This window comes from Mycobacterium sp. ABE4_509 (assembly GCF_056160785.1).
Genome location: NZ_JBSWXU010000009.1, coordinates 1 through 55340, shown reverse-complemented (window position 1 = coordinate 55340; position 55340 = coordinate 1). Strand labels below are relative to the sequence as shown.

58 protein-coding genes and 1 pseudogene (1 of these 59 running past the window's edge) are annotated in these 55340 nt (G+C 66.8%); 29 read left to right on the top strand and 30 right to left on the bottom strand.

The features are described 5' to 3' along the window. Positions 1-732, top strand: the 3' portion of a protein-coding gene (rlmB, locus tag ACXAID_RS03705) for a 23S rRNA (guanosine(2251)-2'-O)-methyltransferase RlmB (RefSeq protein ID WP_475020827.1). It extends 210 nt beyond the left edge of the window; 732 of the gene's 942 nt are visible here — the last part of the coding sequence; its start codon lies beyond the left edge, outside the window; the stop codon is at positions 730-732. 9 nt (positions 733-741) lie between these two features. Here the strand turns inward: rlmB and ACXAID_RS03700 are convergent, their stop codons facing one another. From ACXAID_RS03700 to ACXAID_RS03690, 3 genes are all read right to left on the bottom strand, one after another. After that, positions 742-1515: an SGNH/GDSL hydrolase family protein gene (locus ACXAID_RS03700; RefSeq protein ID WP_475020851.1), complete on the bottom strand. Its 774-nt coding sequence runs from the start codon at positions 1513-1515 to the stop codon at positions 742-744. Positions 1516-1589: 74 nt separating this feature from the next. After that, positions 1590-2834: an SLC13 family permease gene (locus ACXAID_RS03695; protein ID WP_475020826.1), complete on the bottom strand. Its 1245-nt coding sequence runs from the start codon at positions 2832-2834 to the stop codon at positions 1590-1592. Continuing rightward, a complete protein-coding gene (locus ACXAID_RS03690) occupies positions 2825-3739 on the bottom strand; it encodes an MBL fold metallo-hydrolase (protein WP_475020825.1) in 915 nt (304 codons plus the stop codon). Before ACXAID_RS03690 ends, ACXAID_RS03695 begins: the two co-directional genes overlap by 10 nt. A gap of 94 nt (positions 3740-3833) precedes the next feature. Here ACXAID_RS03690 and ACXAID_RS03685 point away from each other — a divergent pair, with 94 nt between their 5' ends. Further along, positions 3834-4109, top strand: a complete 276-nt coding sequence (locus tag ACXAID_RS03685; protein WP_475020824.1) for a type B 50S ribosomal protein L31 — start codon at positions 3834-3836, stop codon at positions 4107-4109. Next, entirely contained in the window at positions 4106-4375 is a 270-nt protein-coding gene (locus ACXAID_RS03680; protein WP_475020823.1) for a WhiB family transcriptional regulator, read from the top strand. Before ACXAID_RS03685 ends, ACXAID_RS03680 begins: the two co-directional genes overlap by 4 nt. Here ACXAID_RS03680 and mrf read toward each other — a convergent pair. The 3 genes from mrf to ACXAID_RS03665 all read right to left on the bottom strand — a co-directional run bounded on the left by mrf (position 4341) and on the right by ACXAID_RS03665 (position 7323). Continuing rightward, the gene (mrf, locus tag ACXAID_RS03675; RefSeq protein ID WP_475020822.1) at positions 4341-5537 is read right to left on the bottom strand and encodes a ribosome hibernation factor-recruiting GTPase MRF; all 1197 of its coding nucleotides are present in this window, start codon (positions 5535-5537) and stop codon (positions 4341-4343) included. The two genes, ACXAID_RS03680 and mrf, sit on opposite strands and share 35 nt — an antisense overlap. 83 nt (positions 5538-5620) lie before the next feature. After that, entirely contained in the window at positions 5621-6337 is a 717-nt protein-coding gene (locus ACXAID_RS03670; protein WP_475020821.1) for a TIGR03943 family putative permease subunit, read from the bottom strand. Continuing rightward, positions 6334-7323, bottom strand: a complete 990-nt coding sequence (locus tag ACXAID_RS03665) for a permease (RefSeq protein ID WP_475020820.1) — start codon at positions 7321-7323, stop codon at positions 6334-6336. The genes ACXAID_RS03670 and ACXAID_RS03665 overlap by 4 nt, the downstream gene beginning before the upstream one ends. A gap of 71 nt (positions 7324-7394) precedes the next feature. On the opposite strand from ACXAID_RS03665, the gene ACXAID_RS03660 reads away from it, so the two are divergent. Both ACXAID_RS03660 and ACXAID_RS03655 read left to right on the top strand, forming a co-directional pair. After that, positions 7395-7679 (top strand): DUF1490 family protein, encoded by a 285-nt coding sequence (locus ACXAID_RS03660; RefSeq protein WP_475020819.1) that lies wholly within the window; start codon positions 7395-7397, stop codon positions 7677-7679. A gap of 42 nt (positions 7680-7721) precedes the next feature. Continuing rightward, positions 7722-9839 carry a heavy metal translocating P-type ATPase gene (locus ACXAID_RS03655; RefSeq protein WP_475020850.1) on the top strand — a complete coding sequence of 706 codons (2118 nt, stop codon included), beginning with the start codon at positions 7722-7724 and terminating at the stop codon, positions 9837-9839. A gap of 20 nt (positions 9840-9859) precedes the next feature. Here ACXAID_RS03655 and ACXAID_RS03650 read toward each other — a convergent pair whose 3' ends face one another. After that, entirely contained in the window at positions 9860-10615 is a 756-nt protein-coding gene (locus ACXAID_RS03650; RefSeq protein WP_475020849.1) for a LamB/YcsF family protein, read from the bottom strand. Between the two features lie 50 nt (positions 10616-10665). Between ACXAID_RS03650 and ACXAID_RS03645 the strand changes: the two genes are divergently transcribed. The 6 genes from ACXAID_RS03645 (at position 10666) to ACXAID_RS03620 (ending at position 15542) form a co-directional block, all read left to right on the top strand. Continuing rightward, positions 10666-11025 (top strand): hypothetical protein, encoded by a 360-nt coding sequence (locus ACXAID_RS03645; protein ID WP_475020818.1) that lies wholly within the window; start codon positions 10666-10668, stop codon positions 11023-11025. 139 nt (positions 11026-11164) lie between these two features. Then, positions 11165-12052: a fructose bisphosphate aldolase gene (locus ACXAID_RS03640; RefSeq protein WP_475020817.1), complete on the top strand. Its 888-nt coding sequence runs from the start codon at positions 11165-11167 to the stop codon at positions 12050-12052. A gap of 4 nt (positions 12053-12056) precedes the next feature. Further along, a complete protein-coding gene (locus ACXAID_RS03635) occupies positions 12057-12353 on the top strand; it encodes a hypothetical protein (RefSeq protein ID WP_475020816.1) in 297 nt (98 codons plus the stop codon). Next, positions 12350-13276: a magnesium chelatase ATPase subunit I gene (locus ACXAID_RS03630; protein WP_475020815.1), complete on the top strand. Its 927-nt coding sequence runs from the start codon at positions 12350-12352 to the stop codon at positions 13274-13276. The genes ACXAID_RS03635 and ACXAID_RS03630 overlap by 4 nt, the downstream gene beginning before the upstream one ends. 98 nt (positions 13277-13374) lie before the next feature. Then, positions 13375-14910, top strand: coding sequence for a VWA domain-containing protein (locus ACXAID_RS03625; protein WP_475020814.1), 1536 nt, complete (start codon positions 13375-13377; stop codon positions 14908-14910). 98 nt (positions 14911-15008) lie between these two features. Then, positions 15009-15542: an SgcJ/EcaC family oxidoreductase gene (locus ACXAID_RS03620; RefSeq protein WP_475020813.1), complete on the top strand. Its 534-nt coding sequence runs from the start codon at positions 15009-15011 to the stop codon at positions 15540-15542. Here ACXAID_RS03620 and ACXAID_RS03615 read toward each other — a convergent pair. The 4 genes from ACXAID_RS03615 to ACXAID_RS03600 are packed head-to-tail and all read right to left on the bottom strand — an operon-like array spanning position 15473 to position 18967. Then, positions 15473-16354 (bottom strand): metal ABC transporter permease, encoded by an 882-nt coding sequence (locus ACXAID_RS03615; RefSeq protein WP_475020812.1) that lies wholly within the window; start codon positions 16352-16354, stop codon positions 15473-15475. The two genes, ACXAID_RS03620 and ACXAID_RS03615, sit on opposite strands and share 70 nt — an antisense overlap. Before the next feature lie 4 nt (positions 16355-16358). Then, positions 16359-17270 (bottom strand): metal ABC transporter permease, encoded by a 912-nt coding sequence (locus tag ACXAID_RS03610; RefSeq protein ID WP_475020811.1) that lies wholly within the window; start codon positions 17268-17270, stop codon positions 16359-16361. Beyond that, positions 17267-17989 (bottom strand): metal ABC transporter ATP-binding protein, encoded by a 723-nt coding sequence (locus ACXAID_RS03605; protein ID WP_475020810.1) that lies wholly within the window; start codon positions 17987-17989, stop codon positions 17267-17269. Before ACXAID_RS03605 ends, ACXAID_RS03610 begins: the two co-directional genes overlap by 4 nt. A gap of 9 nt (positions 17990-17998) precedes the next feature. After that, a complete protein-coding gene (locus ACXAID_RS03600; RefSeq protein ID WP_475020809.1) occupies positions 17999-18967 on the bottom strand; it encodes a metal ABC transporter solute-binding protein, Zn/Mn family in 969 nt (322 codons plus the stop codon). Positions 18968-19198: 231 nt separating this feature from the next. Here ACXAID_RS03600 and ACXAID_RS03595 point away from each other — a divergent pair, with 231 nt between their 5' ends. Further along, positions 19199-20542 carry a dihydroorotase gene (locus ACXAID_RS03595; protein WP_475020808.1) on the top strand — a complete coding sequence of 448 codons (1344 nt, stop codon included), beginning with the start codon at positions 19199-19201 and terminating at the stop codon, positions 20540-20542. A 78-nt stretch (positions 20543-20620) separates the two neighbouring features. Here ACXAID_RS03595 and ACXAID_RS03590 read toward each other — a convergent pair whose 3' ends face one another. After that, on the bottom strand, positions 20621-21025 hold the full coding sequence (locus ACXAID_RS03590) for a GlcG/HbpS family heme-binding protein (RefSeq protein WP_475020807.1): 405 nt from the start codon (positions 21023-21025) through the stop codon (positions 20621-20623). A gap of 70 nt (positions 21026-21095) precedes the next feature. Continuing rightward, a complete protein-coding gene (gene ykgO / locus ACXAID_RS03585) occupies positions 21096-21218 on the bottom strand; it encodes a type B 50S ribosomal protein L36 (RefSeq protein WP_026256513.1) in 123 nt (40 codons plus the stop codon). 100 nt (positions 21219-21318) lie between these two features. Here ykgO and ACXAID_RS03580 point away from each other — a divergent pair, with 100 nt between their 5' ends. Continuing rightward, positions 21319-22323, top strand: coding sequence for a GTP-binding protein (locus ACXAID_RS03580; RefSeq protein ID WP_475020848.1), 1005 nt, complete (start codon positions 21319-21321; stop codon positions 22321-22323). A gap of 478 nt (positions 22324-22801) precedes the next feature. Here ACXAID_RS03580 and ACXAID_RS03575 read toward each other — a convergent pair whose 3' ends face one another. The 6 genes from ACXAID_RS03575 to ACXAID_RS03550 form a co-directional block, all read right to left on the bottom strand. Next, positions 22802-23155 carry a hypothetical protein gene (locus tag ACXAID_RS03575; RefSeq protein ID WP_475020806.1) on the bottom strand — a complete coding sequence of 118 codons (354 nt, stop codon included), beginning with the start codon at positions 23153-23155 and terminating at the stop codon, positions 22802-22804. A gap of 203 nt (positions 23156-23358) precedes the next feature. Further along, complete coding sequence (folE2, locus tag ACXAID_RS03570) at positions 23359-24288, bottom strand: GTP cyclohydrolase FolE2 (protein ID WP_475020805.1); 930 nt, start codon at positions 24286-24288, stop codon at positions 23359-23361. Between the two features lie 134 nt (positions 24289-24422). Continuing rightward, positions 24423-25124, bottom strand: coding sequence for a cation diffusion facilitator family transporter (locus tag ACXAID_RS03565; protein ID WP_475020804.1), 702 nt, complete (start codon positions 25122-25124; stop codon positions 24423-24425). Beyond that, entirely contained in the window at positions 25124-25456 is a 333-nt protein-coding gene (locus ACXAID_RS03560) for an ArsR/SmtB family transcription factor (protein WP_475020803.1), read from the bottom strand. Before ACXAID_RS03560 ends, ACXAID_RS03565 begins: the two co-directional genes overlap by 1 nt. 75 nt (positions 25457-25531) lie before the next feature. After that, complete coding sequence (locus ACXAID_RS03555; RefSeq protein WP_475020802.1) at positions 25532-26689, bottom strand: M20 metallopeptidase family protein; 1158 nt, start codon at positions 26687-26689, stop codon at positions 25532-25534. A 486-nt stretch (positions 26690-27175) separates the two neighbouring features. After that, positions 27176-28048: an enoyl-CoA hydratase/isomerase family protein gene (locus ACXAID_RS03550; RefSeq protein ID WP_475020801.1), complete on the bottom strand. Its 873-nt coding sequence runs from the start codon at positions 28046-28048 to the stop codon at positions 27176-27178. A 127-nt stretch (positions 28049-28175) separates the two neighbouring features. Between ACXAID_RS03550 and ACXAID_RS03545 the strand changes: the two genes are divergently transcribed. Then, positions 28176-28502, top strand: coding sequence for a hypothetical protein (locus ACXAID_RS03545; RefSeq protein ID WP_475020800.1), 327 nt, complete (start codon positions 28176-28178; stop codon positions 28500-28502). Positions 28503-28588: 86 nt separating this feature from the next. Continuing rightward, positions 28589-30505, top strand: a complete 1917-nt coding sequence (locus ACXAID_RS03540; protein WP_475020799.1) for a S9 family peptidase — start codon at positions 28589-28591, stop codon at positions 30503-30505. A gap of 50 nt (positions 30506-30555) precedes the next feature. Here the strand turns inward: ACXAID_RS03540 and folE2 (ACXAID_RS03535) are convergent, their stop codons facing one another. Then, complete coding sequence (gene folE2, locus ACXAID_RS03535) at positions 30556-31485, bottom strand: GTP cyclohydrolase FolE2 (RefSeq protein ID WP_475020798.1); 930 nt, start codon at positions 31483-31485, stop codon at positions 30556-30558. Between the two features lie 172 nt (positions 31486-31657). After that, positions 31658-32686 (bottom strand): CobW family GTP-binding protein, encoded by a 1029-nt coding sequence (locus ACXAID_RS03530; protein ID WP_475020797.1) that lies wholly within the window; start codon positions 32684-32686, stop codon positions 31658-31660. A gap of 737 nt (positions 32687-33423) precedes the next feature. Between ACXAID_RS03530 and ACXAID_RS03525 the strand changes: the two genes are divergently transcribed. Beyond that, positions 33424-34275: a sulfurtransferase gene (locus tag ACXAID_RS03525; RefSeq protein WP_475020796.1), complete on the top strand. Its 852-nt coding sequence runs from the start codon at positions 33424-33426 to the stop codon at positions 34273-34275. Between the two features lie 4 nt (positions 34276-34279). On the opposite strand, the gene ACXAID_RS03520 is transcribed toward ACXAID_RS03525, so the two are convergent. Then, positions 34280-34723, bottom strand: a complete 444-nt coding sequence (locus ACXAID_RS03520; protein ID WP_475020795.1) for a hypothetical protein — start codon at positions 34721-34723, stop codon at positions 34280-34282. Between the two features lie 72 nt (positions 34724-34795). On the opposite strand from ACXAID_RS03520, the gene ACXAID_RS03515 reads away from it, so the two are divergent. Further along, entirely contained in the window at positions 34796-35656 is an 861-nt protein-coding gene (locus ACXAID_RS03515; protein WP_475020794.1) for a mycofactocin-coupled SDR family oxidoreductase, read from the top strand. A gap of 79 nt (positions 35657-35735) precedes the next feature. Here the strand turns inward: ACXAID_RS03515 and ACXAID_RS03510 are convergent, their stop codons facing one another. After that, on the bottom strand, positions 35736-36884 hold the full coding sequence (locus ACXAID_RS03510) for a GTP-binding protein (protein ID WP_475020793.1): 1149 nt from the start codon (positions 36882-36884) through the stop codon (positions 35736-35738). Positions 36885-36973: 89 nt separating this feature from the next. On the opposite strand from ACXAID_RS03510, the gene ACXAID_RS03505 reads away from it, so the two are divergent. From ACXAID_RS03505 to ACXAID_RS03490, 4 genes are read left to right on the top strand one after another with little or no spacing between them, the layout of a single operon-like run. After that, positions 36974-38038: a metal ABC transporter solute-binding protein, Zn/Mn family gene (locus ACXAID_RS03505; RefSeq protein ID WP_475020847.1), complete on the top strand. Its 1065-nt coding sequence runs from the start codon at positions 36974-36976 to the stop codon at positions 38036-38038. Then, the gene (locus tag ACXAID_RS03500; protein ID WP_475020792.1) at positions 38025-38807 is read left to right on the top strand and encodes a metal ABC transporter ATP-binding protein; all 783 of its coding nucleotides are present in this window, start codon (positions 38025-38027) and stop codon (positions 38805-38807) included. The genes ACXAID_RS03505 and ACXAID_RS03500 overlap by 14 nt, the downstream gene beginning before the upstream one ends. Continuing rightward, positions 38807-39751: a metal ABC transporter permease gene (locus tag ACXAID_RS03495; RefSeq protein WP_475020791.1), complete on the top strand. Its 945-nt coding sequence runs from the start codon at positions 38807-38809 to the stop codon at positions 39749-39751. The genes ACXAID_RS03500 and ACXAID_RS03495 overlap by 1 nt, the downstream gene beginning before the upstream one ends. Then, complete coding sequence (locus tag ACXAID_RS03490) at positions 39696-40796, top strand: LacI family DNA-binding transcriptional regulator (RefSeq protein WP_475020790.1); 1101 nt, start codon at positions 39696-39698, stop codon at positions 40794-40796. The genes ACXAID_RS03495 and ACXAID_RS03490 overlap by 56 nt, the downstream gene beginning before the upstream one ends. Positions 40797-40809: 13 nt before the next feature. Here the strand turns inward: ACXAID_RS03490 and otsB are convergent, their stop codons facing one another. Together otsB and kstR are read right to left on the bottom strand one after the other, a co-directional pair. After that, positions 40810-41571, bottom strand: a complete 762-nt coding sequence (otsB, locus tag ACXAID_RS03485) for a trehalose-phosphatase (protein ID WP_475020789.1) — start codon at positions 41569-41571, stop codon at positions 40810-40812. A 2-nt stretch (positions 41572-41573) separates the two neighbouring features. Beyond that, entirely contained in the window at positions 41574-42182 is a 609-nt protein-coding gene (kstR, locus tag ACXAID_RS03480; RefSeq protein ID WP_475020788.1) for a cholesterol catabolism transcriptional regulator KstR, read from the bottom strand. A 289-nt stretch (positions 42183-42471) separates the two neighbouring features. Between kstR and ACXAID_RS03475 the strand changes: the two genes are divergently transcribed. Continuing rightward, complete coding sequence (locus ACXAID_RS03475; protein WP_475020787.1) at positions 42472-44610, top strand: acyl-CoA dehydrogenase; 2139 nt, start codon at positions 42472-42474, stop codon at positions 44608-44610. A 43-nt stretch (positions 44611-44653) separates the two neighbouring features. Next, the gene (locus tag ACXAID_RS03470; RefSeq protein ID WP_475020786.1) at positions 44654-45214 is read left to right on the top strand and encodes a DUF6973 domain-containing protein; all 561 of its coding nucleotides are present in this window, start codon (positions 44654-44656) and stop codon (positions 45212-45214) included. Between the two features lie 4 nt (positions 45215-45218). Here the strand turns inward: ACXAID_RS03470 and ACXAID_RS03465 are convergent, their stop codons facing one another. Next, positions 45219-45800 (bottom strand): hypothetical protein, encoded by a 582-nt coding sequence (locus tag ACXAID_RS03465; RefSeq protein WP_475020785.1) that lies wholly within the window; start codon positions 45798-45800, stop codon positions 45219-45221. Positions 45801-45821: 21 nt separating this feature from the next. Continuing rightward, positions 45822-46892: a 2Fe-2S iron-sulfur cluster-binding protein gene (locus ACXAID_RS03460; protein WP_475020784.1), complete on the bottom strand. Its 1071-nt coding sequence runs from the start codon at positions 46890-46892 to the stop codon at positions 45822-45824. A gap of 162 nt (positions 46893-47054) precedes the next feature. On the opposite strand from ACXAID_RS03460, the gene hsaA reads away from it, so the two are divergent. From hsaA to hsaB, 4 genes are read left to right on the top strand one after another with little or no spacing between them, the layout of a single operon-like run. Further along, entirely contained in the window at positions 47055-48239 is a 1185-nt protein-coding gene (gene hsaA / locus ACXAID_RS03455; protein WP_475020783.1) for a 3-hydroxy-9,10-secoandrosta-1,3,5(10)-triene-9,17-dione monooxygenase oxygenase subunit, read from the top strand. After that, a complete protein-coding gene (gene hsaD / locus ACXAID_RS03450; RefSeq protein ID WP_475020782.1) occupies positions 48240-49124 on the top strand; it encodes a 4,5:9,10-diseco-3-hydroxy-5,9,17-trioxoandrosta-1(10),2-diene-4-oate hydrolase in 885 nt (294 codons plus the stop codon). Further along, positions 49124-50026, top strand: a complete 903-nt coding sequence (gene hsaC / locus ACXAID_RS03445; RefSeq protein ID WP_475020846.1) for an iron-dependent extradiol dioxygenase HsaC — start codon at positions 49124-49126, stop codon at positions 50024-50026. Before hsaD ends, hsaC begins: the two co-directional genes overlap by 1 nt. A 32-nt stretch (positions 50027-50058) precedes the next feature. Continuing rightward, entirely contained in the window at positions 50059-50625 is a 567-nt protein-coding gene (gene hsaB / locus ACXAID_RS03440) for a 3-hydroxy-9,10-secoandrosta-1,3,5(10)-triene-9,17-dione monooxygenase reductase subunit (RefSeq protein WP_475020781.1), read from the top strand. A 61-nt stretch (positions 50626-50686) separates the two neighbouring features. On the opposite strand, the gene ACXAID_RS03435 is transcribed toward hsaB, so the two are convergent. Beyond that, complete coding sequence (locus tag ACXAID_RS03435) at positions 50687-51457, bottom strand: alpha/beta hydrolase (protein WP_475020780.1); 771 nt, start codon at positions 51455-51457, stop codon at positions 50687-50689. A gap of 9 nt (positions 51458-51466) precedes the next feature. Then, complete coding sequence (locus ACXAID_RS03430; RefSeq protein ID WP_475020779.1) at positions 51467-52417, bottom strand: LysR family transcriptional regulator; 951 nt, start codon at positions 52415-52417, stop codon at positions 51467-51469. Positions 52418-52453: 36 nt separating this feature from the next. On the opposite strand from ACXAID_RS03430, the gene ACXAID_RS03425 reads away from it, so the two are divergent. Both ACXAID_RS03425 and ACXAID_RS03420 read left to right on the top strand, forming a co-directional pair. After that, complete coding sequence (locus ACXAID_RS03425; protein ID WP_475020778.1) at positions 52454-53200, top strand: 3-hydroxybutyrate dehydrogenase; 747 nt, start codon at positions 52454-52456, stop codon at positions 53198-53200. Continuing rightward, positions 53185-55092 carry an acetoacetate--CoA ligase gene (locus ACXAID_RS03420; protein WP_475020777.1) on the top strand — a complete coding sequence of 636 codons (1908 nt, stop codon included), beginning with the start codon at positions 53185-53187 and terminating at the stop codon, positions 55090-55092. Before ACXAID_RS03425 ends, ACXAID_RS03420 begins: the two co-directional genes overlap by 16 nt. Here ACXAID_RS03420 and ACXAID_RS03415 read toward each other — a convergent pair. Then, positions 55073-55340 (bottom strand): annotated as a pseudogene (locus ACXAID_RS03415) (HNH endonuclease); the annotation flags it as partial. The gene ACXAID_RS03420 and the pseudogene ACXAID_RS03415 sit on opposite strands and share 20 nt — an antisense overlap.

Genomic DNA, 55340 nt, shown 5'->3' with positions numbered 1-55340 from the left:
GAGATCGTGCTGGGCCGCAACCCGGTGCTCGAGTGCCTGCGCGCCGGCGTCCCCGCCACCGCGCTCTACGTCGCGCTGGGCACCGACTCCGACGAACGGCTCACCGAGTCGGTGCAGAACGCCGCCGACAAGGGCATCGCGATCCTGGAGGTGCCGCGCCACGATCTGGACCGCATCGCGGCCAACGGCATGCACCAGGGCATCGCGCTGCAGATCCCGCCGTATGACTACGCCCATCCCGATGACCTGCTTGCCTCGGCCAAGGCCGATGCGACGCCGGCGCTGCTGGTGGCGCTGGACAACATCTCCGATCCGCGCAATCTGGGTGCCATCGTGCGCTCGGTGGCGGCCTTCGGCGGGCACGGCGTGGTGATTCCGCAACGCCGGTCGGCGTCGGTGACCGCGGTGGCCTGGCGCACCAGCGCGGGTGCGGCGGCCCGGGTGCCGGTCGCGCGGGCGACGAACCTCAACCGTGCGCTCAAGCAGTGGGCCGACTCGGGCCTGCAGGTGGTGGGCCTGGACGCCGACGGCGACACCACGATCGACCAGCTCCAGGCTGACGGCCCGACCGTGCTGGTGGTGGGTTCGGAGGGTAAGGGGTTGTCCCGGCTGGTCCGGGAGAACTGCGACGCGATCGTGTCGATTCCGATGGCGGGGCCCACCGAGTCGCTCAACGCGGCGGTGGCGGCCGGGGTGGTGCTCGCCGAGATCGCCCGGCAGCGGCGCGGCTGACCCGCGGTCTCAGCCGATCCGCACCAGCGCGGTGGACTTGGGTTCGACGCCGGTGCCCGGGGTGATGCGGCGCAGCCTGCGGAAGGCCCACGGCGCGGCGAACGACACCGCCCAGCGCACGTTGCCCATGGTGCCGGCCCGAGCGGCCGGCGCGGCCAGGAATCTGCCCGACGGGTGGGCCGGCCGGTCGAGGGGCCGGTCGGGGCCCAGCAGGCAGTCGAAGACCCGGCCGGCCATGAACTCGTGGCCGAGGGGGGACAGGTGCACCCGGTCGTGGTCCCACAGCCGGGCGTCGCGGAATTCGTCGAAGCGCCAGAAGTCGATCAGTCCGACCCCGAGGTCGTCGGTGATGCGGCGCAGCAGTTCGTTGTAGATCGCCGCCCGCCCGCGCAGCCCGCGGAACATCGGTTTGGCACCCAGGTCGGGGGCGGTGAACGCCAGCACGACGGCCCCGGTCTGCTGCAGTGCCTTGAGCCCGTCGGCGTAGCGGGCCATCATCGCGTCCATGTCGACGTGCAGCGCCATCAGGTCGTTCATGCCCGAGTACACGGTCACCAGGTCTGGTTGCATCAGCATGGCCAGTTCGGTCTGGCCGGTCATGATGTCATCCATCGTTCGGCCGCGGACCGCGAGGTTGGCGTAGCGGAAGTCGGGGTCCGCTGCGGCGAGCCGCAGTGCGAGCAGGTCGGCCCAGCCTCGGACGCCGTTGGGGCTGCCGGGGTGAGGATCGCCGATACCTTCGGTGAACGAATCACCCATCGCGACGTATCTGCGGTACGGCACCACGGGTTTCATTGTCGCGGGTCAGTGCGTGCCGCGCCTGCCACGGCGCCGTTCCGGAGATGAAAGGTTGAGGGTCAGATGTTGAACAGTTGAAGTCCCGCCCACAGTGCTGCGACGGCGCCCACCAGTGTCAGCGGGACGGTGCACAGGCCGATCCTGCTGAACGCGGCCGCGTCCGCCGGTACCGATGCACCACGCACGACGTTGCGCCACAACAGGTTCGCCAGCGAGCCGACGTAGGTCAGGTTGGGGCCGATGTTGACGCCGATCAACACGGCCAGCACCGCGCCGGGGCCGGCCGCCGTCACCAATGGCAGCAGCACCAGCACGGCGGGCAGGTTGTTCACCACATTGGACAGCACCGCCGCCAGCACCGCGATCCAGAGCAGTGAGACGAAGCCCGCGCCGTGCGGCAGCATGTGCTGCATCGCCGATTCCAGGCCGTTGCGCATCACCGCGTCGACGACGATGCCCAGGCACAGTACGAACGCCAGAAACGGGATGTCGGCGGCCGCGCCGATCCCGGCCATGGTGGTGCGCCGGGTGGCCAGCCCGCGGGCACCGAGAACGAGCGCGCCGGCCAGGGCCGCCCACGCGGGTGAGAAGCCGAGCAGGGAGGTCACCGCGAACCCGACGAGCGTCAGGCCGACGACGACCAGAGCGAACACCGGCCACGACGTCGGTTCCGTTGTCGCCGGCACCCGCGGCGCGATGCTGAGGTCCTTGGCGAAAAGCAGACGCAGCACCAGGAACTCGACCGCGATGACGACCAGCCAGGGCAGCGTCATCACGGCGGCGAAATGCAGGAACGACAGCCCGGCGGCGCCGAACGCCAACAGGTTGGTCAGGTTGGACACCGGAAGCAGCAGCGATGCGCTGTTGGCCAGATGCGCGGTGGCGTAGGCGTGTGGGCGGGGCGGCACGTTCAGGGTGCGGGCAGTGGCCAGCACGACGGGGGTCAGCAGCACCACGGTGGCATCCAGGCTCAGCACCGCGGTGACCACCGCGGCGATGGCGAACACCGATGCCAGCAGCCGGTTCTGGCTTCCTCTGGCGGCCCGCGCCATCGACGCACCGGCCGCCTGGAACAGTCCCTCGTCGTCACACATCCGTGCCAGCACCAGGACCGCGGCGAGGAATCCGACCACCGGGAGCAGTTCGGACACCTCGGTCCAGGCGTCGCGCCAGGTCGTCGCGCCCGCAGCCAGAACCAGGCCGGCGGCGGGAGCCGCGACGACGACCTCCGGCCAGCCGCGCGGGCGTACCAGCGCGAACCCGAGGACTGCGGCCAGGGCGGCCAGTGCGAGGGTCAGTTCCATGGGTCGGCGCGCCGCCACAGCGTCGGTAGGTGCAGCGCGACGCCGTCCTCGTCGGCGAGGCGGCCCAGCACGGCCATGGTGGCGTCGAGGTCGTCGACGGCGAACGGCAACGCGCGCAGCGGTTTGTCGAGCGGACGGAAGAAGTCGTCCCAGTGGATCAGCACCACCCGGCGGGCTCCGACGGTGCGCACCGTCTCGGTCCAGTATTCGGTGAGGTATTCGGTCGGCTGCCGTCCCAATTGCCCGACACCCAGGTAGGCGACTTCGGCGCGCTGCCCGGCCAGGGCCCCGGGCGCGAAGCCCGCGCTGCCGACGATCAGCATCCGCCGGTCGGTCGGGCGATGTGTCACGAGCATCGACCACGCCTCACCGCACCGGTAGGCCGACGCCCGCGCCGGGGCGGTGACCGGGACGCTGATCCGGCCCGGGAACCGGTCGGGTGGGCAGTGCCTGCCCTCGATCAGCGTGATGTCGTAGGAGCCGGCGGTGACGGGCGCTCCGGGCGTCACGACGTCGACGCGGTCCAGGCCGTGGCCGAGCCCGATCTGCGCTGCCGAGGATCCGCCGATCAGTCGAGCGTCGGTCAGCCCGGCCACCAGGGCGGAATCCATCGCGTGGTCGTAGTGGGTGTGTACCGGAACCACGGCGGCCAGCCGTCGGGTTCCCAACCGCGCCAGCCCGTCTTCGATTCGACGTCGGGACGGCCGCAGCGGCAGCGCGGCGACCGTGAGAAGTTTTGGCCTGGAGAAGAATCCGTCGGTCAGTATTGCCGAGTCGCCGTCGTCGACGAGCAGTGTGCTGACCCCGGCCCAGGACACCGCCACCGGGCTGGTGGCCGCGGCGGGTGGGAGGTCGGTGTGGCGGCGGTAGGCATCGAGGTCGGGGCGGCCGAGCTTCGGGCGCATCAGGTCACCCTAGCCGGGTGGGGTTGCTCCGGTGCGACCCCAGCGGGTAATAATGAAAACGATTGTCATTTACTCAACGAGCTGCGGAGACCTCATGAAGCCTGGCATCCATCCCGACTACCACCCCGTCGTCTTCCAGGACGCCAACACGGGCACCAGGTTCCTCACCCGGTCGACGGTCACCAGCGACAGGACCGTCGAGTGGGAGACGCCGGACGGGACGCGGGAATACCCGCTGGTGATCGTCGAGGTCTCGGCGGAGTCGCACCCGTTCTGGACGGGCAGCCGGCGCATCATGGACTCGGCCGGGCAGGTCGAGAAGTTCAACCGCCGATACGGTGCGCGGCACAGCGGCGCCGACGGGCGGTGACCCCGGGCGGGGATTGGCGTCTGCGGGCGCGTTGCCGCGGCTTGCCCACCGATCTGTTCTACGCCTCCGAGCTACACCAGGGCAGCCTCCGGCGTGCCCGTGAGGAGGAGGTCAAGCAGATCTGTTTGAGGTGCCCGGTGCGCGCGCAGTGCCTGGCGTACGCACTCGAACACCCTGAGCAGCATGGTATCTGGGGTGCAACCACGCCGCGGGAGCGCGCGGCGTTGGACCTCAGGGCGTTTCGTCGCCCTGATGTCGCCGGGTGATGTCCTCGGCGGTGTCGAAATCGTCGCACGGGTCCTCATGCCAGTCGCCGAACGGATCGGGGTAACCCGGCCAGTCCTGCGGCCGCGCCAGTTCGTCGTCGGTGAGCAGCGCGCCGGCGAGTGCATTGGTGATGGTGGCCGGGTCGGCGCCGCACACCAGCGCGGTCATCGAGATGTGGCGATCGCCGAATCGTTCGTTCCAGCGTAGGCCGGCCCACGTCACCCGCTCAGGGTCGGCGAAACCGTCGGCATGTGGGTGCGAGGCCGCCAGCCACTCCCCGGCGTGGCCTACGCGCAGGCCGCCGCCGGCTGATTCGATCCACAACACCGAATCGGGCTGGCCGGCCAGCCAGGCACGTCCGCGGATCCGGACGACGCCGTCGAGCAGGTCGTCGATCGCCAAGTGCAGGCGCATCGGGTGAAACGGCCGGTCGGCGCTGAACTCGACGAGTTGAATATCGCCGTCGGCATCCAGCGGCGGCTCACCGGCCAGCAGCGCCGCGTGCGGATCGTGCTCACGGCCACGCCGCGCCGTCCAAGGCAACGCGCTCAGCGCGGCCTCCAGCATTGCCGGACCGGCCAGCTGCTGGGCCCGTGGAGCCAGCCGGCGCAGCACCGACGACACCCGGTCGTCCGGCCCGGTCAACGCCAACACATCGGCGAACTCTGCCTGCCCGACGACAACCTGAGCGACGGTGCGTTCGTCGTCGAGAGTGTCGTCACCCAGCGACTGTGTCAGCCACTGTGTGGTGTCCACGGTGCTCACCACCGCCTCGATGCGCACGTCCCGGGCGGCGGGCCCGTCGGTGTATCCGGGGCCGACGTGTACCGCCACGTTGTTGATCGCCCAACACACCGGTTCCGGCTCCAGCCACGGCTCGAGGTGCACGACGATGCGGTCCACGTCCTCGCGGCGATGCAGCCGGCGCAGCAGGGTCAGCAGATCCTCGCGCAGGGTGCAGTTGACGCAACAGTTGGTGATCTCGAGCGGCCATTCCGAGGTGTGCGGCTGCCCGTCGCGGGTGATGGTGACGGTACGCACGATGACATGGCCGTCGTAGCGGTGCCGGACCACGATCGTGCCCGGCGCCTGCGCCAGGACTTCGCTCACGTGGTCGGTCATCTGCTGGCCGGCCACGACGATCAACGGGGTCCGCTTCATCTCCACCCTTATTAAGAATCGTTTTCATTAAGGCTGGCGGTGACGATACCGGGCCGATCCGCTCGTGTCGAAGTGCCCCGGACTCAGTAGGTGTAGGGGTTGTCCGGAGGCTCGATCTCCTGGACTGCCGACACCTGCATTGCCGGGGTGCTGCGTCGCGACGGATCGTCCTGGCCGGGCGGGATCGTGCCCTCCACCCGGATCCAGGTGCCGTCGGGAAGATCGGCTGCGGCGCCGGCCGCCGGGCCGTCGAGGTCGATTCGCGCCAGCGACGCATCGGCTGCGCAGCACAGGATGACGACGCGTCCGAGCTGGACCCGATCGCCGTCCTTCATGGTGAATCCGGTGACGGTGATCAGCCGGTCGTCGAGGGTATTGGCGGAATCCTGCGCGATTCGGACCAACACCTCGGGCAGGGCGAGCTCCGGTGCGCGCTCGGCCGGAAGCGCTGGAAACGGACGACGCAACACCTCGGCCGAGACTTCCCGCACAGCGGGACGGGCGGTCTGCGGTCCGATCGCCGGGGGAACGACGAAGCCCAGTAGCGCCACCGGGACCAGCAGTAGCCACAACACCCCCGAGCGGTGTTTGTGGCCATGGTGGTCGTCGGAGTCGCTGGGGCCGTTACGGATGTCCCGGACGATCGAGACCAGCGCCAAGCCGATGAGCAGTGCCGCCGACGCCAGCAGCCACGGCAACAGCGAGGGTTTCACGTAGCGGGTGAACGTACCGGTGACCGCGATGATCAGCGTGCTCACCCCGACCAGCAGCAGGATCGCGTTCTCGGTCTCCCGGGTCACCGGTTGCCCACCACCAGCAGGCCGACACCGGTGGCCACCACAACGGCGACCAGGAAGGTCGCCGGAGCGAAGCGCACGGCGAACGCCCGGCCGAACATGCCGACCTGCATCGCGAACAACTTGATGTCGATGGCGGGGCCGACCACCAGGAACACCAGCCGGGGCACCAGCGGCAACATCGACAGGCTGGCCGCGACGAAGGCGTCGGCTTCCGAGCACAACGCCAGAATCGCCGCCAGCAACGCCATCACCGCGATGCCGAGAAGCAACTGGCCGGCGAGGTGGTCATACACCCAGGCCGGCACTAGGATGTGTAACGCCGCTGCCGCGGCCGCGCCGATGACCAGATAGGACGAGGCCTGCAGGAAGTCGTGCCGGGCCGCCTCGGTGAACACCGTCCAGCGGGCTCCGTCCTGGCCGTGCAGATGCGGCATCCGGCGGGTGATCCAGCCCGGCTGCCCGAACCGGGCCCACAGTGCACCCATGATCAGCGCTGTGAGCAGTGATGCCGCGCAGCGCGCGACCACCATGCGGGGCTCCCCGGGAAACGCGACTGCGGTCGACACCAGCACCACCGGGTTGATCGCCGGGGCGGCGAGCATGAAGGTCAGCGCGGCCGCGCCCACCGCACCCTCGCCGAACAGCCGACGGGCGATCGGCACCGATCCGCACTCACAGCCGGGTAGGACGGCACCGCCCGCGCCGGCTGCCAGGATCGCCGCCGAAGGCCGGCGGGGCAGCCAGCGGGCCAGCCGGTCCGGGGTCACGTAGGCCGCGACCGCGCCGCTGACCAGTACGCCGAGCGCAAGGAACGGGATCGCCTGGACGAAGATGCCGCAGAACACCGTGGCCGCGGTGGCGATGTCGCGCGTCCCGGCCACGAAACTGCGCAAAGCCGAACCCGCCAGCGCCAAGCCGACAACCACGGCGACGAGCACGTGCATCGATCCCGGGCGAAGACGTCGGGCCGGGGTGCTCACCGCCATGCGGCCATTGTGCCAGTTGCCATTTCTGCACCGTGGCCACACGCTCTGCGTTTGCCAGCTAAGCTGAGCGGATGGCTTTTCAGGGATTGCTCGTGAAGGCGGCGTCGACCGTCGTGACGGGAGCCGTCGGGGTGGCGGCATACCAAGGAGTGCGTAAAGCACTGGCCAAGGCGCCGGTACGCGAAGCCTCGGTGTCGGCGACGGCGCTGGCGCTGCGGGGGGCACGCAAGGCCGAAGAGGGCGCGGAGTCGGCCCGGCTGCGGGTCGCCGATGTGGTTGCTGAGGCCCGCGAGCGGATCGGCGAAGAAGCGCCGCCCCCGGCGGTGTCCGACAGCGGCCACGATCACGATCACTGACCTGTGGTCGCGCTGGACGTCATATCCGACGCGGCAGGCCGGATGCGGCTGCACGCACCCTGGTTCCGCAACGACTCCACCCGCGCTGTAGCCATCGAAGACGCGGTGGACCAGGTCGCCGGTGTCCGGGCCGTCCACGCCTACCCCCGTACCGCGTCGATCGTGGTCTGGTACTCGCCGAAGCGCTGCCAACGGGACGAGGTTCTCGCGGCGATCGAGACCGCGGCCGGTGTCTCGCGGGAGCTCGTCGCGTCCCGCAGCCCGAATTCCGCGGACATCGCCAACGCCGACGTCCTGCGGATGACCGTGGGCGGAGTGGCCTTGGCGTTGCTGGGGATTCGGCGATACGTGTTCTCCCGTCCTCCGTTACTGGGGCCGAGTAGCCGTCTGGTAGCCACCGGTGTCACGATCTTCACCGGCTACCCGTTCCTGCGTGGCGCACTGCGGACCTTGCGCGGTGGCCGTTCGGCCGGAACCGACCTGCTGGTCAGCGCGGCCACCATCGCCAGCCTGGTGCTGCGCGAGAACGTGGTGGCCCTGACCGTGCTGTGGCTGCTCAACATCGGGGAGTACCTGCAAGACCTGACGTTGCGGCGGACGCGCCGCGCGATCGCCAACCTGCTGCAGGGCAATCAGGACACCGCCTGGGTACGGATGGCCGACGGCACCGAGGTCGAGATGGCCACAGCCGAACTGCGCGTCGGCGACGAGGTGGTGATCCACGACCAGGTTGCCCTGCCGATCGACGGACTCGTCGTCGACGGCGAGGCGATCATCGACCAGTCGGCGATCACCGGAGAGAACCTGCCGGTGGCGGTCGCGTCCGGCGCTCAGGTGTTCGCCGGGTCGGTGGTGGTGCGCGGCAGGCTGGTGGTGCGCGCCGAAGCGGTCGGGGCCGAGACGACGATCGGCCGGATCATCGCCCGGGTCGAGGAAGCCCAGCACGATCGGGCCGAGATCCAGACGGTGGGGGAGAGCTTCTCCCGGCGCTTCGTGCCGGCTTCGTTCCTGCTGTCCGCGGCCACCCTGGTGGTCACCCGCGACGTTCGCCGAGCCATGACGATGCTGCTGGTGGCGTGCCCGTGCGCGGTGGGCCTGTCGACACCGACCGCGATCAGCGCGGCCATCGGTAATGGAGCGCGACGCGGCATCCTGATCAAGGGCGGTTCACACCTCGAGGAGGCCGGCCGAGTCGATGCCGTGGTGTTCGACAAAACCGGAACGCTGACAGTCGGCCGTCCCGTGGTGACCAATCTGGTCGCCTTCCATAAAGATTGGGAACCGGAGCAAGTGCTGGCGTATGCCGCTAGTTCGGAGATCCATTCCCGGCATCCGTTGGCCGAGGCGGTCATCCGCTCGACGCAGGAACGCCACATCGAGATCCCGCCGCACGAAGAGTGCGAGGTGCTGGTGGGGCTCGGGATGCGGACCTGGGCCGACGGGCGCACCCTGCTGCTGGGCAGTCCGTCGTTGCTGCGGCAGGAGAAGGTTCGGGTCACCAAGAAGGCCACCGAGTGGGTCGACACGCTGCGCCGTCAGTCCGAGACGCCGCTGCTGCTGGCCGTCGACGGCAAGTTGGTCGGGTTGATCAGTCTGCGTGACGAGATCCGCCCGGAGTCGGTGCCAGTGCTGGAACGGTTACGTGCCAGAGGTGTTCGGCGCATCGTGATGCTCACCGGGGACCATCCAGATGCCGCCGCCGCGGTCGCCGAGAAGCTGGGGATCACCGAGTGGCGGGCCGAAGTGCTGCCCGACGACAAGCTCGACGTGGTACGTCGGCTGCGCGAGGAGGGGCACACCGTCGCGATGGTCGGTGACGGTGTCAACGACGCACCGGCACTCGCCGAAGCCGACATCGGTATCGCGATGGGGCTCGGGGGCACCGATGTCGCCGTCGAAACCGCCGATGTGGCACTGGCCAGCGACGATCTGACGCGCCTGCTGGATGTGCGTGACCTCGGCGGTCGTGCGGTGGACGTAATCCGGGAGAACTACGCGATGTCGATCGCGGTGAATGCTCTAGGCCTGGCGATCGGGGCGGGCGGCGCACTGTCGCCGGTGCTGGCCGCGGTGTTGCACAACGCCTCGTCGGTCGCAGTGGTGGCGAACAGTTCGCGGCTGATTCGCTATCAGCTCGCGGAGCAGTCGACAACCCGCTGAGTCAGGCAGTGCCGACATCGTCAACTGAACGGTGTCAGCGTGACGCCCTCGGCGATGAGGCGTTCGCGCACCGCCTTCGCGATCTGCACCGCACCGGGAGAGTCCCCGTGTACGCAGACTGATTCCACAGTGACCGGAATCGTGGAGCCGTCCACTGCGTCGACCCGGCCATCGGTCACCATCGAGATGACTCGCTCGGCGATCTCGTCGACGTCATCGAGTACCGCGTTGCGCTCCCGGCGGGAGACGAGCTTGCCGTCCGGCCGATAGGAGCGGTCGGCGAACGCCTCGGGCACGGTGCGCAGTCCCAGTTCGTCGGCCGCGGCGAAGAATTTCGATCCGGCCAGGCCCAGTACCGGCAGTGACGGGTCGACCGCATGGACGGCTTCGGCGACCGCGCGGGCCTGGCCCCGGTGGGTGACTATCGAGTTGTACAGGGCGCCATGGGGTTTGACGTAGGAGACCGAGGTGCCTGCGGCAGCGGCGAGGGCGGCCAGCCCGCCGATCTGGTACATGATGTCGGCGGCCAGGTCTTGCGGGTCGGCATCGATGAAGCGCCGGCCGAATCCGGCCAGGTCGCGGTAGCTCACCTGGGCGCCTATCCGAACCCCGCGGGCGGCCGCCGCGTGGCACACCGTCATCAGATTGGCGGGGTCGCCGGCGTGAAAGCCGCAGGCCACATTGGCCGAGGTGACGATTTCGAGCATGGCGTCGTCGTCCCCGAGGGTCCACACCCCGAACCCCTCGCCGAGGTCGGCGTTGAGGTCGATCGACATGGCTGACACGTGGCCAGCTTAGCCACACCGCGCTGCGATATCTTGGCGCTGTGATCGTCACAGGTGCTCTGCTCGCCGAGTCCGCCTCGGTCGTCGACAACAAGCTCAACGTGACCGGTGGGGTGGTGAGTTCCTACCGGATGGGTTCGCAGCCGATCATCCCGGTCACCCTGGTGGTGCTGACCCGCTCCCAGCCGTTCGATATGGCGCCGACGCTGATCGTGACGATCACGAATCCGGCCGGTGAATCACGGGACATCGAGCTCGAGGTTCCGCTGTCCAGTCTCGGCGGTGAGATCGGGTTCCTCTGCGTACCGCTGCGAATCCCGATTTCGGGGCTCGGCCGGTACGCCGTCGCGCTGCCTGCGCAGGGAGGCAAGATCGAGTTGCCGTTGACGGTCGTCAGCTGAGACCGGCACTGCGGCGGCGGGTCTTCCGTCTCGCCGGGTGAATTCGTGGGTGTGCGACACCTCGGATAGTCTTAATGGAGATGATTTTCATTAGACTGTGCGGTGGGCGTGGTGTCCGCCCATCCCGAAGGAGGCTGTGATGCCCGATCCGCAGATGTTGCTTCGCTTCGAGCAAGGTGAGGGCTTCATCGCCGCCCTCGATCAAAGTGGTGGCAGCACACCCAAGGCGCTCCGTGACTACGGCGTCGACGAGTCGGCCTACTCGTCGGAGGCGCAGATGTTCGACCTGATCCATCAAGCGCGGGCGCGCATCGTGACCAGCCCCGTGTTCACCGGAGAACGGGTGCTCGCAGCGATCCTGTTCGAAGGCACGCTCGACCGCCCGATCGACGGCAAGGACCCCGCCGCCTACCTGTGGGAGGTCAAGGGGATCGTCCCGTTCCTGAAGATCGACAAGGGCCTGGAACCCGAGCGGTCCGGCGTGCAGTTGATGAAACCGATTCCCGGACTCGACGATCTTCTGGCGCGGGCGCGCAACGAGGGAGTGTTCGGCACCAAAGAGCGTTCTGTCATCCATGCCGCCGAACCCGAGGGCATCGCCCAGGCCGTGGCTCAACAGGTCGAGCTCGGGCAACGGGTGCTCGATGCGGGCCTGGTGCCGATCCTGGAACCCGAGGTCAACATCAACACTCCCGACAAGGATCGGGCCGAAGAGATGTTGAAATCGGAACTCATGGCGCGTCTGGCCACGTTCGGAGACGCGAAGGTCGGAGTCAAGATCACGATTCCCACCGTCGACGGCTTCTACGACGATTTGATCGCGCATCCGAATGTGGCTCGGGTGGTGGCGCTGTCGGGCGGATATAGCCGCGACGACGCCAACGATCGGTTGCGCCGTAACCCCGGGCTGATCGCCAGCTTCAGCCGGGCGCTGCTCGACGGGCTCACCGCCGGACAGGACGAAGACGCGTTCAACGACACGCTGAACGCGTCTATCGAGGCCATCTATCGAGCGTCGATCACCTGAGTCGATGGCCGCCGATGACGAGCAGTGGGTCTCCGACCTGCAGTATCGCTGCGTAGTGGCGGGTCTCGGCGTGATGCAGTCGTGGGTTGGGGCCGAACAGGAGCAGGAGGAGGCCCTGATTTCGGCGCTGAACCGTGCAGCCGTTCCCGGTGAGGTCGTCGTCGGGTTGGCGACAGTGTCGCGCCTGCTGACGATCGAGTTGGCTGCAGCAACGGGACGCACCGAACAAGAGGTGCTGCATGCCATCGGCGAAATCACAGCCGGTTTGCAGCATTCCGGCGAACGCCACGGAGGCGCATGACCACATTCCCGTTTACCGCGGTGCTCGGCCAGGAGGAGTTGAAACACTGCTTGGTGCTGTGCGCCGTCGACCCCGGAGTGGCGGGGGTCTTGGCGATCGGCGATCGGGGGACGGCGAAAACCACGACTGTACGAGCGCTGGGGGCGCTGTTGCAGCGTGCTGGGGTGCAACTGCCGGTCGCTGAGCTGCCACTGGGTGCCAGCGAGGACCGTGTGCTCGGTTCGCTCGACATCGACCGTGCGCTGCGCGGCGAGGTGGCCTTTGCACCCGGAATACTCAGCGAAGCGCACCAGGGCTTCCTCTATATCGACGAGGTGAATCTGCTCGACGACTACCTCGTCGACATCCTGCTCGACGTGGCAGCCTCTGGGGTGAACCGAGTGGAGCGCGACGGCATCAGCCACACTCACCCTGCCCGATTTGTCCTTGTGGGCAGCGGCAATCCCGAAGAGGGAGAATTGCGGCCACAATTGGAGGACCGGTTCGGCCTGGCAACGCTGGTACGCACGATCACCGACGTGCAGACCCGGCTTTCGATCGTTCGACGGCGGCTCAGTTTCGAGACCGATCCCGAGGGGTTCGAGCGTGAGTGGCTGGACAGCGAGCATCGTCTGGCCGACCGGCTGCTCGCCGCACGCGAGACTGTGGACAGCGTAGAGATACCCGACGGTGTGCTGGGTCAGATCGTCGACGTTTGTGTGGAGTCCGGTGCCGTGGGTCACCGAGCCGATCTGGTGCTCACCCGGGCGGCACGGGCAGCCGCGGCATTGGGCGGTCGCGAGTTCGTAGCGCATTCCGACGTGGCCGTGGCGGCCATCCCGGCGCTGCGCCACCGTACACCACGCCAACCGGCCGAGAAGCCCACGGCCTCAGCAGCTCGGGTCAAACTCGCCACGGCGCGCGTACTCGGTCTCGCGGGATGACACTGGAGGCATCGATACCTGCCGGTCCGGTCACGGAGGTTGTCGCGCGTTGGCATGCGGGGGACCGGTTCGGCGTCCTATGTACCGGCGATGCCGCGATGGCCGAAGCTGTGTACCGGTCGCTGGCGCCGACTGCCGACCATGCGTTCGGTAACGCCGAATCGGTTGGCGCCGAGGTTATGTCGAGTTTGCGTGGTGAGCGCATCGTCGCGCTAGCGTGGGATCTCTCGGGTGTCGACCCGGCGCTGCTGCGGCGCTGCACAGCGATCCTGAACTGCGGAGACCGATCTGGCTTTCCCCGTAAGGTACTCCGGTCGCCGGCGGACGTCGTCGCCGCAACCGTTCGCGTCTTGGCTGAGGCTGGCGTATCCGATCATGAAATCGATCTCGCAGCATGCCGTTTGGCCTCAGGGCTGCACAACGGTGGGTGCGGTGACCCGCTCTGGGTCCTGCGTACCGTCGTTGCTGAACCCCGGCGACAGGGCCTGCCGGGCAACCGAGCAGATGACGACCCGAGCTCCGCCGATGAGGAGCCGCACGCAGTTGTGGAGTCTGCGGTCGACGGCACCGAAGAGTCCACGCAGTCGGATGGCGCCGAGTATGCCGCGGGTGACCCGGCCGAGGATGCCGGCACCAGCGGGGAGTCGGACCAGGAAGACATCCACGGAGAACCGGACCCGCAATCAGAGCCCTCATCTCATCAGACGTGCGGCCCAGAAGATGATGACACCAACGGTGGCGTGGCGAACAAGGTTCCACAGGGTGGTCCCGATCCCGACTCGCACGACACGGCCTCCGGGGTACTGGTTGCCGAAGCGGGTGGTCTCGAGCAAGGGCTGGGTGTGGCGGCAGACGTCGCCGATGCCCGTGTCGAGCGGGCCCTGGCGGCGAGGCCGTCGCGCCGGGTGCCCGACCCGAGAACGCACATTCGTGGAAGCCGTGGCCCACGCCAGCGCTCGCCGGAATGCGGTCCCATCGTCAGGGTGGTCCCACCGGAGCGTGCCGGTGGCCGTGTCGCGGTGATTCCGACTCTGTACCAAGCCGCGTTGCGAGCTGCGCTGAGTGCAGACAGCGACGTCGAATCCCTTCGAGTCCGTCGCGCCGATCTACGCGGCGCCATCAGGCGCCGGCGCGGTGGTCACCATACGGTGTTCATCGTCGACGGGAGCTCGTCTCTCGGCCGATCCGGTCTGCTCGTTGCCGGGGCCGCGGTCGACCAAGCGGTCGCTGCGATTGCGGCGCGGCGTGGAGTGGTCTCGGCGATCGTGGCGGCCGGGCAGCGCGCACGCGTCGTGGTAAACCGGTCGACCAGTCTGGCACGAACCCGCCACGCACTCGCACAGGCGCCGACGGGGGGCGGCACACCGCTGGCCCATGCGATACGCCTTTCCCTCGACCTGCTCACCGAAGATGAGCTGCCACGAAGACGAGTGCTGTTGCTGACCGATGGCCGACCTACCGTCGGTCTCGGCGGCACTCACCTTCCCGCAGCGGCCGCGGCTGAGGAACTCGGGGAGATACTTGCAGAACTGACCGAATCTGTGCCAGAGGTGTCATTGGTCCTGGTCGGCGCCGGATCCGCAGCGACAATCGCACCGTTTGTCACCGCGGGCGTTCGGATCGCCGGTTCGTAGCCATATTGGGGGGTAGAGGACAGCGGTGGAGAACGGATATTGGGGCGACAAAGAGGTCGCGCGACGGCAGCTGCGGCCTCGAGATAGGAGCGTGCACGGTGGCCGCTGAGGACATCAAGAGTTTGTTCGACCGCTGGAACGAAGCGCTTCGAACACTGGACCCGGATGCGGTGACGCTGCTCTACAGCGCTGACGCAACGTTGTTGCCCACTGTATCGAACAAGATGCGGCGCAATCACGCCGAGATCCGCGACTACTTCGAGATGTTCCTCGAAAACAAACCGCGGGGGGTCGTCAACGAATCCAATGTGCGGGACTTCGGTGATTTGGCGATTCATTCGGGGATCTACACCTTCGAACTGACCACTGATGGCGAAACCAGAACCGTTCCATGCCGCTTCACCTTCGTCTATCGCAATGAAGGCGGTGATTGGAAGATCATCGAGCACCATTCCTCGGCAATGCCGGAGCAACAGCAGGCTGAGCCTGAAGCCGAGGTGACAGCCGTGGGGGAACAGAGAGCTTCCCGTGGGCTACCGGGCAGTGGCAATCGGTGGCACGGTTATTCGTCGGCGTTGGCCGGCGCGCTGCGGCGTAGCTGCCAGCGCGCTCGAAGCCGCGTCATACCGTAGATCGCGCAGAAGCTCAATCCGTTGACCACAGCCATCATCGCCGAGGTTGCGGTGTCGGACAGATAGGCCAGCCAGAAACCCAGCTGCGAGACCACCAGGGCGACAACGATCGTCACCACTGTCATGGCGGCTACCGTCGTAGTCACCAGCATGGCGGTGGCGGCAGGAACGATCACCAGTGCGACCACCAGAACGGCCCCGGCGGCATCGAATGCGACCACCACCGTGATGGCGACGGCGAACATCACACACAGGTCCAGTAGACGGGTTCGCACACCGACCGAGGCGGCGAATTCCGGATCGAACGTGGAGACGACCAGCTTGCGGCTGAGCGAGGCGAAGAAGGCGAAACAGACCAGGCCGGCCAGGCCGATGCGCCAGGCGAGTTCGGGGCCGAGGTCGACCGAGCCGACAATCAGCCGGTTCGTGGCGGCCAGGTTCAGATCTCCGACGAGCACTGAGTGATCAGTGATGCGGGCGGACTGCAGTACGGTCGATAGCATCACCACTCCGAGCGCGAATGCGCCCGGGAAGATCAACCCTTGGGCGGCCTCGGCAGTCACCAAACCCGATCTGCCCAGCAGGCCGGACAACCCGACGACGAGCATTCCGGTGATCGCGGCGCCGACCAGCAGCCAGGTCGAGGCGAAAGTGGCGCCGAACGCCGCGGCGAACACGATACCGGGAAGCACCGAATGTCCCAGTGCGTCGGTCAGCATGGATTGTCTGCGCAGCACCAACACGATCCCCGGTATCGCGCATGCCACGGCGGTGACCGCGGCCAGCACGGCCACGGCCGCGACGAAGCCCATCGACCTACCCGACCTTCGTCGGCATTGCCCCGGCAGTGCGCCGACGGTAGTAGGCGAGGAAGACGTTGCGCTTGGGGGAGAAGAGCAGCGAAGCGGCGAACACGGCACTGAGCACGAGCACGATCACGGGCCCGGTGGGCGCCCGGACCACGATCGAGAGGTAACTGCCCGCGATCGCCGAGAAGGCTCCGATTGCCGCCGACGTCAACACCATCGTCGTCAACGACTGCGACCATTGCCGCGCGGTGGCTGGCGGAATGATGACGAACGCAATCAGCAGAACCAGGCCGACAGCTTTGATCCCCATTACTGTGGCCAACACGATGGCTGCGAACTGCAGGCGTGACAGCCAGACCGCATTGAGTCCGATCGAGACGCAGTAGGTCGAGTCGAACGTCAACAGTGCCAAGGGCCGCCACAGCGCGAAGGTCTGAGCTAAGACAACGGCTGCAACCACGGCGATGGTGACGATGTCCGCGCGGGTCAGCGTGGTGGCGTTGCCGAACATGATGGCATCGATCCCGCCCTTTTCCGGCAACGTCGAGCGCTGGATCCACTGCAGGATGACCAGACCGCCACCGAAGAACAGTGACAGTGTCACGGCCATCGCAGCGTCGGCACCCAGTGCTGTCGTCGCGGTCACCCTGTTGACGAGAAGTACGGCCAGCATGCCGCTGATCAGCGCGCCGACGATGATCGCAGGCATCGATCGGCCGCCGATGCCCAGCGTCAGCGACGTCGCGGCGAACGCGCCGAAGACACCGGCTGCCGAGGCGTGGCCGATGACGTCGGAGAGCAGCGACTGTCGCCGCAGGTACAGAAAGGGGCCGAGCGCTCCGGCGGTGAGCCCGATCAGTGCCGTGCCGATGACGGTTTGCCGGTAGGAGTATTCGAGCAGGAAGTCGAGCGGCGTCATATGACGGGCAAACCGTAGGTGGCGTTCAGGTTGTTCGGGACGAAGGTCTCCGTCACCGGCCCGCAGGCCACGATCGAGGAGTTGATGAATGTGACGTGGCTGCAGATGCATTCCACCGTCGACAGGTCATGGTGGACCAGCATGATCGTTGCCCCACTGCGGGCCAGTTCGGCGAGCACCCTGTCGATGGCCCGGGCGCTGGTGACGTCGACACCCGCATACGGTTCGTCGAGCAGATAGAGGTCAGGTTTCTGAGCCAGCGCACGGGCCAGGAACACCCGCTTGCGCTGGCCACCGGAGAGCTCACCGATCTGGCGGGTGGCCAGATCGGTGAGCCCCACGCTCTCCAACGAGCTTTGGACGACGGACGCCTGGGCCGCCCCGAACCGCTTGAACCAGCCGAGCCGGGGATACACCCCCTGTGCCACGACGTTCTTGACCGATATCGGGAAGTCCCAGTCGACCATGCCGAACTGCGACATGTAGGCGATTCGACTGCGTACCTGATCGACAGGGCGGCCGAAGAACTGGACGTCGCCCCCGCTAGCCGGGACCAGACCCATCGCGGCCTTGATCAGCGTCGACTTTCCTGCGCCGTTGGGGCCCACGATCGCCATGATGGCTCCCTGCGCCACCTCGAAACTGGCGTTGTCGACCGCCAGCCGGTCGCCATATGCCACGGACAGCCCGCGGACTCGGCAGGCGGGTGATTCGGTCATCGGCGAGGGTCAGGAAGCCGGGACCGGCGCCATCGCCTGTGAGATCAGGTCGGTGTTGTGCCCGAACACGCCCAGATAGGTGTTGACCGGGGGAGCTTCACCGAGGGAATCGGCGTAGAGCGGGGCGTCGGATACCTTCACGTCCCAACCCCGGGCCTGCACCGCCTCCTGCAGCGCGTTGATCGCCTGCGGGTTGGCGAGGTTGTCCTGGAAGATCTCGGGCACCTTCTTGTCGGCGATCAGGTCAGCCAGCTCAGCCAGCTCGGGAGCCGAGAGCTCGGCTTCGCTGCTGACGAAGTCGGTGGCGTGCACCTCGATGTCGTAGTCACGCCCGTAGTAGTTGAACGCGTCGTGTCCGGTGATCAGCACACGGTTCTGTACCGGGATGGGCTCGAATGCCGCCTTCGCTTGATCACCGGCGTCACTGATCTTGTCCTTGTAGGCGTCGGCGTTCTGTGTGTAGGTGTCCTTGTGATCGGGATCGAGCTCGCCGAGTTTGTTCGCGATGGCATCGACCACGATCTCCCAGTTGCCCGTCGAGTTCCAGACGTGCGGATCGAACAGCGGCTCGCCGCCGGGGCCCGGCTCCGGCCACGGCAACAGCTTGTCTTCCGGGATCGCTTCTGCCGCGGCGATCTGTCGATCGCCCTGGGCTTCGAGCTGGTCGGTCATCTGGGCTTCCAGATGCAGACCGTTCCACACCACGGCGTCGGCGTCGCCGATCTTTTCGATGTCCTGGGTGGTCGGCTGGTAGGTGTGGGGGTCCCCGCCGGGGCCGACCATCACGGTGAGGTCGGCGTCAGGGGCGATGTTGGTCACCGCGTCACCGAGATAGCCGGTAGTGGCGAAGACGGTGAACGTGTCGTCGGATGCGGGTGCGTCAGCGGGCTGCTCCGTTGTGCACGCTGCGCTGCTCCACACCGTGGCCACCGCGACAGCGGTGACGGCAAGACCGGAACGGAGGAACGAAGGTTTCATATCGGGGGTCTCCTAGTCGCGTGCTGCTCCGCAGAGTTCGGTAGTGGCAGCAAGTCGGCATCGTCCGCCGAACCGCGCCCGAATATAACATGATAATCATTGTCATTAAGGTGGTACGTCGGTAGCATGTGCCCATCGGGATGTCGGATCGCGAAGCTGCAACAGGTGATCCATTCCAAGCGCATCGCATTTTGAACATCTGAACCATGCGGCGACTCTGGTGGAATTGAATTGGGCGACTGGCTGATCCGCAATGCGCGGCTTGTCAACGAAGGACTCTGCACGGAGGGCGATCTCCGGGTGCGCGGTGAGCGCATCGAGTCAATCGGGCCGCATCTGCCCGGCAGAGCGGGCGATCGCGTGGTCGATGCGGCAGGGGCCTGGCTACTGCCGGGCCTGATCGATGATCAGGTGCATTTCCGTGAGCCCGGGCTGGAATACAAAGCGACGATCGCCACCGAATCGCGGGCCGCGGTCGCCGGAGGCATCACCAGTTTCATGGAGATGCCCAACACAAGTCCACCCACGGTGACACTCGAGGCGGTCGCCGACAAGTACGCGCGGGCGGCGCGCGATTCGCTGGCCAACTTTGCCTTCTACCTCGGTGCGACCAACGACAACATCGAGGTGATACGTCGATTCACCCACCAAGAAGGCTGCGGCATCAAGATTTTCATGGGTGCGTCCACCGGCAACATGTTGGTCGATGACCCGGCCACGTTGGACGCGATCTTTCGCGACGCTTGCACGCTGATCATCACGCATTGTGAGGACACGCCCACGGTGCAGGCTAACCTCGCCACCGAGAAGGCTCGCTTCGGGGATGCGCTGGACGCGACCCGGCATCCGTACATCCGAAGTGCCGAGGCGTGCTTGAAGTCCACCAGGCTCGCCATCGACCTCGCCCGCCGCCACGATGCCCGCCTGCACGTGCTGCACATCTCGACTGCCGACGAGCTGGATCTGTTCGAGTCTGCTGTGGCGCTTCCGGATAAGCGCATCACCGCCGAAACCTGCGTTCACTTCCTGCATTTCGATGCCGAGGACTATCCGCGACTCGGCAACCTGATCAAGTGCAACCCAGCGGTGAAGTTCCCGCACGATCGCCGTGCGCTGGTCGCCGCGCTCGCTGACGGCCGACTCGACGTGTTGGCCACCGACCATGCACCGCACACCCGCGCAGAAAAGGACCGACCCTACCTGGATGCGCCGGCGGGTCTGCCGCTGGTGCAGCACTTCCTGCAGGTTGCCCTGGAGCGGGTGCTCGACGGCGAGTTGTCGATCGAGACCCTGGTCGAACGCGCGTGCCATGCGCCCGCGGTGCTCTTCGGCCTGGCTGAGCGAGGCTACCTGCGCGAAGGTGCGTACGCCGATCTGGTGCTGGTAGATCCGCGCAGGCCGCAGCGCATCGAGCGCAACCTGCTGCTGTCCAAGTGCCGGTGGTCGCCGTTCGAAGGTGAAACTATGCGCAGCACAATAGTGTCCACCTGGGTCAACGGCCATCGAGCCTGGCACGAAGGTGAGCTCGACGACTCCGTGCGGGGGCAGCGGTTGGCGATAGCACGCGGCCGTTGATAGCCGGTAGCTACCGCGTCGCAGACATGCCGGCTCCCGAAATGGCTCCGTTGGTTTCCAGCCGAGCCTGGCGTCTTGTCAGGCCAGAGCAACCAGTCCTGCCTCGGCGACCTGCTGGTCCTGCTCGCCCGAGCCACCGCTGACTCCCAGGCCGCCGACGGTGATCCCGTCCTTCTCGAGCGGGACGCCACCGGCGAAGATCACCACCCTGCCTCGGTTCGTTGCGTCGATCCCATGGAACTGCTGGCCCGGCTGAGCATTCTCAGCAAGGTCTTTGGTCTGGATTTCGAAGGCCCGCGATGTCCAAGCCTTGTTGATCGAGATGTCTACGCTGCCGATCCAGGCGCCGTCCTGGCGGACGTGGGCGATGAGGTTGCCGCCGGCGTCGACTACGGCGATGTTCATCGGCTGGCCGATCTGGTCGGCGCGCTTCTCTGCGGCGGCGATGATCATCCTGGCCTCGTTCAGGGTCAGAGTGTTCATGTGAGTCCTTTCGGTGAGTGGGACGCAACGTGTCGGGCTCGGCGTGATCAGGGTTGTTACGCGCGCTCGTTCAGCCCTGGCGTCCCTTGAACCGCGGGTTGAGCTTGTTGATGACGTAGACCCTGCCCTTGCGCTTCACCACCTGCGACCCTGGTTGGTTCTTCAAAGACTTGATTGATGCTCGGACCTTCACGCGACCGCCCTTCTTAATGAGAATCGTTATCAGTAAGATCCTACTGGTATCACGCGGATGCGATGAAGAGCAGAGGAGGGAGTGGCTACTGGTGGACACCATGGACATCGTCGCAGTGGTCGGGGCCCGCGCCCGTGAGCGCCGGCGTCACGCCGAATGGGTGGCCGACTCGTCCGAGCTGAGGTTGGTCACCGCGACCGACCTCAGGGATGGTGATCCGATCGGCCAGGTATCCGACCTGCTCCGTTGGTGCTCCGCAGCAGGCATGGTGGTGGAGTTTCCCACCGTTATCGATGTCATGGACGTCATCGGCTCGACGGCGGCAACCAGCTCTGGCGGCCGCCTGGCCGGCATCGTGTGCGTCGTCGACGCCGTCCACTTACTCGAAGACCTCGACCGCGACGACTACGTGGCGACGCCCCCGCCGGCCAGCACCGAGATGACCGCGGCTGCACTGCTCTTGGCACGCCAGATCGAGTATGCGTCGGCGGTCGCGCTGGTCAACTGGGAATCGCTGTCGACCGCGAGTCTGTCGACCTTGATGGCGCTGATCAGTTACCTCGGTCCGCGTGCACAAGTCAGACTGCATAGCGATGATGTCGCGACACTGCCGGCGCAGGCGGGCTATACGACTGCGCAGGACCGCCCCGGATGGGTTCAGCTTCTCAACGGCGACTTCGATCCCAGAATGAGCGATGCACGAGTAAGCGCGTTGCGTTACGAGCATCTGCGCCCATTGCACCCCGGTCGGGCAGAGCTACTGCTGGACGTGATCGGTTCTGGGCGGTTCGGCGAGGTGATTCGATCAGTCGGATTCTGTCGGTTGGCAAGCCGCCCCAACGTGGTAGCCCAATGGGATCATGTCGGCCAGATGATGTCTCTGACTCCCCTCGCAGTTGACGGGTACGGACCCGCTGACGGCGAACTCCTCTCGATCGGACAGGAATTGGGTTTCATCGGACTGGACTTGGACGCAGAGGGCCTGCGCGCAGCGCTGGATCGCGCCGCGTTGACTGACACCGAGTTCGCCGCGGGGCCACAGACTTGGGTTGGATTCGCTGATCGGTTTCCGCAGTGGCAGATCGCGTCGGGGCTCACCGACTGAGTCGCGAGCCGATCCGCGGCATTAGCGGTCCAAGGGGTCGGCAGAGTCGATAACGGTTGCGCTCGTCGATCCCATAGTCGCAGTCCAATGTTGCAGCGTGGCATCGGGTTCTGAGTTCACAGCCCCATCGCAGATCACGGTGAGCAAGGCGCGGGAGGCTGCGCCCAACCCTACAGAAGCACCACGCGCAGCGCGGATCAGCGCGGCTCGCGCCTGATCTTCCGGGCACCGCTCGAGCGCCATATATGCGCCGATCGCCATGTCGATCTCAGTCCGTGACATGTGGTGACCGTGTCCTTGGCCTCGTCGCGTGGTGCTCACCGGTGGTGAATGCGCAGAGCTGTGGCGGGCGGCGGACTCCATTGCCAGACCTCCTGTCGACAAGTCGGTGTACATGCACCGCTCATCGAGCACGGTACCGAACCCGGACCTAAATGAAAACGATTATCAATAATGACTCGGTTTTCGAGCTAGGCTGTCACTGCTCGACCTCGTCGGTGTCGCGCTGATGGTTGCGGCGGCTGTCCACGCAACGCGAGAGCATCCGCAGTCCGCTGAACAGCTTCAGCAGCAGGACTGCCGCAGTTGCAACGCACAGTCCGCACGCCACATTCAGCACCGAGATGCCCAAAGGCTCGTTCGATAGTCCATCGACCAGTGCGAGCGTCAGACTTGCCACCGCGCCTACGACTGCCAGTACCCCCGCAGCGCACCACAGGAGCGCCCCAGCGGCGATGAAGGCCGGTCTGTGGCGATCGGTCATCGCATCGGCGGCGGTGGCCAGTGTTCCCAGAGCCAGGAGCGCGGCGGCAAAGATAATGAGGGCGGTCATGGCGACGATGAACTCAGGTTCTGGCCACCGACGCCGATAGCCGCCGCCTGATGCTGTCTTGTTCGGCGTGCACGCTGCGCTCCTCACTGAGCCTGCACAATTGGACGGGCCCAGTCACCTAGTAATGAAAGTCAGTGCCAATAGTACGAGCTGTGCAGGTATCCGGAAGGCCGACGAACCGAAACGCGGGTCGGTACCTCGGCTCAGGGGTTCGCCGCGGTCTGCTTGCTGGCTTCGGCGACGGCGTCGTGGGCGTGCAGGCTTTCCAGGTGTGAGACGCGGATGTGGAAATCGGCGATGTCGTCGTCGGTGTCCAGCGCGGTCTGGATGCGGCGCGCGGCGTCTTCGCAGAACATCAGGTTGGCGCCGTTGAGCAGTGCGAAGGCTTGTTCGTCTTCGCGTTTGACCGCGGTCTGCACCGGGGTGGCCAGTGCGGCTTCGATGCGGTCGATGAGGTCGATGACCGGGAGGTCCTGGAAGGAGGGCCGTAGCCGGGTGCGGACCTGGGCGAGGCTGCGCTGCGAATGTGGTGTTGCGCAGATTCCGCGTTCGCTGCCCAGCCAGGTGTGTACCGCGGTGTGGTCGAGCGCCTGGTCGGCGGGGAAGTCGCGGGCGAATGCTTCTTGGATCTCCTGGCGGGCCAACGCGGCCGAGGCTGGGCAGGTGGAGGAGTAGACCACTTCGACGCCGAGTTCGACGGTGAAGTGCCCGCGGTCGAGGACGCCTTCGACGGTGACGGGGTAGTCGCGCCAGCCGCTGTTGGCGCTGCGTAGTGCTGGGCGGCGCAGCATTAACGGAAAATGTGTGTGCAGTCGTGCGCGGTCGGACAGATCGGTGTGGGAGTCGAGGAAGTCACGTAGCAGGTTGCGCAGCGAGCGTTGTGACAGCGGTGCGTTCGACAGTGTCCGGTCGACGTGCAGATACAGCCGTGACATGTGGATTCCGCGGACTTCGGGGCGGGTGAGGTTGACTGCCGCGCGGACCCGGGCCGGCACGGTGAGGTCCTCGGCTGTACCGGCGAGCCGTAGCGGCATCGCGATCTCGTCCATGCCGACCCAATCGAGTGGGCCGACGGCCCCCGGTTCAGCCTGGGTGGCGACGTCAGGCATCGCCCGCACACCGTGCACAGTCATCGCTATCAGTTTCCTTCGAGTGGTCGCGGATCGCTTCCCCCGCATTCCCCTCTCGATTCAAGCACGCGAAGCAAATCGGTTGGAGGGCGGACGGCATGCCAGGTGACATCTACCTATGCGCATGTCAAACTGGATCATTCTGCGCAGCAGTCGCATTCATGCGTGCAAGCAGTTTCCTGGCCGATGGCGGGGGCGCAGCACGCATCGCCCTTCCAGGCGTTGAGGCCCTCCCGCACTGCGATCCCGGCGATGACGAGCGCGGCCAGGGGATCGGCCCACGACCAACCGAACAGGCTGTTCATGATCAGCCCGACCAGCAGGACTGCCGACAGGTAGGTGCACAACAACGTCTGCTTGGAGTCGGCCACCGCGCTCGACGATCCGAGTTCGCGCCCTGCGCGGCGCTGGGCCCAGGACAGTACCGGCATGATCACCAGGCTGGCGGCGGCCAGGGCGATTCCGATCGAGGTATGGCGGGCGTCCTCGCCCACTCCGGCCAGTGACCGGACCGCGTCGATCCCCACATACAACGCCAGCGCAAAGAACGAGAAGGCAATGATCTTCAATGCGACCTTCTCGCGGCGTTCCGGGTCGCGTCCGGCGAACTGCCAGGCAACCGCTGCGGCTGACGACACCTCGATGACCGAGTCGAGACCGAATCCGATCAGTGCTGTCGAGGAGACGCGGGTGCCCTCACTGATGGCGATCACCGCCTCGATAACGTTGTAGCTGATCGTTGCGGCCACGAACCAGCGGATCCGGCGCTGCAACAGCTGGCGTCGTTGCGGGTTCGGAACACGACGGCCGACAGCGGGGAGTCCGAGCTCGAAATCCATCAGCAGCACCCCTTTTCGGAGTCTTCGCCACAGCATGTCGGGTCGACCGCCACGACCAGGCCGAGTAGGTCCCCGAGCGCGTGGGCGATGCGGGGGTCGGTCAGTTCATATCGGGTGCGGCGGCCTTCGGGGACCGCCACGACCAATCCGCATCCACGAAGGCAGGCCAGGTGGTTGGACAACGTCTGCCGCGATACGCCGATTGCTTCGGCAAGCTCTGAGGGGTACGCCGGTCCAACCCGCAGCTGGAGCAACACCTGCGTGCGCGTCGAGTCGGAGAGCGCATACCCGAATCGGGTCAGCGCGTCACGAGCGGTGGCGACCGTTTCCACGCCACGGATAGTACATGAATTCCTGAATACAGGAAAATATGTACGCCTGGTGCGGTGGTGGCTTGGGCAACCGAGTCAGTCCGAGGGTAGGCCGTTGTCGGCGATCTCGCGGACGACCGCGCAGTGTAAGTCGCACGCGAGCCGCAACGCCGCCTCGTCGATCTCGAATCGTGGCGAGTGGTGGGATTCGGTGAGTCCTTGTGCCTCGTTCTGGCTCCCGACAAGTGCGAAGCACCCGGGCAGTTCGGTCAGGATCTCCCCGAAATCCTCTCCGGCCATCGTCTGATAGTCGTCGAGCACCCGGTCGAAGCCCCGCACCCGTCCCGTTGCCGCGGACTCGGCCAGCTCGGCGATGCGGTCATCGTTGACGGTCGGTGGCGGCGATACCCGCCAATCGACCTCGATGCGCGTGCCCGTCGCCGCGGCGATGCCGGCCGCGATGGCCTTCACCTGGTGCTCTGCGTCTTCGAGGACCTGCCTGGAAAAGCCTCGACAGGTGCCGCTCAGCTCGACCATGCCGGGAATGACGTTGAACGCGTCGCCGCCGTGGATGCTGCCGATCGTCACGACCACCGGATCGACCGGTGCGATAGCGCGACTTGCGACGGTCTGCAGTGCGGTGATGAGGTGTGCCGCGGCGACCACTGGGTCCTTGGTGCGGTGCGGCATCGCTCCGTGGCCGCCGTGACCGATCACCCGGATGCCGAGCTCGACAACGCCGGCCATGATGCCGCCGCGGGTGAGTGCGACGGTGCCGAGCGGCAGCTCGTTCCAGACATGGATTCCGAATGCGACATCGACCCCGTCGAGCGCGCCTTCGTCGATACATGCACGCGCCCCGTCGCCGCCCTCCTCCGCCGGCTGGAACAGCAGTCGGACCCGGACATCCTCGGGCGGGGATTCGGCCAGCAAGCGGCCCGCGACCGCGAGCGAGGCCATGTGCGCATCGTGGCCGCACGCATGCATTCGCCCGGCGTGTGTCGACGCGTAGGGCAGGCCGGTCTCCTCCTGGATCGGCAGGCCGTCCATGTCGGCGCGCAGGAGCACCGTCTTCGACGCTTTTTCGGGCCCGATGTCGGCGATGAAACCGGTCTTGGCGATCTGTCGGCACGTCGCGAAGCGGCCGACGTAGCCCATCACGGTCCGGCTCGTTTCGTGCTCCTGATGACCCAGTTCCGGGATCTGGTGCAGTGCTCGACGCAACTCCACGAGATCGCTGACCGTGTCTGCCATTCCACCTCCACTCGCTTGACCACCGGGCCGAACGGCTCAGTGGTGGTATCCGACCGTGCCACTGAGGTCCCGCGCGCCTGAGGAAATTCCGCCGACCTGCTCACCGGGCCCGCCGGGGCGCCGGTCACCGGATCGAACAGCTACCGGCTGACCTGTGGGGGTACCCGGAGTAGCCGGGTTCAACGCTTGTCGGTGACGATTGTGATCTCTGCGCGGCGAGCGGCCGGTAGGCGAATGCTACGCGATCGTCCCGGTGCCCAGTGCCTGCAGACCCGCTTGGGCGACCTGCTGGTGCTGCTCGTCTCACCCCGAGGCCGGCGATGATTCTCCGGTCGGATCGGTCTGGCGTAGGACGAAACAGTTGTCGTCGAAGAAGAACATCCCGGTGACCACGACTCCATGCACACCGTTCTCCAGCTAGGGCAGGGTCATCTGCGCGAGCTTGTAGGTCCCCACCGCGGGGATGGGTGAAGACGTAGGCGACTCTCATCGCCCCGGCACTCCTTTGCTCCAAGGTTGTTGGTCCCACGGCTGGTCGAGCGGTTCCATCTCCCCACCGAACGGGAAAAACGCCCGCTGTGCGTAGGTTTCCCTGCCGAGTCCGTGGCCCAGCTCGTCGATGAACGCGCGCTTGAGCGGATTGGTGAACAATTGGCGGGTGTAACGCAGTGTCAGCGGAGGGCGTTTGACGAGCTCGCGAGCCAGCTCCCAGGCGCGTTCCAGCACTTGATCCTTGGGAAGCACCTCGTTGACCACCCCCCACTCCTTGGCTTCCTGGGCGCCGAGCTTCTTGCCTGTGAGCAGGAAGTAGCGGGCCCTGGTGTGGCCGGCCAGAAAGCTCCAGATGACGTGCTGGCCGTCGCCGGGCACCTGCCCTCGCGGGAAATGCGACGCATCCTGGAAGTAGGTGTCGTCGCTGGCCAACACGATATCGCCGAGTAGCGGAATCTCGGAGTGCATGTTGCACGGACCGTTCACGGCGCTGATCATCGGTACATCGACATCAAGCACATTGAAGATGCAATGACGTGCGTACCAGGCCTTTTCGTCGAGCTTCGCCAGCCCGCGCTGACCGGGCATGGCCTGATAGACGGGTTCCTCGACCGGCTCACCGTTGGGAAGCAGGCCCCAGTTGGCGTTGTAGTTCTCGGCGGTGCCGGTGTGGATGAGCACCTTGATCTCGCGGTCGCCGGCGATGTCGGCGAATGCGTCGGTCATGTCGTCGTGGGCTTTCCAGTCCCAAACCAGGCTGCCGCCGTCAGTGTGACACTGCATGAGCAGAATGCCGTCCTCGGCGAGCTCGAACTTGTAGTTCGGGTAACGGTTCTCGTACTCGCTGAACCGGGTTCGTCGGGCCACGCCCGCCCCCCTTACGGATCGATACTTCTCGGAGCCTCCCACGCCGGGCTTACGCGAAAACGCGGGCGGCTGTTACGCTATTGAAAATCATTATCAATAGCAAGCAGGCCGACCGGAACAGGAATTCATGATCAGGACCCACAACCTCGGATACCCTCGAATCGGTGAGAAGCGTGAACTCAAACGCGCTACCGAAGCATTCTGGAAGGGGCAGCTCACCCAAGCTGAGCTGGCCGAGGTGGGCGCTGAGATCCGCCGGACCAACTGGCGCAAACAGCAGGACGCCGGAATCGATCTGATCCCGGTCAACGACTTCTCTTTCTACGACCAGACCCTGGATATGAGTTGCCTGCTCGGCAACGTCGCGCCGCGCGAGCCGGCCCGGAACGCGAAGGGTGGCTGCGTGAACAAGGTTGATGCGGGCACCGATCAACTGCTCGTTCTGCAGGCCTAGGCCAGACCTCCATGGCAACTTTCGGCTCGTGGGCAACTCCCATTACCTCTGAACTGGTGGTTCGGTCAGCCGCCGGACTGGGCGGCGTGAGCCTGCACGGCGGCGCTGTCGTCTGGTCCGAGCAACGCCCGGAGGAGGGGGGACGCACCCAGCTCGTGCAGCGCACGCCCGATGGGCGGGTAATGGATCTGTTGCCCGAGAAAGCCAATGCGCGCACGGCGGTGCATGAATACGGTGGGGGTGCCTGGTGGGTTGCGGGGCAGACCGTGTGGTTCGCTGATTGGTTGGACCAGCGTCTCTACACCGTGACTGGCAACTCGGAACCTGTGCCGGTGACCCCCGAGCCGGAGATTGCGCGTGGCGACCGCTGGGCCGACGGATGTGTCTGCGCAGGCGGGCGCTGGGCGCTGGTGGTGCGCGAACATCATCGCGCCGGAGGTCGTCCCGCCGAGGCCGAGAACGAGATCGTGGTGGTCGATGCCAGCGGCGAGTTCACCCCGCGGGTGCTGGTGACGGGGCCCGACTTCGTCTCAGATCCACGCCTGTCACAAGACGGTCGACGGTTGTGCTGGCTTCAGTGGTCGCATCCCGATATGCCGTGGGACGGGACCGAGCTGTGCGTTGCCGATGTGCAGATCACCGACAGCGGCCCGGCCTTGGCGGTCCGTCGGGTCGTGGCCGGCAGACCGGAGGCCGCGCCCGGCGGCGCAGGGGGCGGAGAGTCGGTGAGCGCTCCGCGGTGGGCTGAGGACGGTTCGCTGTGGTTCGTCTCCGACCGGTCTGACTGGTGGAACCTCTACCGGTGGGACCCGGATACCGGCCGGGTCGAGGACATGGTGACGATGAATGCCGAGATCGGCGTTCCGCAATGGGTATTCGGCCAGTCCCGCTACGCCTTCCTGTCAGGCGGGCGCACCGTTTTTGCCTTCTCGTCGAAGGGGATCGACCATCTGGCAGTCCGTCTCGCTGACGGGTGCGTGGTCGACCTCGACCTGCCGTACACATCTTTCGGCGCGGTGCAGGCCGAGGGGGACCAGGTTGTCTTCGTCGGTGGGTCAGCTGCCGCAGAGCCCGCCGTGGTTTCCATCTTCGTTGATGACTTCGGTGCGCTCACCGCAACCGAGACGTTGCGGCCGCCGCGTGAGCTCGGCCTTGCTCAGAGTTGGTTCTCGGTACCTGAACCCATTTCGTTCCCGTCGAGCGACGGGCGCACCGCCCACGCCCTGTTTTATCCACCCACCAACCCGCAGGTCAGCGCCGGGAACGGTGAGCTGCCGCCGCTTCTCGTCCTGATCCACGGCGGCCCCACCAGTTCGGCACGGCCTGTCCTTCAGCTCAGCACGCAGTACTGGACGAGCCGGGGCTTCGCTGTGGTCGATGTCAACTACGGAGGTTCGACCGGATATGGCCGCGCCTATCGCAACCAGCTACGGAACCAGTGGGGTGTCGTCGACCTCGATGACTGCGAGGCTGCAGCACGCTGGCTGGGGGAGCAGGGACGTGCAGATCCCGCCAAGTTGGGTATCCGCGGCGGCTCCGCCGGTGGCTACACAACCCTCGCGGCGCTGGCCTTCCGGGATACTTTCGCTGTCGGTGCAAGCCATTTCGGTGTTGCGGACCTCGAAGCTCTGGCCACCGAGACCCACAAGTTCGAGAGCCGCTATCTCGATGGCCTTGTCGGGCCTTACCCGGCCCGCAGAGATCTCTATATCGAGCGGTCACCGATACACCACCTCGACGGGTTCGACCGCCCGCTGATCGTCCTGCAGGGACTCGAGGACGAGATCGTGCCACCCAACCAGGCTGACATGATCGTCAACGCGCTTCGTGAGAAGGGCGTTCCGGTATCCTATGTGGCGTTCGAGGGTGAACAGCACGGGTTCCGCCAGGCAGCTAACATACGCCGGGCACTCGATGCCGAACTGTCCTTCTACTCACAGGTTTTCGGCTTCTCCCTACCCGCGGACGAGCATATCGAGCGGGTAGACGTGGTCAATCTATAGACGGCGCAGTATTGGTGCAGACCGCCGCGCGCTTGAGGTTCAGCACCTGATCAGTCGTCGCCTGGAGTCTGCTTGCTGGCTTCGGCGACGGCGTCGTGGGCGTGCAGGCTTTCCAGGTGTGAGACGCGGATGTGGAAATCGGCGATGTCGTCGTCGGTGTCCAGCGCGGTCTGGATGCGGCGCGCGGCGTCTTCGCAGAACATCAGGTTGGCGCCGTTGAGCAGTGCGAAGGCTTGTTCGTCTTCGCGTTTGACCGCGGTCTGCACCGGGGTGGCCAGTGCGGCTTCGATGCGGTCGATGAGGTCGACGACCGGGAAATCCTGGAACGAGGGTCGTATCCGGGTGCGGACCTGTGCGAGGCTGCGCTGCGAATGTGGTGTTGCGCAGATTCCGCGTTCACTGCCCAGCCAGGTGTGTACCGCGGTGTGGTCGAGCGCCTGGTCGGCGGGAAAGTCGCGGGCGAATGCTTCTTGGATCTCCTGGCGGGCCAACGCGGCCGAACACGGGCAGGTGGAAGAGTAGACCACCTCGACGCCGAGTTCGACGGTGAAGTGCCCGCGGTCGAGGACGCCTTCGACGGTGACGGGGTATTCGCGCCAGCCGCTGTTGGCGCTGCGTAGTGCTGGGCGGCGCAGCATCACCGGGAACCGTGCGTGCAGCAGCGCGCGGTCGGACAGATCGGTGTGGGAGTCGAGGAAGTCACGTAGCAGGTTGCGCAGCGAGCGTTGGGACAGTGGTGCGGCTGACAGTGTCCGGTCGACGTGGAGGTACAGCCGTGACATGTGGATTCCGCGGACTTCGGGGCGGGTGAGGTTGACTGCCGCGCGGACCCGGGCCGGCACGGTGAAGTCCTCGGTCGTACTGGCCAGCCGTAGCGGCATCGCGATCTCGTCCATGCCGACCCAATCGAGCGGGCCGACGGCCCCCGGTTCAGCCTGGGTGGCGACGTCAGGCATCGCCCGCACACCGTGCACAGTCATCGGCCTAGTCCCTTGCGAGTATGCGGCGGGTTCCTCGCCCGGTTGCCCGGGCATTTGCCCCAATGCAATTCAAGCATGTGTCGGGGAATGCGTGTTTCCCACGGGCGAGAGCTTCCTCCTATCCACTTGTTCGCATGTGACATTGGCATCTGCACGACTGCAGCTCCGTTCGTCATATGCTCAGTTGCCGGAGTCGCTGCAATCTCCGCATTCCTTCGGCGGCCACCTTCTGCGAGGCTGGGCGTAATGCGAGTTCGAGCCTGTCCCGTACTTGGTCGGGGTCGAGGCCCGTGCCAATCGCGACGAGGTGGCTGGACCGCGGACCCTTGGGTGCGGTGGCCACATGCACCGAGGTACCCACGAGGTTTACGAGGTAGTGTCGCTTGCCCACGGCCACGGTGCCCTTCATCCGGTAGACCCCGGCGGGAGGCTGGTCGAGCAGATCGACGAGCGCTCCAGGATCGACGGTGCCCTCGCTGACCACGGTTACCGATTCGGCATGCAGGTGATCATGATCGTGATGATGGTCGTGGCTATCGTCGAGAAGCAGCTCTCGGAAGGACAGCTGCCCCGTCTCGGCGCCGGCTTCGGTGACGTCATACAGCAGCCGTGGGTCTACCCGACCGGCCGCCGCGCCGACGACGTGGGCGTCCGAATTGAGCTCCCGAACGCGGGCTTCAATCTGACGAAAGACCTCATCACGCGAGCCCACGGTGACTCGGTCCAGCTTGTTGATCACGACAAGCGAGGCCGCACTGTAGCGCGCAGGCGGAGCGGTGACCGTGTCCACTGTGCGGAAGTGCTCTACCGCGTCGATGACGTCAATGACCCCGCCGTGGCGTACCCGTGCCACTCCGCTAAACCGGATCATTCGCGAGACGGCCATAGGTTCGGCCACACCACTGGCCTCGATAATGATCGCGTCGAGCGCCAGTTTGGGGTCGACCAGCTTCTCCAGCGCCTTGTCGAGCGCACCGTCGTCGGGGAGGTGGCAGATGCAGCCCCCTGCGATGGAAACCGGCTCGTCGATCTGACCGGTGATCAAACCGGCGTCGACGTTCAGCTCGCCGAAGTCGTTGATGACCACTCCGATCCGCGCCCCGGGTGCCCGCAGAACGTGGTTCAACAGCGTCGTCTTCCCTGCACCCAGGTGGCCAGTAAGCGCGATGACCGGAACGGCGGGTGCGTTGCATTCAGCCATGCGGGCACTGTCCTTTCATTGCGGTCGCTGCGGACGGTCGGTTTGCGTGGGTGGTCTTCTCCGAACATCGCTGACGCGTCCGGGTCGACTTACATCTCCTGGGCTCTCGGCGCTCATCGAGAACGGGTATCAGTCTTTTCCCGAGCTCTCATGTTGACTCGGCAGCGATCGCGTAGTCGCGCCCGTGACGTAAGCCGCGCTCAGGTTCGTTGACCGCCAGGGCTCGCCGGCTACTCGGCCGGGAATTGTCTGATCCGCGAGCCGCTGCCACGGCAGCGATCCACCGAACTTGTCCCGTCACGACAGGCTCCGATCCGACAACTGCGTCCGATGACCGTCGCGATCTTACTGGAAACGATGTTCATTAACAACCAGGGTTGCTGCATCGGCAAACCGGCCGGGCGCGCCCCGCGGCCTTCCCTCACGGTCGACGGCCTAAGCGTCGCGCGCTACCGGGTCGGGGCCGCTCGATTAGCGGCCGATGTGGCACAAAGAGTTCCGATGCGGCCTGTCCCCTTCGTGCGGTGCGAGATCTAGGGTTCGGAGCAGGACGATAGACCCGCAGGTCGAGATCTTCGAAGCCATGGCCGGCAGGCGATTCAGTTCGCGGTTCGTCCGGCCGCGGCGATTCGAAAGGATATGGCTGTGACCACCACGAGCGATGAACGGATGCGAACGAACTGAGCGGTTCGGTCGGGCACCACCACCACTAGGCGAGTCGGTGCGACGATGGTGGGGTGACCCGAGCTGACACCCTGATCACCGCGTCAGAGCTGGCGCGCCACCTCGCCGACGGCCGACCGGTGAACGTCCTCGACGTCCGTTGGGAACTGACACAACCCGACGGGCGCGAGGCGTTCTCCCGCGGCCACATACCCGGCGCGGTGTACGTCTCGCTGGAGGACGAACTGTCCGACCACACGCTGCCTGACCGGGGTCGCCACCCGTTGCCGAGCGGCGACGCGGTCCAACAGGCAGCACGCCGTTGGGGATTGCGCCGCGGTGTCCCTACCGTCGTCTACGACGACTGGAACCGGGCCGGCTCGGCTCGCGCCTGGTGGGTGCTGAACGCGGCCGGGATCGGCGACGTCCGAATTCTCGACGGCGGTCTGGCCGCTTGGATCGCGGTCGACGGTGAACTCGAAACCGGTTCTACTGCAGCATCTCCTGGTGATGTCAGGGTCACCTATCGCGATCTGTACCGCGGGGCGCTTCCTACGCTGACCGCTGCCGAGGTGGCGGTCTTCGGCGGCGTGCTGCTGGATGCGCGTGCGCCGGAGAGGTTCCGTGGCGACCGGGAGCCCGTCGACCCCGTCGCCGGACGTATCCCTGGCGCGCGGAACGCGCCGAGCACTGAATTACTCACCGCCGAAGGCGGTTTCCGCCCTGACGGCGAACTGCGCGCTTTCTTCGCCGAGCATGGTGTCGGTGCAGCAGCCGAGGGGGTCGGCGCCTACTGCGGCTCGGGTGTCACCGCGGCCGTCACGATCGCGGCGCTGCGGGCAGCCGGGGTGGATGCGTCCTTGTTTCCGGGCTCGTGGTCGCAGTGGTGCGCAGATCCCGCAAGGCCGGTGGCGACGGGGCCGTGACGCGTCAGTTCATCCTGCTGGATTTCGCGAGGTTGAGGTCCGCGCGCAGTCTCATGGGTAGGTTCGCGTTGTCCCAGGTGCCCGCTGCGATCCACTCGCACACCGTGTCTGCGTCGGCGCTGTCGCGCACCGGGCCGACCCACTGCACCGACGACACCGGAGCCCGATCCTTCGTGCAGGGTTGGACGACCAGCATCACTTCGTGATCGGAAGTTCTTGCCGCGCAAGTGACAGTCCCCAACATGCAACGTGTCACGACGAGGACGCCGTGTGGGCAACTGCGGACCACTTTCCGCAGTTTCGGCAGGACGATGTCGATGAGCTCGGAATCGCAGGCCGTGCAGACCGCCACGGTGAATGGGCTTTGGGTGTATCGGCTTCGGGCTTTCAACGCCGGTCTCCTCGTCAGGCTCCACGCGTCAATGCGGTTATCGGTAATGGTTTTCATTAACTGCCGATCACGCTACAGTGCCCCGAGGTCGTTGTCGAAAGTGATTTTCACCAATCGAGGAGGATGCCCATGGGTCGGATGTCGGGAAAGGTCGCGTTCGTTACCGGTGCCGGACGCGGACAGGGGCGCAGCCATGCCGTCCATCTGGCAGACGAGGGAGCCGATCTCGTCATCTGCGATATCGGCGAGAACATCGGTACCAATTCCTATCCGCTGGCCACCGCTGCCGATCTCGACGAGACCGCGCGGCTGGTCGAGAAGGCGGGCAGGCGGGTGATCTCCGCTCAGGTCGATGTCCGTGATCGGGTGGGCATGAAGAAGGTGCTCGATGACGCGGTCGCCGAACTGGGGGGACTGCACGTCGTGGTCGCCAACGCCGCGATCTGTCCGCTGGGTAACGATGTACCTACGCAGGGCTTCGCCGACGCCTTCGATGTGGACTTCGTCGGAGTCGTCAACACCGTCCACGTTGCGTTGCCCCACCTGGCGGCGGGCGGCTCGGTCATCGTGACGGGGTCGGTGGCCGGTCTGGTCCCGCAGGCCGGCGGTGTCAACGGCCAGGGTGGTCTACAGGGCCCCGGTGGCGACGGCTACGGCCTGGCCAAGAAGATGCTTCGCGAGTACACGAAGTCGCTGGCGCTGACCCTCGGCCCGGAGCGGATCAGGGTCAACACCGTCCATCCGACCAACGTCGACACTGACATGTTGCAGAACCCGGCGATGTATCGCACGTTCCGCCCCGACCTTCCAGAGCCCACGAGGGAGGACGCCGAAGTGACGTTCCCGTTCATGCAGGCAATGCCGATCCCATACGTCGAGCCGTCAGACATCTCGCACGCGGTGGTGTACCTCGCCTCAGACGAGTCCCGCTACGTCACTGGCCAGCAGCTCTTCGTCGACGCTGGCGCCTCGCTCAAACTCGGCATCTGATCGCCGGACTGTCGGGTGGAGAACACTGACCCGTCATCGAGACGCGGGCCTCGATGACGGGTCAGTCCACGGCAGCTTGTCAGTGCGAATGGCTCTGCGTCACGCCCCAGGCCGGCAGCGGGTCGGTGAACCCCAGCCAGGCCTGTTCGCCTCCGGAGAGTTCCATGTCGGTCAGCAGGGCTCCCGAGAGCAACTCCTGCACTCGGTCCCGGTCGAGTTTCACCCCGATGAAGACGATCTCCTGTCCCGGGGGGATGTCGACGCTCGACCAGTACTGGGCGGGCTCGATCACCAGGTTCGGGCCGGCCTGCGACCAGATGGCCGCGATCGTCGGGCGGCTGGCGATCCAGCAGAACCCCTTGCTGCGAATGATGCGGGTCATCTGGCCGAGGGCTCGGGCCAGCCGGGCCGGATGGAACGGCCTGTCTGCCCGAAACGTCATGGAGCTGATGCCGTACTCCTCGGTCTCGGGCGTGTGGCCGTCGGCGATCTCCTCATCCCAACCCGGGGCCTCGGCGGCGGCGACGGGGTCGAAAAGGCCGGTGTCGAGGACCTCTGAGAGGTCGACCACGCCGTGGTCGGTGTGGATCAGCTTGGCGGTCGGATTCAGTCGCCGTGTCAGCGTCTCAACGGTGGCCAGCGTCTCCGGGGTGACCAGATCGGTCTTGTTCAGCAGAATCACGTCGGCGAACTCCACCTGATCGACCAAGAGGTCTGCCACGCTGCGGGCATCGCCCTCGCCGGCACTCATCTGACGTTCCGCCAGCGCCTCACCTCTGGCGATCTCGGTCAGAAACGTCGAGGCGTCCACGACGGTCACCAAGGTGTCGAGCTTGGCCAGTTGCCCCAGGCTGAAGCCGTCCTCGAACTCCCAGCTGAACGTCGCGGCCACCGGCATCGGCTCGGAGATCCCGGTGGACTCGATGACGAGCTGGTCGAACTTGCCCTGGCGCGCCAGCGCGCCGACCGCGTCGATCAGATCCTCGCGCAACGTGCAGCAGATGCAGCCGTTGGTGAGCTCGACGAGCTTCTCCTCGGTCCGGTCCAGGTGACCCTGTCCGGCGACCAGAGCGGCGTCGATGTTGACCTCGCTCATGTCGTTGACGATGACCGCCACCCGTCGGCCTTCGCGGTTGGCCAGGATGTGGTTGAGCAGGGTCGTCTTGCCGGCGCCCAGGAATCCTGAGAGCACGGTGACGGGGAGTTGCGGAGGCGCTTCTGTAACCATACCCTAATGATAATCATTTTCATTAAGCGGCTGTCAAAACCCGGCAGGATGGTGCGCCAGCAATCGGAAACGGTTATCGTTGCCGGGTGATTTCAGTCCGAACCCGCGCCAGGCGGCTGCTCGCCGCCACCTTCGCCCTCGCGCTGCCGCTGGCACTGTCCTCCTGCGGGAGCGACGAGGAATCCACGACCACGGCGGGAACACCGCCCGCCTCTGAGGGGGGGTGCCCCACCAATCCGGTCAACGTCGTCGTCAGTGTCGACCAGTGGGGCAACATCGTCTCCCAGCTCGGTGGCGCCTGCGCCGACGTGACTACGGTGCTTGCCAGCTCTTCGGTCGATCCCCACGACTACGAACCGGCCCCGTCCGACGCCGCTAAGTTCGAGGGCGCCCAACTGGTCGTCATCAACGGCGGTCACTACGACGAATGGGCCGCCAAGCTCGCCGCCGCCTCGGCCCCGGATGCCGAGGTGATCAACGCCGTCGAGCTCGAGGAAGGCCACGACCACGAGGGCGAAGAGGGCCACGAGGGCGAAGAGGGCCACGAGGGCGAAGAGGGCCACGAGGGCCACGAGGGCGAAGAGGGCCACGAGGGCGAAGAGGGCCACGACCACGACCACGAAGGAAACCCGCACGTCTGGTACAACCCGGCGGTGGTCAACGAGGTCGCCGAAGAGGTGACGGCCCATCTCAGCGAGCTTGCTCCGGACGGCGCCGAATACTTCGCCGAGCGGAACACCGAGTTCAACAATGTGATGAAGCCGTACAATGATGCGATAGCCACCATCAAGTCCAGTGCGCAGGGCAAGACCTACGCCGCCACCGAGAGTGTCTTCGACGACATGGCGGCCGCGCTGGGGCTGCAGAACCGCACCCCCGAGGGCTATGAGGCTGCCTCGTCGAACGAAACAGAACCGTCGCCGGCCGACCTCGACGCTTTCCTGAGGCTGCTCGGTGATCGCGGTGTCGATGTGCTGATCTACAACACTCAGACCGAGGGCTCGGTACCCGAGCAGATCCGGGCGGCCGCCGAGCAGGGCGGAGTTCCGGTCGTCGAGGTCACCGAGACGATCCCGCCCAACACCGACACTTTCCAGGCGTGGCAGATCGCCCAGCTCGATGCCCTCGCCAAGGCGCTCGGTGTCCCTGCTTGAGCCGCTACCGGGGCCGGCGCTGACGTTTGACAACGCCAGCGTCGTGCGCGGTGGTCGGACGATTTGGTCGGAGTCGACCTTCGAGGTCGGCCCCGGCCAGTTCGTCGCGATCATCGGGTCGAACGGCTCCGGGAAGACCACCCTGCTGGAGGTGATTCTAGGCCTGGTCCCGGTCGCCACCGGTTCGGTGCAGGTGTACGGCGTGCGGCCGGGGTTGGGCAATGACGAGATCGGTTATGTACCACAAGATTACGATCTCAACGCCAGCGAAGCCGTCCGCGGCAGAGACGCGGTGCTGCTCGGTCTGAACGGGTGCCGTTGGGGATTTTCCCGGCCCAGTGCATCCGACTGGGCGCGCGTCGACGAGGCGCTGAGCTGGGTCGAGGCGACCGATTTCGCCCACCGCAGGCTTTCCGAGCTCTCTGGTGGCCAGCGTCAGCGCATCGCGCTGGCCAGCGCCCTGGTCGCGCACCCGAAGATGCTGATCCTCGACGAGCCATTGGCCTCGCTGGATCTGCGCACCCAACACGAGATCGTCCAGCTGCTGTCCCGGCTCAAGGCGGAGCTGGGGGTGACCATTCTGGTCGTCGCCCACGATCTGAACCCGCTGCTGAGCCCCCTCGACAGTGCGATCTATCTACTGGACGGCCATGCCCACCACGCCGCGATACACGAAGTAATCGATGCAGACCTGCTCACCCATCTCTACGGAACCAAGATCCAGGTGGCGCACACGCTCCAGGGCGACCTCTTCATGCGGAGCGTGTGATGGTTCAGTTTCCGGCTGCGGTCGGCTATCAGGACAATTGGCTGCAGATCATGAACTCGGAGTTCATGCGCAATGCGTGGCTGGGTGGGACCATCGTCGCGCTCGCCGCCGGCCTGATGGGGTACTTCATCGTTGTGCGCAACTCGTCGTTCGCCGCGCACGCACTCGCGCACATCGGCCTGCCCGGTGCGACTGGTGCGGTATTGCTCGGATTGCCTGCAGCGCTCGGACTGGGCATCTTTTGTGTCGGCGGGGCGCTGGTCATCGGTGCGCTCGGTAAGCGGGCCTCTGATCGCGAGGTTGCGACCGGCACCGTGCTGGCATTCGCCACCGGACTAGGGTTGTTCTTCAACTCGTTGGCTACCCGCAACTCCTCGACGCTGACCAACGTGTTGTTCGGGAACCTGCTTGCGATCACGACTGACCAATTGTTGAGTTTCCTGGCGTTGCTGGCGGTGCTGGCCGCCAGTATCGCGTTCATCTACCGGCCGTTGTTGTTCACCTCGGTGAACAGTCAGGTGGCCGAGGCCAAGGGCGTTCCGGTGCGGAAATTGTCCATCCTGTTCATGGTGTTGTTGGGGATCACCGTGACGATGGCGGTGCAGGCGGTGGGGACGCTGCTTTTGTTCGCCCTCGTGGTGACGCCCGGGGCCACCGCGCTGATGCTCACCGCCCGCCCGGTGTTGGCGATGGCGATCTCGGCGGGGATCGGTCTGGTGTCGGTGTGGGCCGGCCTGTCCCTGTCGGCGATGTTCAATCTGCCGCCGAGCTTCGTCATCGTCAGCATCGCCTGTGCTACCTGGCTGGCAGTATGGGCGGCCAACCGGCTGCCCCGCCGCGGCGGGATCTCCGCGGCGACGCCGGGCGGATCCACTAATCTCAACGAGCATGTCCAGGAGTCCGGCGCCGAGGCGGCGCGCGACCCTGGCCTCACTCGCCGCTGAGCTCAAGGTTTCGCGCACCACTGTCTCCAACGCCTACAACCGGCCCGATCAGTTGTCGGCCGAGTTGCGCGAGAGGGTGCTGTCCACCGCCAAGGCGCTGGGCTACCCGGGACCGGACCCGGTCGCCCGATCTCTGCGGACCCGCAAGGCCGGTGCCGTCGGACTGGTCATCACCGAACCGCTGAACTACTCGTTCCGCGATCCCGCGGCGCTGGACTTCGTCGCCGGTCTGGCCGAGTCGTGCGAAGCGGTGGGGCAGGGTCTGCTGCTGGTGGCGGTCGGGCCGGGCCGCAGCGTCAGCGACGGCTCGGCGGCCGTGCTGGCCGCCGGAGTCGACGGATTCGTGGTGTATTCGGCCTCCGACGACGACCCTTACCTGCCCGCGGTGCTGCAGCGGCACCTGCCGGTGGTGATCGTCGACCAGCCCCGCGATGTGCCCGGCACGTCGCAGGTGTGTATCGACGACCGCGCCGCGATGCGCGGTCTCGCCGAATACGTGCTCGAACTGGGGCATCGTGAGATCGGGTTGCTGACGATGCGCCTCGAACGGGAGTGGCCGCACAGCGGGCCCGCTCCGGCGCTCGCCGACCCGGCGCGGGTGCGCTCACCGCATTTCCGCGTCCAGAGCGAGCGCATCGCCGGCGTGTTCGACGCGGTGTCGGCGGCGGGGCTGGACCCGGAATCGCTGACCGTTGTGGAGAGCTATGAGCATCTGCCCACGTCCGGGGGTGCCGGCGCGGATGTCGCTCTGGAAGCCAACCCGCGCATCACGGCCCTGATCTGCACGGCCGACGTGCTGGCGCTCTCGGCGATGGACAATCTGCGCGCCCGGGGAATTTATGTGCCCGGCGCGATGACCATCACCGGATTCGACGGCGTCCCCGAGGCCCTGCAGCGCGGCCTGACCACCGTGGTGCAGCCCAGCGTCGAAAAGGGCCGCCGCGCAGGTGAACTGCTACACAATCCACCGCGTTCGGGGTTACCGGTCGTCGATGTTCTCGACACCGAGCTGGTCCGGGGACGGACTTCGGGCCCCCCGGCCTGACCGGGGGCGCAAGTCAGGTGAACCGTATCCCGGAGCGGGCATCCAGCAGGTAGGCCAGGGCGGCGGCCACGTCGTCGGGTGAGTCGACCCGGTACGACGCCAGCGTGTCGCCGGCGCCGACCTTGACGCCTATATCGCCGTCGCGCAGCCGCCGGAACGCCTTCTCGTCGGTGACGTCGTCACCGAAGAACAGCACCGTCGACGCGCCGTGCCGCTCACGCAGGATGTCGATGGCCTCACCCTTGTCGGTGGAGATCACCGCGAACTCCAGCACGGCCTTGCCGGTGGTGGCGTGCGCGTCCCAGCCCGAGGCGGCCTCCCAGGCCGCCGCCAGCGCGGCCTCGCCGTCGGCTTCGGAGGCGTTGCGCACGTGCAGCGCGACGCTGGCCGGTTTCGTCTCGACCGTCACGCCCGGGCGCCCGGACGCGATCGAGTTCAGCGTGTCGGTGATGGTCGCCAGCAGGTCCAGGTCGATGTCGTGGGCGAACCCGGAGTCGAACTCGGCGCCGTGGCTGCCCACCAGGTGTACCGCGTCGGGCATCGTCGACAGCACCCGCAGATCGCGCAACGCACGCCCGGAGATCAGCGCGACCGCGGTGGACGCCAATTCGGCCAACCCGGCCAGCGCGCGGCCGGCCGCCGGCAGCGGGCGGGCGTCGGCGGGGTTGCTGACGATCGGTGACAGGGTGCCGTCGAAGTCGGACGTGACCAGCAGTCGCGGCAGCTTCGCGGCGGCGTCGAGGGCCTTCGACAGTTCGGCCGGCAGGTCGCTCACGCCTAGATCTTAGGCTGGTCGCCGTCCCCGATGAGCAGCCGCACGGCCAGGTCGAGGCGCTTGGCGACGTCGGTGGCCGATGCCCGGCGGGTCAGCCAGGCCAGCAGGTTGGACAGCCACACATCCGAGATGACCCGGGCGATGTGGTACTGGTCCTCGGTCGGTTCGCCGTCGCTCATCGCGCGGGCGAACATCGAGTCCATCAGCTTGCCGACGTGGTCGACCTCGCCGGCGGCCGACGCATCGGCGAAGACGAACGCCCTGGTCATCGCTTCGGTGAGGAGCGGGTTGCGCTGCATCGCCCGGTTCAGCTTGCCGACCATGATGTTGAGCCGCTGATAGGGGGTGGCCCCGGCGGCCAGCGTGGCGCGGTCGGTCTTGGCGTCGATGCGTTCGAACTCCCGACCCAGCGCCGAGACCAGCAGGTGCACCTTCGACGGGAAGTAGCGGTAGAGCGTGCCTACGGCGACGTCGGCGCGTTCGGCCACCGCCCGCATCTGGACGGCTTCGTAACCGCCCTTGGACGCGATCGCCAGCGTGGCGTCGAGGATTCGCTTGCGCCGTTCGCGCTGCGCCTCGGAACCGAGCTCGGATTCAGCCAGAACCGCCACGTTCATCACCTGGCGAGGCCGGGTGTCGGCTCCGGAACCCGAACCGGATGCGGCTCGCGCTTCGGTGCCCGACAACTCTGACGTCCCTGACATGCGACGTGTGGCTCCTTCGTGATGCGGTATCGCAGAAAACGATACGCATGCCCTTCCCTGATCGCTCACCTCCGTGTCGTGGCGACACCGACGTGCCCTGCTGCAATGGCGGTCGACTTGACGCTCCAACGCTGGCAATATTAGAACACGTTCTAGTGGGAAGCAGGGTCTTCTCGCCCCAACGGTAGGAGTCACGGTGTCGGCTAGGTCCTCGAACTCGTCTGCGACGATCACCGACGAGCAGTCCGCGGCGCGCGAACTGGTCCGGAGCTGGGCTGCCGGGTCCCGCGCCGTCGAAGCCGCCCGCGACGTGGAACAGGGCGACGCCGACGGCTGGCGGGCCGCCTACGACGGGTTCGCCGAACTGGGGACCTTCGGTGTGGCGCTGCCCGAGGAGCACGGCGGGGCCGACGGCACGGTGGCCGACCTGTGCGCGATGCTCGACGAGGCCGCCGCGGCGATGGTGCCCGGGCCGGTGGCGAGCACCGCGCTGGCCACGCTGGTGTTGCCGGATTCACACTCCGAACTGCTGGCCGAACTGGCCTCCGGGGCGCGCACCGCGGGTGTCGCACTGGCCGCCGACCTCACCTTCGCCGACGGGCAGGTCTCCGGCAGCGCGGCCTACGTGCTGGGTGCGTCCGCCGGGGCGGTGCTGCTGCTGCCGGTCGCCGAGACCTGGGTGCTGGTCGATTCGACCGCGGACGGCGTCACCGTCGAACCGCTGACGGCGACGGACTTCTCCCGGCCGCTGGCCCGGGTGGTGTGCGAGAACGCTCCCGCCGAGGAGCTGGCTCTGCCCGCCCAGCGGATCGTCGACCTGACGGTGACCGTGCTGGCCGCCGAGGCCGCCGGCCTGGCGCGATGGTGTCTGCAGACCGCGACCGAATACGCGAAGGTGCGCGAACAGTTCGGCAAGCCGATCGGCAGCTTCCAGGCCATCAAGCACATGTGCGCGGAGATGCTGCTGCGCTCCGAGCAGGCTTCGGTCGCGGCCGGCGACGCCGCGCAGGCCGCCTGCGACAGCGGTTCGGAAACCGGCGGACAGCAGCTGTCGCTTGCCGCGGCGCTGGCGGCGTCGGTGGGAATCGAGGCGGCCAAGGCCAACGCCAAGGACTGCATCCAGGTGCTCGGCGGCATCGGGATCACCTGGGAGCACGACGCCCACCTGTACCTGCGCCGGGCGTACGCGATCGCGCAGTTCCTCGGCGGGCGGTCGAGGTGGCTGCGCCAGGTCGTCGCCCTCACCCAGCAAGGGGTCCGTCGTGACCTGCACATCGACCTGGATTCGGTGGCTGACCTGCGGCCCGAGATCACCGCGGCGGTGGCGGACGTGGTCGCCGCCCCGGCCGAGCAGCGCCAGGTCGCGCTCGCCGAGACGGGTCTGTTGGCGCCGCACTGGCCACGGCCCTACGGCCGCGCGGCCGGGCCGGCCGAACAGTTGCTGATCGACCAGGAGTTGGCCGCCGCCGAGGTGGTGCGTCCGGATCTGGTGATCGGCTGGTGGGCGGTCCCGACCATCCTCGAGCACGGCAGCCAGCAGCAGATCGAGCAGTTCGTGCCTGCCACGCTGCGCGGCGACCTGCTCTGGTGCCAGCTGTTCAGCGAGCCCGGTGCCGGCTCCGATCTGGCCGCGCTGCGGACCAAGGCTGTGCGCGCCGACGGGGGCTGGAAGCTGACCGGGCAGAAGGTGTGGACCTCCAATGCCCACACCGCACACTGGGGGGTGTGCCTGGCCCGCACCGACCCGGACGCCCCCAAGCACAAGGGCATCACCTACTTCCTGATCGACATGAAGTCGCCGGGCATCGTGGTGCGGCCGCTGCGTGAGATCACCGGCGACGAACTGTTCAACGAGGTGTTCCTCGACGACGTGTTCGTGCCGGACGAGATGGTGGTCGGCGAGGTCGACCAGGGCTGGCGGCTCGCGCGCACCACGCTGGCCAACGAACGCGTGGCGATGGCCCAGGGCACCGCACTGGGTAACCCGATGGAAGAGCTGCTGCGCTCGGTGGCCGAACTCGATGCCGCCCAACAGGATCGGCTCGGCGAGTTGATCGTCACCGCGCAGGTCGGCTCCTTGCTGGATCAGCGCATCGCGCAGCTGTCGGTGGTCGGGGAGGACCCCGGCCCGCAGGCCAGCGCCCGCAAGCTGATCGGGGTGCGCTACCGCCAGGGGCTCGCCGAGTTCCGGATGGATCTGGCCGACGGCGCCGGCATCGTCGACAGCCGCCAGGTGCACGACTTCCTCAACACCCGCTGCCTGACCATCGCCGGCGGTACCGAGCAGATCCTGCTGACGATGGCGGGGGAGCGGCTGCTGGGGCTGCCGCGCTGAATCCGGCGTGCGCGGCCGGGGCGCCGCGCCATACAATCGATCGGTGTTCGACCGCCTCGAGCAGATCCTGCGGGAGTACCGGATAGCCGAAGACCCCGGCGGCACATGCGCATTCGATGTTTCTTCGTTCCCGGACGAGTGCGCCGGGCTGACCGTTCCCCCGCAGGACCTGACCCGGACCGAGATCGACATGCTGGTGGCCGACCCGGCCAGGATCCGGCCGCTGTGGGACATCAAGGTCCGGGCGAGCGCCGAGGCGCTGGCCAGATTTCCTCCGCCGGACGGCGGTGACGTCGACAACCGGACCGATGCGTTCCGCCACGGCTACGGAAGCGCGTTGATGACGCGGGCGTTCGGTGCGCATTGGACGAGGTCGTTCACCGATGCCCATGAGGGAATCCCAGCCAACCCCCGTGCCGGCGCGGCGATGGACCTCTACAACAACGAGGTGGGTCGCCACGTCGCGCTGGCCGACCCCGACGCCTGCGCCGAGGAACTGGCCGACCGGGTGGCCGAGTTGGTCGAGAACGGCGACATGGTGGTCGTCAGGCCGGACGGGCAGGGGTTGGCCTGGAGCGACGTCGCGGCGAGCCCGGAGTTCTAGCGCGCTAGCCGAACGTGGTCTGCGCGCAGGCGCTGGGCGTGGTCAGGTTGACCCCGCCGTAGACGACCTGGATCTGCGAGCAGGCGATGAAGTCGCCCGAGGTGTCGGCCTGACCGGTGGCCCAGTTGATCGGCATCGAATCGCCGTCGGCTTTGAACCGTTCGATGGGTCCGCCGCCGAAGTAGGTGATCGACACCTCGACGCTGTTGATCGCCTTGTACATCTTCGACAGCACGTTGTTGTGGTTGGCCCCCTTGAGTTCCCGTGGCGTACCCGACGGCGCGCTGTACCAGGCCTCCTGCCAGATGTCGCGATCCGAGCTGCGGATCGTGATGGTCTGACGGGCCCAGGTGTCGCCGGGGAATCCGGTCGGGCCGTCCGGGGTGAGCAGGTTCGCGGTGGTGTTGAAGAAGCACCGGCTCTGGGCCGCCACGCAGTCGGCGGTGACGTTCATCTGGATCTGGGTGGCGGCGTCCACCGGGATCGAGGACGTGCCGGAATTGGCCGCGGCCGCGGCCGGCGCGGGTTGGGCGAGTCCTGCCATCGCGAGCAGGGCCGCTGCGCTTGCAGCTGCGAGCCGGTTCATCGTCACGAAGGTAATCCCTGCCTACTCGTCGTAGGTGACTTCGACCGAATCCGACAGCGGGTGCGCCTGGCACGCCAGGATCAGCCCCTCTTCGAGGTCGGACTGCTCGAGCACGTCGTTGACCTCCATCTCGGTGTCACCGGATTTCTTGAGCACCGCGCACGCACCGCAATGCCCCTCGCGGCAGGAGAACGGCGCGTCGAGGCCCTTGTCCAGCAGCACGTCGAGCAGTTTCGCGCGGCGCGGCCAGGACACCTCGTGCGACTGGCCGTCGAGCGTGACGTGCGCGGTGGCGGGCCCTTCGTCGCTGTCGTCCTCTTCTAGGACCACGGCCGCGAACGGGTCGGACTCCAGTGACTTGAACACCTCGATGTGAATGCGCTCGGCGGGCATCCCGGACGCGGTCAGCGCCTCCTCGGCGGCGGCCATGAACGGGCCGGGCCCGCAGATGAACGCCTCGCGGCCGTGAAACGGCCCGACCAGTTCGGCCAGCCCGGCCCGGGTGGGCAGGCCCTGCACCGACTCCAGCCAGTGGATGGCGGTGAGCCGGTCGGGGTACTTGGCCGACAGGTCACGCAGCGCAGCGGCGAAGATGACCGAGTTCTCGTCGCGGTTGGCGTAGACCAGAGTGACCTTGCCGCTGCCCTCCGACAGCGCCGACTTCAGGATCGCCATCATCGGGGTGATGCCGCTGCCCGCCGCCAGCAGCAGGAAATCGGTGTCGAGGGTCTTGGGCACGAACGTGCCCGACGGCGCCAGGACGTGGACCTTCATCCCGGCATGTGCGTTGTCGCACAGCCAGTTCGACGCGTAGCCCTCGGACGTCCGCTTGACCGTGACGGTGAGCGGGTCGCCGGTGAACGGGGAGCTGCACAGCGAGTAGCACCGCGCCACCGAACCGGTGAGGTCGCTGGGCACCCGCAGCGTCAGGAACTGCCCGGGTGCATAACGCAGTTTCTCGGGTGCGACGGGGGCGTCTGCGGGAGACTTGAACACCAGGGACCGCGCGTCGCCCGTCTCGTCGATGACGTCGGCGATCTCCAACTCGAGCACATGGCTGCCGAGTGGTTCGTCGACTGCAACGTCCGTCACTACTGCGCCTCCCTGGTCAACTGGAACGAGCCCGATAACTAGAACAGGTTACAGAAATGAATGTGCGCAGGTCCAACGGCCGTAGGACACCGCTACTCGACACAAATCGTAACGTGTTCTAATCTCTTGTAGGTTACTTCGCACGCCTTTGGAGGCAATCCAGTGACGTCCATTGAACAGCGCGACACGCAGTCGGTACTCGCCGGTGTCGACGATCTCCTGCCGCGGATCGCCAAGCGTTCGGCAGCTGCCGAAGAGCTGCGGCGCCTGCCCGACGAAACCGTGGCCGAACTCGACGAGGTCGGGTTCTTCAAGCTGCTCCAGCCCGAGCAGTGGGGCGGGCTCCAATGCGATCCCACGATCTTCTTCGAAGCCGTGCGGCGCATCGCCAGCGCCTGTGGTTCCACCGGGTGGGTCTCCTCGATCCTCGGTGTGCACAACTGGCACCTGGCGTTGTTCGACCAGCAGGCCCAGGACGACGTGTGGGGCAACGACCCGACCGTGCGTGTGTCGTCCTCGTACGCGCCGATGGGCGCGGGCACCGTGGTCGACGGCGGCTATCTGGTCAGCGGCGCCTGGCAGTGGTCGTCGGGCTGTGATCACGCGACCTGGGCGTTCCTCGGCGGCCCGGTGATCAAGGACGGAAAGCCCGTCGACTTCGGCAGCTTCCTGATCCCGCGCAGCGACTACCGCATCGACGACGTGTGGAACGTGGTCGGCCTCAAGGCGACCGGCAGCAACACCGTGGTGGTCAAGGATGTCTTCGTGCCGCGCCACCGGTTCCTGTCCTACAAGGCGATGAACGACGGCACCGCGGGCGGCTATGAGAACAACACCGCCCCGGTCTACAAGATGCCTTGGGGCACCATGCATCCCACCACCATCAGCACCCCGATCATGGGCATGGCCTACGGCGCCTACGACGCTCACGTGGAGCATCAGGGCAAGCGGGTGCGCGCGGCCTTCGCCGGCGAGAAGTCCAAGGACGACCCGTTCGCGAAGATCCGCATCGCGGAGGCGGCCAGCGACATCGACGCCGGCTGGCGTCAGCTGATCGGCAATGTCGGCGAGGAGTACAAGCTGTTGCAGACCGGCGAGGAGATCCCGTTCTCGTTGCGCGCCAGCGCGCGCCGTGATCAGGTCCGCGCCACCGCGCGGGCGATCGCGTCGATCGATCTGCTGTTCGAGGCTTCCGGTGCGACCGCTCTGCAACTCGATCAGCCGGTGCAGCGGTTCTGGCGGGACGCGCATGCCGGTCGGGTGCACGCCGCCAACGAGCCCGAGCGGGCCTACCTGATCTTCGGGAACGACGCGTTCGGTCTGCCGCCCCAGGACACGATGGTTTAAATGACGTCATTCGCCGCTGAAGCTGCCCAGCAGCAGGAGATCACCTTCGAGTCCACGTCGCGCTATGCGCAGGTCAGAGATGACATGCGGCTGCACTACCACGAAGCCGGGGTCGGCAACTCCGAGACGGTGGTGCTCCTGCACGGTGGTGGGCCGGGCGCGTCGAGCTGGTCGAACTTCGGCCGCAACATCGCGGTGCTCGCCGAGCACTTCCACGTGCTGGCCGTGGATCAGCCCGGCTACGGGCACTCCGACAAGCACACCGAGCACGAGCAGTACAACCGCTACAGCGCGACCGCGCTGCTGAACCTGTTCGACCATCTCGGGATCGAGCGGGCCGCGCTGATCGGCAATTCCCTGGGCGGTGGAACCGCGGTGCGGTTCGCGCTGGACAACCCCAAGCGGGCCGGCCGGCTGGTGCTGATGGGTCCGGGCGGGCTGAGCGTCAACCTGTTCTCACCCGACCCCACCGAGGGGGTGAAGCTGCTGGGGCGCTTCGCCGCCGATCCGACCCGGGAGAACATCGAGAACTTCCTGCGCATCATGGTCTTCGATCAGTCCCTCATCACCCCCGAACTGGTGGAGGAACGCTTCCAGATCGCCAGCCAGCCCGAGTCGCTGGCGGCCACGATGGCCATGGGTAAGTCGTTCGCCGGCGCCGACTTCGAGCTGGGCATGATGTGGCGCGAGGTCTACAAGCTGCGCCAGCGGGTGCTGCTGATCTGGGGACGCGAAGACCGGGTCAATCCGCTCGACGGCGCTCTGGTGGCGCTCAAGCAGATCCCCAAGGTTCAGCTGCACGTGTTCGGGCAGTGCGGACACTGGGCCCAGCTGGAGAAGTTCGACGAATTCAACAAGCTCACAGTGGATTTCCTCGGAGGTTGATCATGATCCGGTCGCTGGGATACCTGCGGATCGAGGCCACCGACATGGGTGCGTGGCGGGAGTACGGGCTCAAGGTGCTCGGCATGGTCGAGGGCTCCGGCACCACCGACGGCGCACTGTATCTGCGGATGGACGAATTCCCCGCCCGCCTGGTGATCGTGCCCGGGGAGCACGACCGGCTGCTGGTCTCGGGCTGGGAGACCAGCAACGCTGCCGGGCTGCAGGAGATCCGGCACCGTCTCGACGTTCAGGGCATCCCGTACAAGGAGGCCACCTCCGCCGAGAAGGCCGAGCGCCGGGTCGATGAGATGATCGTCTTCGACGACCCGTCCGGAAACACCCTCGAGGTCTTCCACGGTGTCGCCCTCGAGCACCGGCGGGTGGTGAGCCCTTACGGCCACACGTTCGTCACCGAAGAACAGGGCCTCGGCCACGTGGTGCTGACCACCCGTGACGACGCGGAGACCCTGCACTTCTACCGCGACGTCCTCGGCTTCAGCCTGCGCGACTCGATGCGGCTGCCCCCGCAGCTGGTTGGCCGCCCGGCCGACGGCGAACCGGCCTGGCTGCGATTTCTGGGCGTCAACCCCCGCCATCACAGCCTGGCGTTCATGCCGGGCGAAACCCCCAGCGGCATCGTCCATCTGATGGTCGAGGTGGAGAACTCCGACGATGTCGGGTTGTGTCTGGACCGGGCGTTGCGCCGCAAGGTGAAGATGTCGGCGACGCTGGGACGACACGTCAACGACAAGATGCTGTCGTTCTACATGAGGACGCCCGGCGGTTTCGACGTCGAGTTCGGTTGTGAGGGTCTCGAGGTCGACGACCACAGCTGGGTCGCCAGAGAGAGCACCGCGGTGTCGCTGTGGGGACACGATTTCAGCGTGGGTTTCAAGAGTTAGTGACGAGCGCTTGCGCGAGGAGCCTGTGAACAGTGGGTAGCCCACCGATAGATCCGCGCACCTTCCGGGACGTTCTGGGGCAGTTCTGTACCGGTATCACCGTGATCACCACCGTGCACGACGATCTCCCGGTCGGCTTCGCCTGCCAGTCGTTCGCGGCGTTGTCGCTGGATCCCCCGCTGGTGTTGTTCTGCCCGACCAAGGTTTCGCGGTCCTGGGCGGCCATCGAGGCCAGCGGCGCGTTCTGCGTGAACATCCTGCACGAGAACCAGCAGAAGGTGTCGGCGCGATTCGGGTCGCGCGAACCGGACAAGTTCGCCGGCATCGACTGGACTCCGTCCAAGCTGGGCTCGCCGATCATCGACGGCTCGCTGGCGCACATCGACTGCACGGTTGATTCGGTGCACGACGGAGGCGACCACTTCGTCGTGTTCGGCGCGGTGCACTCGCTCTCGGATGTGCCGCGCCGCAAGCCCCGGCCGCTGCTGTTCTATCAGGGCCAGTACACCGGCATCGAGCCCGACAAGAACACCCCGGCCGATTGGCGCAACGACCTGGAGGCCTTCCTGACCGCGACGACCGACGACACCTGGCTCTGACGGCGAGTTACACGCGTGTGATTCATCCACACTGTGCACAACTGCTGTGGATGAGTTCTGTTCAGCGCAGCTGAGCTGCGAGGAAGTCGACTATCGTGGCCGCGACCTCCCGGTGTTCGGTCTCGTTGAGGATGTCGTGGCGAGCCCCCGGGAACTCGGCGAGCTGCAGGGCCTCGATCTGCTCGGCGTAGGCGCGCACGGCCCCGACCGGCCCGATCACATCGTTGGACCCGTGCACGGCCAGCGTCGGAACCTTCAGTCCCGGTAGCTCGGCCCCGAAGCGGTCCCACCCCCGGTCCAGTTCACGGACCAGCGCAGCACCGTCGGCGTCGACGAACGCCAGTGGATCGTTGGCCATCGCGTCGAGGTAGAACGGGTCCGCCGACAGCGCCTCCGGTGGCAGATCGATGTCGGTGTCGATATCGACCAGCGCCGGAACGGCTACCAGCGGCGCCCCGGAGATGATGCCGGCGCGGTAGCGGTCGGGGTGCTCGAGCAGCCGGAACAGCGTCACCACCGCGCCGAACGAATGACCCTGCGCGAACAGCGGCAGTCCGGGGCGCTCCTGCTCGGCCAGGTCGCTGAGGCGCTCGGCCAGCGCCGAGCTGTCCTCGATGGTGCCGAAGTTCCCACGATCGCCCGGGGTGAGACCGTGCCCGAACTGGTCGACCGCCCACAGGTCGATTCCGGCGGCGTTCAGGGCGAAACCGTACCGGTGGTACAGGCCGGTGTGTTCGCCGAAGCCGTGCAGAAAGATCACCGCCGCGCGCGGCTGCGCCGCGGCCCAGTGGCGGTAGTAGGCGCGGCCGCGGGGATGTTCGAGGAAGGGCATGTCTCGACGCTAGTGCGCACCGAGCAGGGTCTCGCGCTGATCGGCCATCCGGTCCATGATCGCTTCGACGATGGCGGCCACCTCGGGGCGTCGCAGCGCCTCTGCCCGGGTGACCAGCCAGTAGCTCAGCCGGATGGACACCTCGTTCGTCAGCACCCGGATCAGGTCGGCGTGCCGGTCGGCCATGAAGCAGGGCAGCAACCCGATGCCCGCCGCGGAGCGGGTGGCCTCCACGTGCACGAACACGTTGGTCGACGTCACCGATTCCCGCATGGCGGGCGCGAAGCTGGTCGCCAGGTCGAGATCATCGACCTGCAGCATCGAGTCGATGAAGTACACCAGCGGATAGCGGTGGAGGTCCTCGACGCTCGCCGGGGCGCCGTGCGCTTCGAGGTAGCCCGCCGACCCGTACAGCCCGAGGCAGTAGTCGCCGAGCCGCATCGCCTTGGCGCGGTGCACCGTCGGTTCGCCGACCACGATCTCGATGTCCAGGCCGGAGCGCTGCTGGCTCGCCCGTCGGGTGGCGGCGACGATCTCCACCGCCACCTTGGGGTGGCCGCGTTGCACCGCTGCCGCGGCCGGGGCCGCGATGTAGGCCGAGAACCCGTCGGTGGCCGAGATGCGCACCACGCCCTCGAGCGCCCGGCGGCCACCGTCCTCGGTCGCCAGCGACCGGACCGCGGACTCGACGGTCTCGGCGGCGGCCAGCGCCTCCCGGCCGAGTTCGGTCAGTTCCCAGCCGCCAGACACCCGGGCCAGCACCCGCCCGCCCACGGCCTGTTCGAGGGCGGCGATGCGGCGGCTGATGGTCGTGTGGTTGAGCCCGAGTTCGTCGGCGGCGGTCGTGTACGTGCCGGTGCGTCCGACGGCCAGCAGGACCAGCAGGTCGTCGGCGCTGGGTCGGCGGCGGATGACGGGCATATCTGCATTTTTGCAGATGCATACTGCAGTTTTGGCCATTGCTGGGCGCAGATGCCTGCATGAATACTCAGTCCGGTGAACGACCTCGACGGCCGCGCGGCCCTGGTCACCGGTGGCGCCGGCGGGATCGGTGCGGCATGTGCCAGGGAGTTGGCCCGCCGCGGCGCGACGGTCACCGTCGCCGACATCGACGAGGCCGGCGCGCAGTCCGTAGCCGAGGATGTCGGCGGGACGGCCTGGACACTGGACCTGGTCGACGTCGCAGCCCTGGAGGAGCTGCAGTTGCAGACCGACATCCTGGTCAACAACGCCGGGGTGCAGACCGTCAGCGAAATCGCCGAATTCCCGCCGGAGAGGTTCCGGATGATGATGACCTTGATGGTCGAGGCGCCCTTCCTGCTGATCCGCGCCGCGCTACCGCATATGTACCGCAACGGGTTCGGTCGCGTCATCAACATCTCCTCGGTGCACGGCCTGCGCGCATCGCCGTTCAAGGCCGCCTACGTCACGGCCAAGCACGCGCTGGAAGGCTTGTCCAAGGTGACCGCCCTCGAAGGCGGACCGCACGGCGTCACCAGCAACTGCGTCAACCCCGCCTACGTGCGGACCCCGCTGGTCACCCGGCAGATCGCCGATCAGGCCCGCACGCATAACATCGGCGAGGACCAGGTGCTGGCCGAGATCCTGCTGAAGGAGAGCGCGGTGAAACGTCTCGTCGAACCCGAAGAGGTCGGCGCACTGGTGGGGTGGCTGGCCACGCCGGATGCGGGCATGGTGACCGGAGCGTCGTACACGATGGACGGCGGATGGAGCGCACGGTGAACGAAGCTGTTCCCCAATGGGTGCCGACCGGTGCGGACATCGCCGCGGCCAGGGTGACCGACTTCGCCCGTTTCGCCGCCGCCCGCGCAGGCTGCGAGTTCGCTGACTATGCCGCGCTGTGGCGCTGGTCGGTCGGGGATGTCGAGGTTTTCTGGGCGGCGTTGTGGGACTACTTCGATCTCGGTGAGCGGGCGCCGGTGGTGCTCGAACATGCCCAGATGCCCGGTGCCCGCTGGTTTCCCGGTACCACGCTGAACTACGTCGACCAGGTGGTCCGCAACATGCGCCCGGACCGTCCGGCGATCATCCACGTCAGCGAGGCCGGGCCGGACCGTGAGCTGTCCTGGGACGAACTACTAGGCCGCACAGCGGCATTCGCGGACACGTTGTCCGCCCACGGGGTCGGCCCCGGGGACCGCGTGGTGGGCTACCTGCCCAACATCCCCGAAGCGGTGATCGCCTTTCTGGCCACCGCATCGCTGGGCGCGGTGTGGAGTGCGTGCGGGCAGGACTACTCGGCCAAGGCCGCGCTGGACCGGCTCGGGCAGCTCGAGCCCAAGGTGCTGGTCGCCGCGGACGGGTATGTGTTCGCCGGCAAGCATCGCGACAAGCGTGACGACGTCGAGGCGCTGCGCGCCGGCCTGCCCAGCCTGGTGGCGACTTTCACGCTCGACGACCTCGCCGCCCGCGGGGAACACCCGCCCCAGCCCTTGCCGGTCGACTTCGACCATCCGCTGTGGATCCTGTTCTCCTCCGGGACGACCGGCCTGCCCAAGGGCATCATGCACGGCCATGGCGGCGTGCTGCTCGAACACCTGAAAGCTGTTGCGCTGCAGTCCGACATGGGCCGCGAGGACACCTTCTTCTGGTTCACCAGTCCGAGCTGGATGATGTGGAACTTCCAGGTCGCCGGTCTGCTCGTGGGAACGACGATCGTCTGCTACGAGGGCAGCCCGTCGGCGCCGAAACCGGATGCGCTGTGGGAGATCGCCGCCCGGGTTCGCGCGACGGTGCTCGGCACCAGTCCCGGATACGTGCTCGGCTGTATCAAGGCCGATGCTCACCCCAGCACCGGTCACGATCTGTCGGCGTTGCGCACCGTCGGCATCACCGGGTCGTCGCTGCCGCCGTCGTCGTCGCTGTGGCTGGCCGACGAGGTGGGGGTGCAGGTCGCTTCGATCAGCGGTGGTACCGACGTCGTGTCGGCCTTCATCGGCGGGGTGCGCACCGTGCCGGTGTGGCCCGGCGAGCTGTCGGCTCCTTATCTCGGGTGCGCGCTCGACGCCTGGGACGAGTCGGGCACTCCGGTGCGCGGTGAGGTGGGTGAGCTCGTCATCACCAAACCGATGCCGTCGATGCCGGTGGCGTTCTGGAACGATGCGGACGGTCAGCGGTACCGGGACGCCTATTTCGAGATGTTCCCCGGGGTTTGGCGCCATGGTGACTGGATCACCATCACCGACCATGGCAGCGTCATCGTGCACGGGCGTTCGGATTCCACCCTCAACAGGCATGGCATCCGGATGGGTAGCGCCGACATCTACCAGGCCGTCGAGGGCCTGCCGGAGATCGTCGAGGCGTTGGTGATCGGCGCCGAGCAGTCCGACGGCGGGTACTGGATGCCGCTGTTCGTCGTTCTCGCCGAGGGTGCCGAGCTCACGGATGCGCTGCGGGACACGATCAACGAGACGATTCGCTCGCAGGTGTCCCCCCGGCACGTGCCCGACGAGATCATCGTGGCCCCCGGCGTGCCGCACACCCGCACCGGCAAGAAGCTCGAGGTGCCGATCAAGAAGCTGTTCCAGGGCGGTGATTCGGCTAAGGTCGTGGAGCGCAGCGCGGTCGACGACCCGGCACTGCTCGACTGGTACGTCACGCAGCGTCGAATGTGACCAGGTCGATGCTGAGTTGGCCTTCGAGGAGGCTGAGTCGGCGGTAGGTCGGTGGGCCGGGTAGTGGTGGTGCGGTGCTGTGGTAGATCGCGCCGGTGGGGGTGCGGTATTCGGCGGTGTGTGCCCCGTTGTTCTCGGTGGTGGTGACCGTCCAGCTGGGGGCTTCTTTGGCGTAGTTGCAGCCTTGGCAGGCGCCCAGGCCGTTGAGTGCGCTGGTGGGGCCGTGCTCGCGAGCCGGGGTTGCGTGG

Bases quoted from the DNA above. Each gene is read 5' to 3' on its own strand.
- ACXAID_RS03695 (WP_475020826.1), bottom strand. From the start codon at position 2,834: ATGGAACTGACCCTCGCACTGGCCGCCCTGGCCGCAGTCCTCGGGTTC.
- ACXAID_RS03690 (WP_475020825.1), bottom strand. From the start codon at position 3,739: ATGCGCCCGAAGCTCGGCCGCCCCGACCTCGATGCCTACCGCCGCCAC.
- ACXAID_RS03685 (WP_475020824.1), top strand. From the start codon at position 3,834: ATGAAGCCTGGCATCCATCCCGACTACCACCCCGTCGTCTTCCAGGAC.
- mrf (WP_475020822.1), bottom strand. From the start codon at position 5,537: ATGAAGCGGACCCCGTTGATCGTCGTGGCCGGCCAGCAGATGACCGAC.
- ACXAID_RS03665 (WP_475020820.1), bottom strand. From the start codon at position 7,323: ATGGCGGTGAGCACCCCGGCCCGACGTCTTCGCCCGGGATCGATGCAC.
- ACXAID_RS03660 (WP_475020819.1), top strand. From the start codon at position 7,395: ATGGCTTTTCAGGGATTGCTCGTGAAGGCGGCGTCGACCGTCGTGACG.
- ACXAID_RS03655 (WP_475020850.1), top strand. From the start codon at position 7,722: ATGCGGCTGCACGCACCCTGGTTCCGCAACGACTCCACCCGCGCTGTA.
- ACXAID_RS03650 (WP_475020849.1), bottom strand. From the start codon at position 10,615: ATGTCGATCGACCTCAACGCCGACCTCGGCGAGGGGTTCGGGGTGTGG.
- ACXAID_RS03640 (WP_475020817.1), top strand. From the start codon at position 11,165: ATGCCCGATCCGCAGATGTTGCTTCGCTTCGAGCAAGGTGAGGGCTTC.
- ACXAID_RS03635 (WP_475020816.1), top strand. From the start codon at position 12,057: ATGGCCGCCGATGACGAGCAGTGGGTCTCCGACCTGCAGTATCGCTGC.
- ACXAID_RS03630 (WP_475020815.1), top strand. From the start codon at position 12,350: ATGACCACATTCCCGTTTACCGCGGTGCTCGGCCAGGAGGAGTTGAAA.
- ACXAID_RS03625 (WP_475020814.1), top strand. From the start codon at position 13,375: ATGGCCGAAGCTGTGTACCGGTCGCTGGCGCCGACTGCCGACCATGCG.
- ACXAID_RS03615 (WP_475020812.1), bottom strand. From the start codon at position 16,354: ATGGGCTTCGTCGCGGCCGTGGCCGTGCTGGCCGCGGTCACCGCCGTG.
- ACXAID_RS03610 (WP_475020811.1), bottom strand. From the start codon at position 17,270: ATGACGCCGCTCGACTTCCTGCTCGAATACTCCTACCGGCAAACCGTC.
- ACXAID_RS03605 (WP_475020810.1), bottom strand. From the start codon at position 17,989: ATGACCGAATCACCCGCCTGCCGAGTCCGCGGGCTGTCCGTGGCATAT.
- ACXAID_RS03600 (WP_475020809.1), bottom strand. From the start codon at position 18,967: ATGAAACCTTCGTTCCTCCGTTCCGGTCTTGCCGTCACCGCTGTCGCG.
- ACXAID_RS03590 (WP_475020807.1), bottom strand. From the start codon at position 21,025: ATGAACACTCTGACCCTGAACGAGGCCAGGATGATCATCGCCGCCGCA.
- ACXAID_RS03580 (WP_475020848.1), top strand. From the start codon at position 21,319: ATGGACATCGTCGCAGTGGTCGGGGCCCGCGCCCGTGAGCGCCGGCGT.
- ACXAID_RS03575 (WP_475020806.1), bottom strand. From the start codon at position 23,155: ATGACCGCCCTCATTATCTTTGCCGCCGCGCTCCTGGCTCTGGGAACA.
- folE2 (WP_475020805.1), bottom strand. From the start codon at position 24,288: ATGACTGTGCACGGTGTGCGGGCGATGCCTGACGTCGCCACCCAGGCT.
- ACXAID_RS03565 (WP_475020804.1), bottom strand. From the start codon at position 25,124: ATGGATTTCGAGCTCGGACTCCCCGCTGTCGGCCGTCGTGTTCCGAAC.
- ACXAID_RS03555 (WP_475020802.1), bottom strand. From the start codon at position 26,689: ATGGCAGACACGGTCAGCGATCTCGTGGAGTTGCGTCGAGCACTGCAC.
- ACXAID_RS03545 (WP_475020800.1), top strand. From the start codon at position 28,176: ATGATCAGGACCCACAACCTCGGATACCCTCGAATCGGTGAGAAGCGT.
- folE2 (WP_475020798.1), bottom strand. From the start codon at position 31,485: ATGACTGTGCACGGTGTGCGGGCGATGCCTGACGTCGCCACCCAGGCT.
- ACXAID_RS03530 (WP_475020797.1), bottom strand. From the start codon at position 32,686: ATGGCTGAATGCAACGCACCCGCCGTTCCGGTCATCGCGCTTACTGGC.
- ACXAID_RS03520 (WP_475020795.1), bottom strand. From the start codon at position 34,723: ATGAAAACCATTACCGATAACCGCATTGACGCGTGGAGCCTGACGAGG.
- ACXAID_RS03515 (WP_475020794.1), top strand. From the start codon at position 34,796: ATGGGTCGGATGTCGGGAAAGGTCGCGTTCGTTACCGGTGCCGGACGC.
- ACXAID_RS03510 (WP_475020793.1), bottom strand. From the start codon at position 36,884: ATGGTTACAGAAGCGCCTCCGCAACTCCCCGTCACCGTGCTCTCAGGA.
- ACXAID_RS03495 (WP_475020791.1), top strand. From the start codon at position 38,807: ATGGTTCAGTTTCCGGCTGCGGTCGGCTATCAGGACAATTGGCTGCAG.
- ACXAID_RS03490 (WP_475020790.1), top strand. From the start codon at position 39,696: ATGTCCAGGAGTCCGGCGCCGAGGCGGCGCGCGACCCTGGCCTCACTC.
- ACXAID_RS03465 (WP_475020785.1), bottom strand. From the start codon at position 45,800: ATGAACCGGCTCGCAGCTGCAAGCGCAGCGGCCCTGCTCGCGATGGCA.
- hsaD (WP_475020782.1), top strand. From the start codon at position 48,240: ATGACGTCATTCGCCGCTGAAGCTGCCCAGCAGCAGGAGATCACCTTC.
- ACXAID_RS03435 (WP_475020780.1), bottom strand. From the start codon at position 51,457: ATGCCCTTCCTCGAACATCCCCGCGGCCGCGCCTACTACCGCCACTGG.
- ACXAID_RS03430 (WP_475020779.1), bottom strand. From the start codon at position 52,417: ATGGCCAAAACTGCAGTATGCATCTGCAAAAATGCAGATATGCCCGTC.
- ACXAID_RS03420 (WP_475020777.1), top strand. From the start codon at position 53,185: ATGGAGCGCACGGTGAACGAAGCTGTTCCCCAATGGGTGCCGACCGGT.